Here is a 57,671-nt window from a genome sequence, read left to right on the forward strand (position 1 = left end):
CTCTTCCACCGGCGCCTCCATTGCCTCCGTTGGTCGTCCGCAGGGTGCAGGAGTCCATCTCCACCCCGGAGTTGAGGAGGAGCACGGCGATGGAGGCACCTCCGCCCTTGCCCCCGCCCGCGCCCTCACCCGGGCAGCCGCCAGCGCCCCCACCTCCTCCGCCTCCACCCTCCGCCCCCGCCGAGAAGTTGGCGCGGCCGTAGCCACCCCCGCCACCTCCGCCGCCCCCGCCACCGGGGGAACCTCTCCGGCCGTCGGCTCCACTCTTCGCGACCCAGGTGCCGGCGTCGACCAGCAGCGTACCGATGCCGTCGTCCGCCGCTCCGGGCGTTCCGGCGTCTCCTTCGAGGCCATCCTGCCCAGGGTCTCCCGGATACGCCATGACGTTGCAGGTGGGGCCCGCGGGGCAATTCCCGGGATCGTTGGACCGTCCGCCGTCGCCCCCCCGCGCGGAGGGCGTTCCTGCCATTCCTGGCAGGCCTTCGGGACCAAATTCGAAACCGCCATCACCCCCCCGTCCGCCCGAGGTGTTGACGGAGCCGCAGCTGCTCACGCCGGGCGGGCCACCCGCGGTCGGCGCGGAAGAAGCGGGCGATCTGTCGACGGCGCTCATGCCCACCCCTCCGTCCGCGCCCCCCATGGCCATGGAGGGCTCGTTGCCGGGCAGGCCATTGGAGCCGGCGCCGGCCGTGATCTCCACATGGCGCAGGCGCACGCCGCTCGAGTCCATCACCCGCAGTCCGATGGAGGGCGCGCCCGCATCCGGATCCGGGCTCGTGCTGGAGTTGATGTGCAACCACTCCAGGATGACGCCGGAATCCGCTCCCAGCCCCTTCACCGTCAGGCCGATGCTACCCCCGCCCAGCTGGGTGATGTTGCTGGCGCTGCGCGCCCAGTTCGCCGCCGCTCCGGCGTAGCCGCCGTGGAGCGAGACGGGCTTGTCCAGCTGGAGCCCCGGCTCGTCGTAGGTGCCCTGGGCGAGGTAGAGGGCGGCATGGCCGTCGGGGATGCGCTCCAGCGCATACGTCAGGGTCTTGAAGGGGGCCTCGCGGGTGCCTGCCGTGATGGTGTCCTGGCCCGCCTGGGGGTCGACGAAGATGCCGCCGTCGGCCATCCCGTCCACGCCATCGCAGTTGGCGTCGAAGAAGAGATCATCCGGCTGGTCCGCCGCGGAAGGATCGCACGTGGTGGGCTTGCAGAGCCCGGCCTGCACGCAGTCGTCGAAGGCCCCATCGAAGTCGTAGCACCCGATGGCGGCCAGCAGTGCCACCGCGAGCGCGGCGGCCCATGGCTTCTTGCTCTGGAGCATGTGAGTCCTCACGGCAGTGTTCCGGCCACGCCCACCACGCCACCGCCGTTGAGCACGGAGGCGGTGGGCCGCACCTTCTGCTCGCCCTCGCCCTTGCCAGACAGCAGGTAGATGAGCCCCGTCGTCACCACGCCCGCCGCGCCCAGCGCGAAGGCGCCCTGGCTCAGGAGCTGCGAGCGCTTGCCCGACTGCACCAACGCGGCGCCGTCCTCGGGCCCCGTGACATTCATCTCCTTCAGCTTGCGGTAGTCCGCGCCCGCCTGGAGGTAGAAGTACGTGCCCACGCCCAGCAGCACCGCGCCACCGGCGGCGGGAACCCAGGCCAGGCCCGGCGCGCCCGAGCGGGTGGCCGTCACCTCGGGCCGGGTGGGCTGCAGGGGCTGGACCGGCTGTTTCGTGGGCGGCGGTGCCTGGACGACGGGGGCCGCCACCGGGCGCAGCGCCTGGCGCACCTGAGTCACCACCTTCTCGCTGGACTCGGTGAGCGCGTCGAGCAGCTGGTCCTCATGGACTCCTGGCACGTAGTGCTCGGAGAGCAGCTCGCCGTCACGCGTGGCGTAGGCCTTGAGTCCCACCCGGTAGCCACTGAGGAACTGCACCAGCTCGGTGATCAGCACCACGTCGGCTTGGGCGGCCTCACCCATGGTGATGCGGCAGGCGGCCTCCAGGCGGTTGCACCCGAGCACCGTCTTGCGCTGCGCGGGAGGCAGCTGCTGCGAGAGATCCGAGGCGCGCACCACCTGGAACCCCTGCGTCTTGAGCTGCTCGGACACGTGCTCCTGGGCGAAGGAGACGATGTGGGAAGGCACCCCCGCGGCTTCGGGCGGGGCGATCAGCACGGTGAGAGGTGCCTCGGAGGACGCGGGTGCCTGGCCGAGCACGACGAGCGTGGCGAGGAGTGTGAGGAACACGATTTGGCCACTTTCCCCTCATGTTGCGCCTACCGCAAGGTCACGCACTCGCAGTGACGACTGGTGCGTGACACCGTATGTCCGACCAGGCGGGCTCAGCGGCGAGGCTTCTCGGGCATGGGCCGGATGTGTGTCTTCTCCGAGTTGTCGAGCTCTCGCGGTGCGTCATCCTCCTCCAGGTCCTCGGAGGGGGCGGGAGGAGGCGGACGGGAGGGCGCCGCGGGAGCGGGCCGGCGAGCGGGAGGAGAGGCCGTGACCGGGCGGGTGCCGGCGGCGGGGCTGGGGCGCGGGGGAGGCGTGCTGGGACGAGCCGCGGGACGCGGAGGCGGGATGCCCCGGCCCTGGGTCTCGAGGTCGTCGGCCAGCAGGTCCGCGGACACCTGCACCTTGGGCTCATCGGCGGGGGCGCCCAGCCCGTCCTCGGCCTCATGGGCGAAGGGGTTGCGGGTGGGAGGAGGCGTCCGGTCGTCATCCGCGTTCGGAGGCGGAGGCGGCTTGTTGGCGGGGGGGTTGGGCCGGAGGGCGGGCCGCGCGGGGGGAGTCTCGACCGGCTTGGCGCGGGCGGGGGCTTGCGGCTCGGCGGCCTTGGGGAGGCTCGCGGGTACCTGCACCTGCACCGGCGGGGTGGCGGGCGCGGCGGGCTTGCCCTCCTTGGCGTCGCGGGCCTCCTCCTTCAGCCGCTCCTCGAAGGCGAGCCACTCCTTCTTGTAGCTGGCGGGATCTGGCTCGCCGCGCTCGCGGTGCTTGAGCGAGGGGGCCCAGCGCACGGCGTACGTCTCGCCCAGGCGGAAGGAGGGCGGCGGGGGCAGGCCGTAGGTGGTTGGGTCGAAGAAGGACTCGTCCAGGTCGGCGAAGCCGTAGGCGCGCGCCTTGTCCACGAAGGTGGGGATGATGCCGGTGGGCGCGTGGTAGCCGAGGATGTGGCCCTCCTCGTCCTTCGTCACCGGGGTGAAGACGAAGATGTCCTGGGTGCGGTACTCGCCCTTCTCGCTGAGCGGGAGCACCTCGGAGAGGGCGATGGTTTTGCGGCTGCCGTCGTGGAGGCGCTCGCAGCAGATGACGAAGTTGATGGCGCTGGCCACCTGGGCGCGGATGGCCACCATGGGCAGCTCGATGCCGGACATGAGGCAGAGCGACTCGATGCGGCGCAGCGTGTCCGTGGGCGTGTTGGCGTGGGTGGTGGCGAGCGACCCACCGTGGCCGGTGTTCATCGCCTGCACCAGGTGGAAGGCCTCGCCGCCGCGCACCTCGCCCACCACGATGCGGTCCGGGCGCAGACGCAGGGCCGAGTGCAGCAGGTCTCCCATGTCCACGCCGCCCTTGCCGAACTTGTCCGGGGGCCGGCTCTCGAAGGGGACGAGGTGGGACTGGTTGAGCTGGAGCTCCGCCGAGTCCTCGATGGTGAGGATGCGCTCGTCGTCGGGGATGAGGGAGGAGACGATGTTGAGCAGCGTCGTCTTGCCCGAGCCCGTGCCACCGGACACCAGCATGTTGAGCTTGGTGTGGATGCCCGCGTCGATGAGCCGGGCCATCTGCTGCGTCATCGACTTGAATTTGATCAAGGACTCGATGGTGAGCTTGTCCTTGAAGAACTTGCGGATGGAGATGGTGGTGCCCTTGCGGGCGATGGGCGGGATGACGACGTGGATGCGGCTGCCGTCGGGCAGGCGCGCGTCGAGGCGGGGGCGCTCGTCATTGAGGAGGCGGCCGACGAACTGCGCCATGTTGCGCGCGGCGCCGATGAGGCCCTCCTCGGTGAAGGTGGCATCGGTCTTGGAGACCTTGCCCTTGCGTTCGATCCAGACATCGGTGGGCCCGTTGATCATGATCTCTGAGACGCTGGGGTCGTCGAGATAGGGGAGGACGGGCTTGAGGAAGGCGCGGAGCGACTCGGAATACATCGACATGGCCCCCCGAGGGTAGCCCGAGACCGGCCCGGGCCCAAGAGGAGGGCCTGCTCGCCGGTCGGACGGGCGGGGGGCTCAGGCCCACCGCGCCTGCGCTTCCTGGCTCCCGCCCCCGGGGAGGGTGAAGAAGAAGGTGGTCCCGGCACCTGGCCGGTTCTCGACCCAGATCCTCCCGCCGTGGGCCTCCACGATTCCCTTCACGATCGACAGCCCGAGCCCCACGCCCTGTTGCCGCGTCTCCTCGGGTTGCCAATAGCGCTCGAAGATGTGGGGGAGCACCTCCTCCGGGATGCCCCGCCCGGTGTCACGCACGGAGATGAGTGCTTCTCCCGGGCCTCTTTCCGCCCGGATGAAGATGCGGCCTCCCTCCGGAGTGAACTTGATGGCGTTACCCACCAGGTTCGAGAGCGCCTGGACCACGCGGTCATGGTCACAGGGGATATCCCACCTGCCAGCGGCCGATGCCGCCTCGAGCGTGAGGTGCCTGGCCGTGGCGAGGGGCCGGAGTGTCTCGGCGGCCTCCTGGATGAGGCGGGGGATGTCGACGGGGCGCTTGGAGACGGTGAAGGTGCCGGACTCCATCTTTCCGAAGTCCAGGAGGTCCGTGATGAGACGCGCGCCCTGGAGCGCCGCCTTCTCCATGCCCGCCGCGAGCTGCTCGAGCTTCTCGCGCGTCTGGGGCCCTTCCCCCGTGAGACCCGGCACGAGCCGGTGCAGCACCTGCGCGTTGAGCCGGATGGCATTGAGGGGGTTCTTCAGATCGTGGGACACGATGGCGATGGTGTCCTCCCGGGCCCGTACGGACTTCTGGGCCTCCTGGTAGAGGCGGGCATTGTCGACCGCCAGGGCCATGCGCCTGGTGACTTCCAGCGAGAAGGCCAGGTCTGATTCGTCGAAGTCCCGGTCGGCCGCCACGAAGGACATGGCACCAAAAATCCGGCCGCGTGCCTGCAGTGGAATGATCATGTACGAGCGCATTCCGAGCTGCAGGGCGAGGTCGGCGCACTCGGGCTCCAGGATTTCACGCACCTGGGCCTCTGTCAGCGAGGAGACCCGCACGGGACGGCCCGTCTCGATGCTGTTCATCACCACTGTTGAATCGGTCACCCACCTGTGACGGGAGTGAAACACGAGGGCCAGCCCCTGCTTCTCCGGGTCCGCATGAGCCACCGCGACGCGCTTCAGCCCACCCCGCTTCACGCGCAGGTCCACCACGCACCAGTCCGCCACGCTCGGAACGGCCAGCGCCGCCAGCTTCTTGAACACGGTCTCCGGCTCGAGCGACTCGGAAAGCGCCTCGCCCAGGTCCGCCAGGAACTGCTGCCTCCGGGCAATCCGCTGCTTCTCGGAGATGTCACGGAGGATGGCCGTGGTGACGACCCCCTCTCCCTCTCCCGCCGGGGACGAGGTCAAGGAGACCTCCACGGGGAGCTCGGACCCGTCCTTCCGCAGGATCCAGAGCTCCAGGAGCCCTCCTCCATGCAGGGACGCGGGAGCAGCCGGGCACCAGTTGCCCTCCTGGAAGTGCGTGCCATGGAACCGCTCCGGGACGATGCGCTTGACGGGATGGCCGATGAGCTCCTCTTCGCCGTAGCCCAACCAACGCAGGGCCTGGGCGTTCGCGAACTCGATGTGTCCATCTTCCCGCGTGACGATGATGGCATCGTGGGAGGCTTTCATGAGCCCGCGGAACTTCGCCTCGGCGGAGCGCACGCGAGCCTCCGTGCGCTTCTGTTCCGTGAGGTCCCGGACGTGAGCGGCCCGGTAGAGTACGCAACCCGCATCGTCTTTCACCGCGGTCGCGTCCACCAGCACCGGAAACACGCTTCCATCCTTTCGGATGTGCTGGGACTCGAAGACGTGGTGTCCCTGCTCATGGATGAGCTGGAGGTGACGCCTCAGGTCCTCCCAGGCCGAGGGCGCGAAGACCTGGGTCAGCGGCTGTCCCGTCAGCTCCTCCACCGTGTACCCATGCATCCGGGCGAAGGCGGGGTTCATCAGTTCGAGCCGCTGGGCGTCCACGTCGCCAATCACGATGCCCCAATCGGCGTGCTCGAAGAGGTGCTGCCATTGGCGGAGCATGTCGTCGGTGCGCTTGCGCCGGGTCAGGTCCCGCGTGACCTTCGCGAACCCGATGAGATGGCCGTCGCGGTCCTGAACGCGGGTGATGACGACGTTCGCCCAGAAGCTCGAACCGTCCTTCCTGACGCGCCAGCCCTCGTCCTCGGCGTGTCCCTCGGACGCGGCCTGCTCCAACGCGCGAGTGGGCTTTCCGTCTTCGACGTCCTTCTTCGTGTAGAAGAGGGAGAAGTGCTTGCCGATGATCTCCTCGGCCTTGTAGCCCTTCAGGCGCTCCGCCCCCTCGTTCCAATTCACCACGTTGCCCGCGGGGTCCAACATGAAGATCGCGTACTCGCTGATCTGGTCCGTGAGCTGGGCGCGCAGACGGTAGGACTCCGCCTGGATGCCCATCCGCACCAACTCCGTCACGTCCATCGCCTGATGGAGGATGTAGCGCAGCTGGCCGTCGGCCCCCAGCACGGGCGTGTTCAGCGGCCTCCAATATCGCTCCTCGAATCCGCCCCCCTGCTCGGCTGGACGCCGGAGGTCGTACTTCTGCACCTCCAGCGCGTCGGGAACCCGTGTCTGTCTCACGCGCTCCAGGGAAGCCCGCAGCTGGCTGACGCCCATGGCATTCGGGTCGGCCGGGTTGTCTGGGAAGACGTCGAAGATTCCCCGCCCCACGATGTCCTCCCGGCGGTTCATCGTCGCGCGCAGGTAGGCGTCGCTCGCGGCGACGATGGTGAACTCAGGAGTGGGGAGCAAGGCGAGGTAGAGCCCGGGACAGGCGGCGAACAAGAGCTGGAAGTCAGCGGGTGGGCTCGGAATGGGAGTGGGGTTCACGACCTTGCTCTGGGTGGCCTTCGGTCTCTGTGCTCGAATCCATGGGGCGGGAGCGGACCCATCCTGAGGGAAAAGCTAGGGCGGGCCGCTCGGGGGCGCCGCGTTCTCATGCGATAGAGGGAGGAGGTGGGCTGCCCGCTGAAGCGGCGGCCCTTCGAGCAGCACCCGGGCAGAGGTGGGAGCGAGCTCAAGGGTGCTTCCGCTCGAACCCCATCGCAGAAAACACTGGCGCCATCCGACCGCAGAAGTAGTGTAGGGCGATACCTCGACCGAGGTACGAGACGCGGAGGCGTGATGGGCTCGATGAAGGACCGGCTGCCGGCGGATTGGAAGAAGGTGCTGAAGGACGTGCTGGCGAGCCCGGAGTTCGAGGAACTGGAGGCCTTCGTCGCCCAGGAGCGGCGAGAGCACACGGTGTACCCGTCGGAGGAGGACCTGTTCTCGGCCTTCCGGCTGACGCCGTACGACGAGGTGAAGGTGCTGTTGCTCGGGCAGGATCCGTACCACGGGCCGGGGCAGGCGCACGGACTGGCGTTCTCGGTTCAGCCGGGAGTGAAGCCGCCCCCCTCCCTGGTGAACATCTTCAAGGAGCTGGAGAGCGACGTGGGCATGTCCAGGCCGAAGGACGGCTCGCTGGTGCCGTGGGCGGAGCAGGGGGTGCTGCTGCTCAACGCGGTGCTGACGGTGCGCGAGGGAGAGGCCAACGCGCACGAGGGGCACGGCTGGGAGCACTTCACCGATGAGGTCATCCGGAAGGTGAGCGAGAAGCCGGAGCCGGTGGTGTTCCTGCTGTGGGGCAGCTACGCGCAGAAGAAGGAAGCGCTCATCGACACGTCGAAGCACGTCATCCTGAAGGCGCCGCACCCCTCGCCGCTGTCGGCGAAGAAGGGCTTCTTCGGGAGCAAGCCGTTCAGCGGCGCCAACAAGGCCTTGAAGGAGCGGGGGCGCGAGCCCATCGACTGGGCACTGCCGTCGTGAGTAACCTGACGCCCTCTCGAAGAGGGGGATGTCGACATGAGCCGTGAGGGTGCTGAGGGTTCTCAGGTGCGGTGGTGGGTCGCGGGGGCTTTCACGCCGAGCCCCTCGGGCAGACATTTCCGGATCACCTCGGACAGTTACGCCGAAGAGCTGGCACGCTCCGCCACCGGGCTGCGCGTGAGCGTGGCCGACCGGCTGGGGGCGGGGGAGACGCGCTCCTTCGCGCTGACCTTCCCCAAGCTGCGCTCCTTCACGGTGGCGGAGGTGGTGTCGTCCCTGCCCGAGTTGCGCGCGCTCAAGGCCCTCATGGACGGGCTGGACAAGCTGCCCGCGGAGGCGGCGGTGAAGAGCCTCGAGGCGGTGGTGGGGGCTGGGCGTCTCTCCGAGGCGGTGGGCTCGGTGCTGCGCGAGAAACAGTCACCTCCCGCGGCCAAGGGGAGCAATGGGGTGGCCCCTTCGGCGCCCTCCGCGCCCGCCACCGCGAAGCCGCCGGATGTCGTGGATGCCCTCTTCGCCAGGACGGAGACGGGCCAGACCGAGCAGGCGGCGAAGGCGAGCGTGGATGCCTTCCTGAAGGCCGTGGGGACCCGCTCGACCGCTCCGGCGAATCCCTCCTCGGCGACGGCGCCGGCGAAGGCCCTGGTGGAGGAGGCGGTGCTGGCCACGGCCCGCGAAGTGCTCGCCCATCCGGTCGTCGCGCGGCTCGAGTCGGCCTGGCGCGGCCTGAAGATGCTGGTGGACCACTGCCCCACGTCGTCCGGGATGGCCGTGGAGGTGCTCGACGTGGAGGGGCTGGCGGGGGTGGAGGGCGTGGAGCAGCAGCTTCCACTCGACCGCTTCGAGCGCCCCGATGCCCTCTTCGTGGTGGACACGGTGGGGGACCTCGCCGCGCTGAAGCGGCTGGCCGAACTGGGCGAGCGAGCGCAACTCCCGGTGGTGGTGGACGCGCCTCCGGCGCTCTTCGGGGTGCAGTCGGCGGCGGAGGTGGTGACGCGGGTGGAGGAGGAGCGCGGAGGGCTGACCGAGGCCTGGGACACGCTGCGGGCCGAGGAGTCCTCGCGCTGGCTGTGCGCGGCCCTGCACCGGGTGGTGGTGATGGTGGATGGGCAGGGGGCGAGGCGGCGGACGTGCTTCACCAGCGCGGCGCTGGGCGTGGCGTCGATGCTGGCGTCGAGCTTCCGCGAGACGGGGAACTTCGCGCGGATCCTCGGGGGGACGGGCGGGGTGCAAGCGCCCGCGGTGTGGCAACTGCCGCCGGGGCGGGAGGGAGGCACGGCGGTGCCGACGGAGACATTCTTCCCCATGCGGACGCAGTCCCGGCTGGCCGAGCTGGGGGTGCTGGGTTTGGGGAGCGGGAAGAACTCGGACGTGCTGCAGCTCACGGCGGCGCCGATGGTGTACGGGGGCGAGCACAAGGTGCCGTTGCCGGCGCAGATCCTCACGGGCCGCATCGTGCGCTTCGCGCAGTGGGTGCGAGACCAGCTCCCGCCGAGCGCCGGGGACGCGGAGGTGGCGACGCTGTTCACGCAGGCGGCGGACGTCTTCCTGTTCGGTGGCGCGACGCCAGCGGGCCGGGTGCGCGGCGAGGTGGTTTCAACGGGGGAGGGAACTCGGGGCGTGCGCGTGACGGCGCTGGTGAGGCCGGAGTACGCGGGCATGCCGCTGGAGCTGGGCTTCGTCCTGCCGATGCGCGGGTGAGGGGACCGGTTTCGTGAGCGCGATTCGTCCGCCGGAGGAGTGGCGGGGGCGGTTCGTTTCGACCCTGGAGGTCCTGCTCTTCATCCGCGAGCAGATTCTCGGCGGAGTGATGCCAGAGATGTTCTTCGGCAGGCTGGACGTCTGGGCGGTTGCTGCGTTCGTTCACGGGGTGCGATTCCACCTGTACTGTGGTGGAGTCGAGGACGTTCGGTACCAGGAGTTCGGCACCTGGCTTCGAGACGTTCGGAACGAGTTCCCGGCAGGCAAGGGGTGGGCTGGGCTGTATCTCGAAGAGGCAGGGGGAGACCATCGGGCGGCGATCCTGAGGTTCCTGGATCGTTGCGCGGAGTACGACGCCCTGACTCAGAGGCAAGCCACCTGAGCGAGCCCTGGTAACTCCCTGCCTCGCCCGAGCGCCAAAAACGACGAAGCCGGACTCGCTGTGGCTGGGGGGCGCCACGCGAATCCGGCTCGGAGCACAGCGGCCAGACGCCGCCGTCGGCCTCTTCCCACTCCGTTACGAGGAGACCTGCCTCCCCAGGGCGAGGGGTTCACAGCCTCCCCGAGCATGGATGTTGACACTTACCGGAATTTCCGAAAAGCAAAGTGCGGCTGGCTGGGAGGGAGGCTGGGTGCTGGAAACGGGCTTGGGCTCGGTTCCTGAACTCTACTGCTCGCGGCAACCTTCTGTCCGGTCAGGCGACTCCGATGGAGGCTCTGCATCTCTTCGTTATGTTCAACGCTCCCTCAACGCTAAAAGCACGAATCTCCAAGCCACGGACTCCGATGCTGAAAGGGCGCAAATCGGACCTGCGCACCCGGCTTCGGCTCTACCCCCGCTCAAGGGCCGAATCCCTGCGGAGTGGAGTGGCACGAGCGTTGATGTCGGTTCCATGTAGTTGCTTTCTATCGTATCCATGATTTCAGGAGCATTTCATTCGAAGGGAGCGCCGCCGTATGGGAGGTAATCTCGGAAGATTGGTCGTTCTCACGCTATGGATTCTGCTTTTGCTCACTCCTGTTGTCGCGCGCGCCGCGAATGAAGGGACGATTCAGCAAGCGATTGCAGAGATCAGCCGTCTGTATGAGGATCTCGATTATGAGCATGCGCTCGAGCAGATTCATATGACCCAGAAGCGATCGCATCAGACGCTGGATGATATTGCCCTCTCGCTCTATGAGGGAATCGTTTTGTGCGAGATGGGTAAACAAGCCGAAGCCATAGAAGCCTTCAAGTTCGCCCTCTATATGGACTCCACGGCGAAACTGCCCGTGCAGGTTTCTCCCAAGATCGAGGCGATGTTTGAGTCCGTGCGGCAGGATGTGGTGAGCGAGATTCGCCGCTTCGACAGTCAAAGTGGTGAGCGCCCGCCGATTGATATTAAAAAGGCATATGAAAATTCCAATTACGAGCGCGTACTCGATGAAATCCGGATTGCGCGCCAGATGCCTCTTGAAAATAACGAGAATGTTCAATTGTTCCTCTACGAAGGTGTTGCTCTGTATAACCTTCGGAAAGAGGAACAAGGCAAGGCCGCCTTCAAATCCGCGCTTGAACTGCGACCGGATGCGCGGCTTCCTGGGGAGGTCGCACCCAAGATAAAGAACGCCTTCGAGGCTGTGCGTCGGATGGTGAAGCAAGAGATGTCTGATGCCAATCGTCAGGCGCAGGTCGAACAGTCGTTGACTCCTGATGAGGATCGAACAGCTCAAGAGCCACCCTCGACAATTTCCGAAGCGTCGCCACCGCCTGGAAGTCCTGAGGCAAAGCGGCCCCTTCTCTCCTCGGGCATGCCGGGATGGGCGTGGGCTCCTGGGGCTGGGGGAGTGGCATTGCTGGGATTGGGAACCTTCTTTTACATACAGGCCGGTAGAGAGTACAAGCTTCTCACGACGAAACAATTCTCCGATGCCCAGGAGCCCAAGGAACTACTCTCTTCCGGCAGGCGCGCGCAGGCCGCCAGCTTGATATGCTTTGGATTGGGCGCTGCGGGACTCGTGACGACGGAAGCTATCTACCTACTATCGAACAACTCACGGACAGTGCCCACGGTGCGGCCCACCGCCGCGCTAAGTCCCATGGGTGGCATGGTGGGCTTGGTGGGAGCGCTTCCGTGATCGTGCGGCTCATCTCGCAGCGGCTCGGGCTCTGACTCGACTTTGCCATTCTGCGGGACTCACGCGCGTCACGCCCGAGCGCGTGCACTGGAGCGTCCAGACTGCAGACTTCTACGACGCCCGCAGTCGCGTGTACCTCAAGCCGGCCGACGCGACGCCCGCCAAGGCCGAGCGCGGAATGGCGGTGCTCAAGATGAAGGGCTGAGCGAGACCCGACGCTACGTGCGATGACTCGCGCGCTTTCGTGCTCCGTCCGGAGCGCCCGAGCGCCAAAAACGACGAAGCCGGAAACGCGGTGGCTGGGGGGATGCCACGCGAATCCGGCTCGGAGCACAGCGGCCAGAAGCCGCCAGCTACTAGCGCATGTTGTTGATGACGCTCATCGCGATCTCGTTGAGCTTCTTGAGCGTGTTCGAGACGAACGCGACGGTCTCCTGCTGCTGCTGGAGCTTGAGCTGAGCCTCCATGCGGGTGCGGTCCGCGCCCTCGAGGCCGGCGAGCAGGTCCTGGTTGATGCCCTGGTTGAAGGTGGCGGTGGAGGCGCTGCGGATGGCGTTCAGGGAGTCGTTGGTGATGCCCATGGCGGTCTCTCCAAGCAGGGAAGGCGGTTGGGAAGGGTGGAGCGAAGCTGCTTACACCTGGATTATCGGCGGGGGGCTCCAGGAGTTTCCTCCCCATTTTTTCGCCCATTTTCGGTGCCCTTTCTTCCTCCTTCCCGTGGCCTTGCCCGTTTTTCGAGCTCGCGTGTCCCAAGGCGGTGAATCCCACCCCACTGAGGACACGAGAGATGAAGGCTCTGAAGACGCTCCACTCCACGCTCCTGGCCGCGAGCCTTGGCGTGCTGGCTGTCACCACCCAGGCCGCCTGCGATGGCACCGCCACCGTTGAAAATGGGACAGAAACCGCGCCCTCCACGTTTGGGGGTGCCGAGCTCGCGTACCCGGGCCGGTCCGGAGTGCGCCGGACCGGCTCGCTGCGCACGGAGCAGGGCCCGCGGCCGGTGGCCTATGAGGAGATCAACGGCAAGGCGGTCATCGAGGGGGACATCGTGGTTCCGCTGGCCCTCGTCACCTCGCCGGACGAGCGCAGCGCCAGCGGCGCGGCCCGCGCATACGCCTCGGCGCGCTGGCCCAATGGCGTGGTTCCTTATGTGATCGACTCGGCGCTGCCCAGCCAGTCGCGCGTCACCGATGCCATCGCGCACTGGACCTCGAAGACGAACCTCCGGTTCGTCGCCCGCACGACCGAGTCGGACTACGTGAGGTTCGCGTCGGGCTCCGGTTGCAGCTCGTCCGTGGGCAAGGTGGGGGGCGTGCAGACCATCGAGCTGGCCAGCGGCTGCTCCACCGGCAACGCCATCCATGAGATCGGCCATGCAGTGGGTCTGTGGCACGAGCAGATGCGTGCCGATCGCGACAGCTACGTCACCATCAACTGGGGGAACATCCAGTCCGGCTATTCGCACAACTTCCAGACCTATACGGCCAGTGGCTATGACGGCCTGGACGTCGGGGCGTACGACTACGGCTCGATCATGCACTACTCGCGCGATGCGTTCGGCATCAACGGCGCGGAGACCATCACCCCGCTCACCTCCGGGGTGACGATCGGCCAACGGGATGGGCTCAGCACGAGGGACCTCGAGTCGGTCAGGTCCATCTACGACGGCGTGACGGAATTCAGCATGGTCTCCGGCTGGTGGGGCAGCGCCAACGCGGGCGGTGGCATCGCGGTCACCCAGCTCGACAGCGACCCCCGGCCCGAGCTGATCGCCTTCCACGTGGATGATCCGAGCGGGGGCAACAACGGCTACTACCGGATCGGCTGGAACGTCAGCAACGTCGCGCTCTCCAATGGCGCGGGGACGAAGTACCAACCCACGAGCTGGAGCGGCCCCTACTCCATTGGTGGCTGGTGGGGCAATTCGACGAGCGGCGCCGGTATCGCCGTGGGTGACCTCAATGGCAACGGCCGGCCGGAGCTCATCGTCGTCCACGTGGATGCTCCGAGTGGGCAGGACACCACCTGGTACCGCATCGGCTGGGACCTCACGACGAGCGGCACCGTCACGTCCTGGAGCGCTCCCTATGCCTTCACCGGTGGATTCCACGGCAGCTCCACGTCTGGCGCCGACGTGGCCCTGGCCGACCTCAACGGCAACGGCAAGCTCGACATGGTCGTGGCCACCGTCGACAACCCGGATGGCGCCAACACCATCTACTACAGCGTCGGCTGGGATCTCAGCACGAGCGGCGCCATCAGCTCGTACAGCGCTGCGTCCACCAAGCCCGGCTGGGTCGGCAACACCACCGCCGATCTGGGCCTCGACGTCGCCGACATGGACGGCAACGGCAGGCCCGACCTCGTCGTCTCGTGGGTCGACGATCCGTCGGGCGACGACACCCACGTCTACGAGGTCGGCTACGATCTCTCGTCGTCGACAGGGGCCGTGACGTCGGGCTGGAGCGGCTCGGGTTCCGCGAAGGAGACCACCGCCCGCACGCTCAACGCGCGTGTCGGTGAGACCACGCAAGGCGCGGACGTCGCCGTCTACGACTTCGACAACAACGGCAGCAAGGACCTCGTCAGCTTCCACATCGACCACGTGGCCGACAACACCGGCTACATCTCCGTGCTGAAGGATCAGTCGGACAAGATGTACAGGCTCGCCTTCAAGCACAGCGGCAAGGTCATGGACGTCATGAACGCCAGCACCGACAGCGGAGTCGAGATCCAGCAGTGGAGTGCGGGGGGCGGCGACAACCAGAAGTTCGCCTTCCGCGCCACCCCCGACGGCTACTACTTCGTCGTGGCGAAGCACAGCGGCAAGTGCGTCGACATTCTCAACGCGTCCACGGCGGAGGGCGCCAAGGTCCAGCAGTGGGATTGGAACGGCAGCGATGCCCAGAAGTTCTCGCTGGTGAACCTCGGCGACGGCTCCCACAGCCTCCGGGCCAAACACAGCGGCAAGTGCCTGGACGTCTATGCCTTCAACCAGCAGGACGGCGGCTCCATCCTCCAGTGGACCTGCAACGGCTACGACAACCAGAAGCTCCTGCTGACCCAGGTGACGAACTAGCTCCTCGTCGAAAGTGGATGAAAGACAAATGCCTGCCCTCCTCGGGCAGGAAGGCCGTCCGGGAAGAGGGGCATCCTCCGTAAACCCACAACTTCCCACGTCATCGGGCAGGCCTGGAGGGCTGGTTGTAGCCCTCGTCGTATCTCCCCACCCTTCGCCCAATCACTGACGGGTCATGGGCTTTGCTCATGGGGGAGGGTGGGGAGATGGTGTGGCGACAACGACGGGATTCGTGTGCGAAGCGGCTGTCCGTGCTCCAGGTCGGGCCGGGCCGGGGAAGAGCCGGGCTCGCGAGGTGGTTCGGGGGGCTGCTCTTCTTCGTGGCGCTTCCCGCCCTGGCGCAGAACCCGGCCGTGAGGGTCGACATCAACGTGGGCGCTGGCAGGCATGCCATCAGTCCCCTCATCTACGGGGTGGCGTTCGCGCAGCAGTCCGAGCTGGACGAGCTCAACGCTCCGCTCCACCGCAACGGGGGCAATGCCAGCTCCCGGTACAACTGGCAGCTCAATGCCTCCAACCGTGCCAACGACTGGTACTTCGAGAGTCAGCCGTACTCCAGTCCGGAGCCGGGCGGGGAGGTGGATGCCTTCATCGCCAGCACCCGGACCGTGGGCGCCGAGCCGATGATCACCGTGCCGATGGTGGGCTGGGTGGCTCGGCTCGACTCCAACCGCTCCAGGACCTGTAGCTACTCCATCAGCAAGTACGGCCCGCAGACGGATAGGGACTGGGCGTGGTACCCCGATGCGGGTAACGGCACCCTGCCCGACGGGCGGTTCGTCACCAATGACCCGAACGATGCCAACATGTCGGCGGACCCGCTCTTCCAGAAGGGCTGGGTGCTCCACCTGCTCCAGCGCTGGGGGACGGCGTCGAGCGGCGGGGTTCGCTACTACCTGATGGATAACGAGCCCAGCCTCTGGCACTCCACCCACCGCGACGTCCATCCCACGGGGGCCACCATGGACGAGGTGCGCGACAAGCACCTGGCCTACGCGGCCATGGTGAAGGACACGGACCCGGGGGCGCTCGTGTTCGGCCCGGAGGAGTGGGGCTGGAGCGGCTACCTCTATAGCGGGTACGACCATCAGTACGCTCCCCAGACCGGGTACACCCGGTTTCCGGATCGGGAGAACCACGGGGGTTGGTATTACGTGCCGTGGCTGCTCGACCAGTTCCGCCAGAACGAGCAGGCCACCGGGCGGCGGCTGCTGGACGTGCTCTCCGTCCACTATTACCCCCAGGGCGGCGAGTTTAGCAGCGACACCTCCACGAGCATGCAGCAGAGGCGCAACCGCTCGACGCGCTCGCTGTGGGACCCCAACTACATCGACGAGTCGTGGATCCAGGACAAGGTCATGCTGGTTCCCCGCTTGAAGAACTGGGTGGGGACCTACTACCCGGGGCTGAAGGTGGGCGTCACGGAGTACAACTGGGGCGCGGAGGCCCACATCAACGGGGCGACCGCGCAGGCCGACATCCTCGGCATCTTCGGGCGCGAGGGGCTCGACTACGGCGTCCGGTGGGAGTCGCCCAATTCCAGCACGCCCACCTACAAGGCGATGAAGATGTACCGCAACTATGACGGCCTCAAGTCGACCTTCGGGGACGTGAGCGTCTCCTGCGTCGTGCCCAACCCGGATGATCTGTCGGCGTTCGCCGCGCAGCGCACCGGCGATGGAGCCCTCACCGTCATGGTCGTCAGCAAGGTGCTGTCGGGCGAGACTCCCATCACGCTGAATCTGACGGGCTTCGCTCATGCGGGCGTGGCGCGGCGCTGGCAGCTCACCGCGGCCAACACCATCAACCGGCTGGCGGATGTCACCGTTTCGGGCAGCGGCGTGAGCAGCACCGTGCCCGCGCAGAGCATCACGCTCTTCGTCATCCCAGCCGGCGGCACCACCTCCAACCAGCCTCCCGTGGCCCAGGCCACGGCGACTCCCAGCTCGGGCACGGCGCCGCTCGTGGTGGGCTTCAGTGGCACGGGCTCGACGGACCCCGAGGGCCACCTGGTGGCATACGCCTGGAATTTCGGGGATGGTCAGCAGGGCACGGGCCCGACGGTGAGCCATACCTATTCCCAGCCGGGCACCTATACCGCCACGCTCACGGTGACGGATGACGGCGGTGCCACCTCCTCGGCCACCGTCACCGTCTCGGTGCTCTCCGCTCCCCCGTCCGACTCACTGGCGGCGCCAGTCAACTTCTATGCTCAGGCCTCCGGCACGGACGTGACGCTGCGTTGGACGGACAACTCCCAGGGGGAGGAGGGCTTCATCATCGAGCGCTCGCCCGAGACCTGGCCGTTCGACTTCCAGGAAGTGGGACGGGTGGGCCCCAACGTGACGACCTTCGTGAACAGGCAGGTGCCCCAGGGCAGCTATTTCTACCGGGCCCGGGCCTACCAAGGGACGGTGTTCTCCGGGTACTCGAACATGGATGGTGCGCGGGTGCAGTAGCCACCCACCTCCCCCACCCCCTCCCCATCTGGGGGGCCGAGCGCCAAAAACGACGAAGCCGGAAACGCGGTGGCTGGGGGGTGGCCACGCGAATCCGGCTCGGAGCACAGCGGCCAGGGGCCGCCAGCCACTAGCGCATGTTGTTGATGACGCTCATCGCGATCTCGTTCAGCTTCTTCAGCGTGTTCGAGACGAACGCGACGGTCTCCTGCTGCTGCTGGAGCTTGAGCTGGGCCTCCATGCGGGTGCGGTCGGCGCCCTCGAGACCGGCGAGCAGGTCCTGGTTGATGCCCTGGTTGAAGGTGGCGGTGGAGGCGCTGCGGATGGCGTTGAGGGAATCGTTGGTGACGCCCATGGTGGTAGCTCCCAGGAGGGAAAGAGGTTTGGAAGGGTGGAGCGAAGCTGCTTACACCTGGATTATCGGCGGGGGGCTCCAGGAGTTTCCTCCCCATTTTCCGGCCTATTTTCACCGCCGCGCCCACCCGGGTTGATGCGTCCATCGTCCCGTGGCCCTCCTCGCGGTATAGACTCTCCGGCTGCTCCTCCGGGCCGGAAGAACTTCATGCAGATGTCCGACGACGCCTCGACGACCGCCTCGCTCCGACGAGACAGGAGGGAGCAGGCTCCGCGCACGGTGCCGGCCCTCACCCTCGTCTCCCACTACCAACTCCAGCGCGCCGGAGAACGGTTGCTACTCGAGTCCCTCGTGGATAGCGGCAGGCCGGTCTTCCTGTCGCGCAGTGCTCCAGATTTCTGCCTTCCCGGTAGCGTCCTGTCCCTGCCACTGGCCGACCCGTTCATCAGCCGCAAACCCGTGGAGTTCGAGCCCGGGGCCCGGGGCGGTGTGCGGCTGCTCGTGCCGGAGGACGGGACGCAGGTGCGGGTGGCCGGAGCGCCCGTCCGAGGCCACCTGGAGCTGTCTCCCGAGCAGATGGCCGTGGGTGTACCCCTCGTGCTCGCCGAGCGCGTGGCGCTGTTGCTCCACCTGGTGTCCGTCCCTCTTCCTCCTTCGTCGGAGGACCTGGGCATGGTGGGGTGGGGCCGGGGCATCCAACGAGTGCGCGAGGATGTCTCCCGCGTGGCGGACCTGGACGTGCCGGTGCTCATTCGCGGCGAGACGGGCACGGGCAAGGAGCTGGTGGCCCGGGCCCTCCACGAGCGCAGCCCGCGCCGCAACGGCCCTTTCATCAGTGTGAACCTGGGCGCCCTCCCCAAGGAGCTCGCCGCCGCCGAGCTCTTCGGCGCGAGCAAGGGGGCCTATACGGGGGCCGTGAAGGACCGCGAGGGCTTCTTCCGAGCCGCCCATGGGGGCACGCTCTTCCTCGACGAGGTGGGCGAGGCCCCGCCCGAGGTGCAGGTGGCCCTGTTGCGCGTCCTGGAGACGGGCGAGGTGTTCCCGGTGGGCGGCCACTCGGCGGTGCCCGTGAACGTGCGGCTGCTCACCGCCACGGACGCCGACCTGGAGGAGCGCATCCGCGAGGGGCTCTTCCGCGCTCCCCTGTTGCACCGGCTCGCGGGCTACACCATCCGCCTGCCGCCGCTGCGCGAGCGGCGCGAGGACATCGGTCCGCTCTTCCTCCACTTCGCCCGCGAGGAGCTGGCGGCCACCGGCGAGGCCGGGCGGCTGTCGTCCTCGGACCCTCGTGCCGAGCCGTGGCTGCCCGCGCTCCTGGCCGAGCGCCTGGTTCGCTACGCGTGGCCCGGCAATGTGCGTCAGCTTCGCAACGTCGCCCGCCAGCTCATCATCGGCAGCCGGGGTCTGCCCTTCCTCCAGGCCGATGCGCGGCTCGAGCAGGAACTGGACGCCTCCGCCGCTCCGGTTCCCCAGCAGGTCCCGGCCTCCTCCGTCCGCCGGGCTCCCGAGACTTCCGGCGAGAAGGGCACCGCCCGGCGCAAGCCCTCCGACATCGGAGAGCAGGAGCTGTTGGATGCCCTGCGCGCCAGCCAGTGGGAGCTCCAGGCCACCGGGGATCGGCTGGGCATTCCCCGCTCCTCCGTCTACGTGCTCATCGAGAAGAATCCCCTCATCCGTACCGCCATGGACCTGGGTGCGGAGGAGATTACCCGCTGCTTCCACGAGTGCGGCGGGGACCTGGACCAGATGGTGCTCCGGCTCGAGGTCTCCAAGCGCGCGCTCCAGCGTCGCGTGCGGGAGTTGGGCCTGGACGAGGCCCCGGGGGGCTCCGGCCGGTGAGGTACCGGCCGGGCCCGGGTACTGCTCGCTACTCGACGACCACGAACTCCACGCGCCGGTTGTTGGCGCGGCCCTCGGCGGTGTCGTTGGTATCGATGGGCTTCGTCATGCCGAAGCCCGCCGAGTCCAGCCGCTCCGCGGAGATGCCCTTCTGGATGAGGTACACCCGCACCCACTTCGCGCGGCGCTCCGACAGGTCCTTGTTGTAGGACGCCTTGCCGGCCGAGTCCGTGTGGGCCTCGATGCGCAGCTTCTTGATGTCGGGGTTGGTCTCCAGCACCGAGGCCACCTGGTCGAGGATGCGCTCGGACTCGGGGATGACGTTGTCCTTCGCGGTGGCGAAGTACACCTTCTCGAGCGTGCGCAGCTTGCCCTTCTCGACGACGACCACCTTCGGCGGCGCGGGAGGAGGAGGCGGCGGCGGAGGCGCCTGGACGTTCATCACGACCGTGGCCGTGGCCGAGCGCTCGGGGTTGCCCGCGACGCGGTAGGTGAACGTGTCGCGGCCGGAGAAGTCACCCTTCGCGGTGTAGCGGAGCGTGCCCTCGGGGGTGATCTCCGCGAGGCCTCCCGAGGCGGTGGCCACCTCGGCCACGCGCAGGGACTCGCCGGGCAGACCCTCGTCGTTCTTCAGGAGGTCGAGGGTGATGGACTTGCCCGCGAGCACCTGGCCCTCGTCGTCATGCGCCACGAGGGGCGGAGGAGGCGGCGGGGGAGGCGGGGCGGTGACGATGGGCGTCGGAGCCGGCTGCGCTGGGCGTGGGGTGCTGGAGGGCGCGTAGCTCAGGGCCGCGAGCAGCCGGTAGCGGGGCGTGCCGAAGCCGTTGGTGAGGCCGGGGCCACCGCCCAGGGTCATCTCCAGGTCCTTGACGAAACCCCAGCGCAGGGCGAGCAACAGCTCCAGGGGGCTGGTCGGGACGGAGACCTTGGACAGGCCCACCTCGCCGGCCAGGGTGGACAGCAGGGAGAGCTTCCAGCGGGGCACGAGGTCCACCTTGCCACCGACGCCGTAGGTCAGCGCCGTGCCGAGGTGGAGGTTGAGGAACTGCTGGGGACGCCCGAAGAACACGCCCGCGTTGGCCATGAGGGCCGAGCCGCGGGGGCCGCGCCACTCACCCACGAGGGTGGGGTTGAAGGTGACGCTCCCGCCGCCCAGGTACGAGTCCTTCGGGGCGGTGGGGAAGGAGAAGGGCAGCGACAGCGCGAGCCCGAAGTCCTCGGAGCGCACCAGCCCCGTCTTCACCGACAGGCGCAGGTCCGAGGGCGCCGCGGTGGGGATGCCCGCCTGGAGCTGGGGGTCCACGATGCCGGCGGGGCTCGTGGACTGGTACACCATCACCGGGAGGGCCGCGCCGATCTCGAACCGGTCGAACAGCGCCACGGAGCCGGCGAGCGTGAGGTACGTCTGTCCGCCCACGAGCAGCCGCTGGTAGCGCGAGTTCTCGCTGGAGACGAGCCGCAGTGGCTGGTTGGCGTAGTCGGCGAAGAGGCGGGCGCTGTAGGAGAGGTGCTCGGGGATGCGCGCGGACTGGACGCCGAGGACGTCATCCCTGCCGGGCTGCGGCTGGAAGCGCTCCACGACGAAGGAGCGGCTCAGGTCGTTCTGGGCCTGGGCGGCCACGGGCACGGAGACCACCGCGGTGGCGGCGAGCACCGCGCTCGTCTCCCGGCGGCGGCGGCGCAGGAACGCGGCGAGCGAGCCCAGCACCATCGGCCACATGGCCTCGGCTCCACCCGTGCTGGAGCAGCCGCTGCCCTGGACGAGCCACTTCGAGTGGTCGCCCTTCGGCTTGCACTGGCCGGACAGGCAGAAGGAGTTCTCCGCGCACTGGTCGTCGGTGGTGCAGGCCGCGAGGCAGGCGTTCTCACCGCAGATGTAGTCGCCGCAGCTCTGCGTCTGGAGGGCGCAGCTGCCGGCGCCGTTGCAGGTGCCGCCCGTGACGGCGACGCCCGCGGAGCAGCTCTGCGAGCCGCACTGGACGGACTCACTGGGGTAGGAGCAGGTGGCGCGGTTGGTGCCATCGCAGACGCCGCCGCACTCGGAGCCATCCGTGCCGCAGGCCGGACGGTCACCCTTGGGCGCTCCCGTCACCGCGCCGCAGGTGCCCACGCTGCCCGCCGCGTTGCAGGCCTCGCACTGGCCATCGCACGCGGTGTTGCAGCACACGCCGTCGGCGCAGAAGCCGGTGGAGCACTCGCTGTCGGTGGAGCACTCGCTGCCCCAGTCCTTGCCCGGACGCTTCGTGAAGACGGCCTCCAGGTCATGGGGCCCGGTGACGCCCGTGAGGATGTACGTGCCGCCCGAGACGGAGGAGGTGACGTTCGTGCTGTTGTCCGTGAGCGAGGTCAGCTCGTAGCCCGGCGTCGGGGTGACGGTGCAGGTAGCGTTCTGGCCGTGCTCGACGGGCGAGGGGCTGCAGGTGACGGTGCCACCCGGCACCTCGTGGGTGGTGATGGGGTACTTGCTGATCTCGAAGAGGGCCGTGACGGAGGCCGCCTGGTCGAGCGTGAGGGTGCAGGGGTTGGTGGTGCCGGTGCAGCCGCCGCTCCAGCCCTTGAAGGTGCTGCCGGGCTGGGCCGTGGCGGTGAGGCTCACCTGGGAGCCCTCGGTGAAGTCGGCGCTCGCCGAGGGGCAGCTCGGGCCACAGTTGATGGTGGCGGGGCTGCTGACGATGGTGCCGGTGCCCGTGCTGGCGGGGTCCTTCTGGACCGTCAGCGTGTGGAGGGTGCCGATGCCGTCGACGTCGACCGCGACGTTGTTGGTGTCATCCGGATCCTGGATGCCCGAGGGCACCGTGACCGAGGCGCGGTCGCTGAGCGTGGCGGAGCCGGTGCCGGTGATGACCTTGGCGTCCACGATGAACGTCACCTGGGCGCCCACGGGGAGGTCCGCGGTGGTGTGGATGTTGCCGGTGCCCGAGGCGGCCGCGCAGGTGGCGCCGCCCGAGCCCGCGCACGTCCAGGAGATGCCGGTGAGCTGGGCCGGGAAGTCGTCATCGATGGAGGCGCCGGTGACGGCGGTGGGGCCGTGGTTGGTGACGACGAGCGTGTAGCGGACGGGCTTGTCCCAGCCCACGGCCACGACGCCGTCGGAGAGGGTCACGGCGAGGTCGGCGTAGGTGGCGCCCGTGGTGAGGGCCGTCTCCACCAGGGGCCCGATGAGCGGAGACACGCCCTGGCCGCCGACGGAGTAGTTGCCGTGGGACACCTTGCCGGTGGCGTCGGGGTCGATGTGCACCTTCATCTCGAACTGGGTGCTGGCGGTGGGGTTCATCGTGCCCAGGTCACACGTCACCGTGCGGGTGGCGCTGTCGTGGGTGCAGGTGACGCCCGGCGGCGTGTTGAGGGAGACGAACTGCGTGTGGTCCGGAAGGACGATGGTGACCTTGGTGTTGCCCACCGCGCTCTCGCCCGAGTTCTTGACGAGGTACGTGTACGTCAGGTCCGAGTCCGCGTTGGCCGACTTCGGAGCGCTGGCGGCGATGGAGAGGCCCGGGAGGAACGAGCCGAAGCCGTCCACGTACACATGGCCCCAGTGGCCACCCGGCGAGCAGCCCGCGGCGATGACCTCGAGCTCCACGGTGTCGCCGACGGCGAGCTTCGCGTCACCGGGGGCGACGTCGATGGCCTGCCAGTCGGTGTACTGGATGTTGCCGGCGGTGGTCTTCCACGGCACGCCGGGCTGGTTGGCGAAGTTGAACGTGTTCCAGAGCACCACATCGCGCGTCACGTTGCGCAGGGTGATGTAGATGTAGGGCTGCTCGCTCGCGGTGTGGGACGGGTTCTGGAGCACCGGGGCGAGCGCGAAACGGACGTGCACCTTGCCATCGGCCGGGTCCACATCGCTCGAGGTGATCGCCGCCGACTGGACCAGCCGGTTGACGTTCTTGTTCTTCCCGAGCTCGTTCACCACCGCGGCCCAGTGGCCGTACTTGGGCCAGCGCAGCGACTCGGCGGCGCTCAGGCCCGCGGGAATCTCGGTCTCCGGACCGCCCTTCGCCTCCCGGGCGAAGGTGAAGTTGGTGCCGCCCGGCTGGAGCTTGAGGTCCGCGATGCTGCCAGGCGGGATGGTGATGCCTTGGTTGAGGTTCGTGGTGGTGGTCCAGCCGTTCAGCGTGCCCTCCTCGAAGTTGCCGTTGGTGAAGAGCGGCTGGGCGCTCTGGGCCGTCTCGGGCCGGGCGGACTCCCCGGAGGCTTCGCTACGGGTGCAGCCCGAGGTGACGGCGAGCAGCAGCGCGAGCGCCGTACAAAGAGAGAGGCGCGTCACTCCGCGCGGGGAGCCGCCACGCACTGGGGCGGATGTGGATGCTGGTTTCATGGGTGCTCCTGGGGTCCCCCCTCTGCTTCAGTGCAACGGGGCCCGATGGGGTACGCGTCACCCATTTGCACTCGCCGGGCCAGGGGGCCGGCGGAGGGCCTGTCAGAGGGAGAGGGGCCGTTCCCGCCGCGTTCCGGAGCCCTCCTGGCCACCCATTGACGCGTCAATTGACGTGTCAATGCCATGGACCCACCCTCCGGAGGGGGGCACCCGCGAGCAACCCGCCTCGCGACTGGTTAGAGTCCTGTCACCATGGCGAAGACCGCACCCCGTAAGGCCCCGGCGAGCCCGAAGAAGGCCGTCCGCCCGGCTCCGAAGAAGAAGAGCGCCGCTCCCGCGAAGAAGAGCGCCTCGTCCGTGAAGAAGCGTGTGGCCCCGGTGAAGAAGCCCGCCGCCGCGAAGAAGCGTGCCGCTCCGGTGGAGCCCCCCGCCTCCGAGGAGTCCGCTCCCACCGCCGAGCCCCTTCCCGACATGAAGGCCCTGCCGGCCGGGGAGCCCGCGGGCGCCACGTTCCCCTTCGAGATCGACCCCAAGCGGATTGAAGAAGGCCTGACGAAGCTGCGCGGGGAGGTCGTCCACTGGGCCAACAAGGGCCGCTACACCAAGGTGCGCTTCAAGTTCCGCGGCAAGCAGCTGCTGCCGGACCTGCCCATCGCCGCCGTGGCCGCCGCCGAGGGCCTCACCTTCTATTGGGGCGGCATCCTGCGCGCGCTCGTCTTCACCGTGGCCGGCGGCAGCCTGCTCCAGGTGGAGCTCGTCAATGACGCGGACAAGCGCGTGCAGGCCGGCAAGGAGGCCCTGCTCGCGGGCGACCTGGACGAGGCCCTCGCCCTCTTCCGGGAGGCGCTCGCCATGGACCGGGACAACATCGGTGCGCACCTCAACGTGGGCGTTGCCCTCAAGCTGAAGGGGGACCGCGAGGCCGCCCTCGCCTCCTTCGAGCGCGCGAAGGCGCTGGACCCCGAAGGCCCCCTGGGCACCGAGGCCGAGCGGCTCGCCGCCCCTTTGCGTCCCAAGGACACCATCGCGCAGGCGAGCTGAGCCCGGATACCTCCAGGCAGGGGCCTCGTGGGGGCTATACTCCCAGGCACCATGGGTGTGCCGCCCCACGAGGACGAATACCGCCTGCGCCTGGAGGGCCGGGCCGAGCTGCTCGAGCCCGCCCGGGAGCGCTACTACCACCTGGTGCTGGCGCTGGCCGAGTCCCGGTGGCAGGAGCGGCTGCGGAGGGAGGTGCCCCTGCTGCGAGAGGTGGCCGCCCACCAGGAAGCGCTGGACGCGATGCTCGGCCCCGCGCTCCGCCGCGCCCAGGCCGAGGCCTGGCCCGCCAGCAACCCGACCGTCCGCTGCCTGCACGAGGTGCACTCGCTGCGCGAGCAGCTCGCCCGGGACGTGGCCCGCAAGCTCGGGCGCAGCGCCCATGAGCCCCTGGGGAGCCTGATGAGCGCCCTGGAGGACTGGTTGCTCACCATCCCGCGCGTGGTGCCTCCCCACCTGCGCTGGAGCACCGCGCTGGAGGTGCTCCCGGACCGGTTGCCCGCTCTGCGCGAGGCCGCCGCCTTCGGGGAGCTGCTGGAGTCGCTCTTCGCCGCGCCCATGCTCCTCTCGGGCCGCATCCCCTTCACGAGCGCCCAGCGGGAGCAGCTGCGCCAGCACTGGTCCAAGGGGGAGGCGGCGCTGGCCTCGCTGTGGAACCGGCTGTCCGGGGTGGACGCGAACCGGGGCATCGTGACGGAGCTTCAGAAGGTGGCCACCCGGGCGCCGCACCAGCCACCGCGCAATGGCCCCGAGCGCCTGGTGCACGCCGAGTACTGGCACCAGGAGGCCTGGGCCCGGGTGAGGCAGCTCGTCCAGGTACGGCTGGCCCCGCTCGAGCCCGCGCCCCACGAGTACCTGACCGTGCTCTGGTGGCTCTTCGAGCGCGAGTACGCGCCGCGCGTCCGGTTGCCTGCCTCGGAGGGGTTGGAGGACACCCGGGCGGGGCTGATCGAAGTGGCCTACGAGCTGTGGGACGCCCAACGCCAGGACATTCCCGAGGACGAGCGCTGGCCGGCCGCGCGGTGGGCCCGGCTGGAGGAGCAGGCCTGGCGGGCGGACGAGGCCCGGGGCGGAGCGGACGGCGAGCGGGTTCGCGGGGTCCTCCGGGAGCTCATCCAGCGGCATGGAATCGGCTCCACCGCCCTGCGAGGCTGGAGGGATTCGTCACGCCTGGTGAAGCTGGTGCAACAAGCCCGCGAGCTCATCCGTTGAAGAGAGAAAACGAAGCTTGAAAGGGTGTCCGATGCCCCCCGGCCGGGCGGGCTCCGGGCCCCCTTTCTGGTTACCCCCCGTCACCCCCGTGTTTCCCTTGTTGACGCAAGAAAATCCGGGGGTTACGTAGGCACGCTACCCAGATGGGTTCCCCTCGGGCGGACCCGTTCCCAGACCTCAGATTTCATGGCCGACGACACCACCGACAAGCCGGCAACACCTCCCGCGTCTCCGCCCCCGGGCAGCGTGGGAGAGCTCATCCCCGTCAACATCGAAGACGAGATGCGCCGTTCGTATCTCGACTACTCGATGTCCGTCATCATCGGGCGCGCCCTGCCCGACGTGCGTGACGGCCTCAAGCCCGTGCACCGCCGCGTCCTCTTCGCGATGAATGACCTGGGCAACACCCACAACCGCGCCTACAAGAAGAGCGCGCGCGTGGTGGGTGACGTGATCGGTAAGTACCACCCCCACGGCGACACCGCCGTCTATGACGCCATGGTGCGTCTGGCCCAGGAGTGGAGCCTCCGCTACCTGCTGGTGGACGGCCAGGGCAACTTCGGCTCCGTGGACGGCGATTCCCCGGCCGCCATGCGTTACACCGAAGTGCGCATGGACCGCCTGGCCGAGGAGATGCTGGCGGACATCGACAAGGAGACCGTCGACTTCGGTCCCAACTACGACGACTCGCTCACCGAGCCGCTCGTCCTGCCCACCAAGTTCCCCAACCTCCTGGTCAACGGCAGCACGGGCATCGCGGTGGGCATGACCACCAACATCCCGCCGCACAACATGACCGAGGTCATCGACGGGACGCTGCACCTCATCGACCACCCCGAGTCCACCGTCAGGGATTTGATGCAGTTCATCCCCGGCCCGGACTTCCCCACCGCGGGTTTCATCTCCGGCCGCGAGGGCATCCTCCGCGCCTACGAGACGGGCCGCGGGCAGATCACCCTGCGCGCCCGCACGGAGATTGAGACCTCCAAGAAGGGCGACCGTGAGAGCATCATCGTCACGGAGATTCCCTACCAGGTGAACAAGGCGCGGCTCATCGAGAAGATGGCCGACCTGGTGCGCGAGAAGAAGCTGGAGGGCATCAGCGACCTGCGCGACGAGAGCGACCGGCAGGGCATGCGCATCGTCATCGAGCTCAAGCGCGATGCCATCGCCGGCGTGGTGCTCAACAACCTGTTCGCCAACACCCCGATGGAGACCACCTTCGGGGCGGTGATGCTGGCCATCGACGCGGGCCAGCCGCGCACGCTCACCCTCAAGGAGCTGCTCGAGCGCTTCATCTCGCACCGCCGCGACGTGGTGACGCGCCGCAGCCGCTACGAGCTGCGCAAGGCGCGCGCCCGCCGCCACATCGTCGAGGGCTTGCTCGTCGCGCAGGACCTCATCGACCTGGTGGTGAGCTTGATTCGGGCCTCGAAGGACCCGGACGAGGCGCGCTGGGGCTTGATGAACATCCTGTCGCCCGCCCTCTACGCGCACGAGCGCTTCAAGAACCTGCAGCGCATCGACTACGAGAAGGCCAAGGCGCAGATGGAGCTGCTCGTCTCGCGCGCCCGCAGCGAGGTGCCGAGCTACTCGGGCCTGGAGCACCGGTACGAGGGCGCGGGCTTCAGCGAGGAGCAGGCGAAGAACATCCTCGAGATGCGCCTGCAGCGCCTCACCGGCCTGCAGCGCGAGGAGCTGTTCCGCGAGCTGGTGGACCTGGTGAAGGAGATCATCCGGCTGGAGGACATCCTCGCCAACGAGTCGAGCCTGCTCAACGTCATCAAGACGGAGCTCGCGGAGATCCGCGAGCGCTACGGCGACAAGCGGCGCACGGAGATCACCGGCGCGGTGGATGAGATTACGAGCGAGGACCTCATCGCCGAGGAGACGATGGTGGTCACGCTGTCGCACACGGGCTACGTGAAGCGCTCGCCGCTGTCCGAGTACCGGGCGCAGAAGCGGGGCGGGCGCGGCAAGACGGGGGCGACGACGAAGGAGGACGATTTCGTCACCGACCTCTTCGTGGCGAGCACGCACGCCTACCTGATGCCGATCACGAACAAGGGCCGGCTGTACTCGCTGAAGGTGCACGAGATTCCGCTGGCGGGCCGCACGTCGCGCGGCAAGGCCATCGTGAACCTGGTGCAGTTCAGCGAGGGCGAGCGGCTGGCGCAGGTGCTGGTGACGCGCGAGTTCGGCGAGAACCAGTTCGTCTTCTTCGTGACCAAGCGCGGCGTGGTGAAGCGCACCGATCTGTCGGCGTTCGCCAACGTGCGCTCCAGCGGCATCATCGCGCTGGGCATCGACGACGGGGACGAGCTCGTGGCGGTGAAGATTACGGACGGCTCGAAGGACATCCTGCTGTCCACGGGCACGGGCATGAGCATCCGCTTCCCGGAGAGCGAGGTGCGCTCGATGGGACGCCAGGCCTACGGCGTGAAGGGCATTACGCTGGAGGACGGTGACGAGGTGGTGGGCGCGGACGTGGTGGAGAAGGACACCACCATCCTGACGGTGACGGAGAACGGCTACGGCAAGCGGACGGAAGAGGCCGAGTACCGTCAGCAGGGCCGAGGCGGCAAGGGCATCATCGACATCAAGACCACCGAGCGGAACGGCAAGGTGGTGGGCCTGGTCCAGGTGACGGACAAGGACGAGGTGATGCTGGTGACCAACGGCGGGATGCTCATCCGCATGAAGGCGAAGGAGATCTCCGTCATTGGCCGCAACACGCAGGGCGTGCGGCTGATCGCGCTGGAGAGCGCGGAAGAGAAGGTGACGGGCATCTCGAAGCTGCCGGAGTCGGACGAGAGCGAGGAGAACGGCGGCGAGGCGGAGCAGGCCTCGGCGTCCGGGTCCGAGTCCGAGGCGTCCGCGTCCGCCGAGTCCGCGCCGGAAGTGCCGGCCGAGGAGGCCGCGCCGGAGTCCGGGCCGTCCGAGCCGGAGCCCGAGGCGAGCTGAGCCGCTGAGCTTCCCACTCTCATTCTGAGGGCGGGACGATGAGAGGGCTGGGGCGAGGGTCATCCTCCCCTGGCCCTCTTCGCGTTTTCAGACCGTGGCGGGGCCGTGACAACCTCCACACCCAGGAGAAGGTCATGAGCCATTCCCACGGAACCCCGAGTGCGGTGCGACAGCAGTGTCTTGGTTCGTTGTCTGGCGTGCGTGCGCTGGCGGTGCTCGCGCTGCTCTTCAGCGGTTGCATGCCCTCGGGCTGGGAGTGCTTGAGCTCGAGAGATTGCGAGGCGGGGCTCACCTGCGTGCACTGGCTAGATGGGAAACCGGAGGAGGTTCGCTACTGCGCGAAGGCCTGCGGGGTCGAGCAGGACCGATGCGATACCGGCGAGTCCTGCGAATGTCCAGACTCACCGGCGAAGTGGCGGTGCACCGATGACAACGGCAATCGCATTGGCGCATGCAAGAGGACATAGGTCGGGACAGCCGATCTGCACTCCCAATCCTTGGATCCTGCATCCCGAGCTAGAGACGGTGCGGGATTCCTCCGTGCCGTAAGGCCGCGGAATCAGGAGCAAGGCGAAGGGCCCGCGGACTGCACGACGTAAGGGGCTCCCACTCACGGAGCCCAGATGGATCCTGTCTCTTCACGTAGCACGCAGACTCTCCCCACTGCTGTTGATTCCTCCCATGCGTCTTCGTCACCAGGGGTGACCAAGGAGAGCGGTGCCGGGCTGATGACTCAGTGCTCGTCCCGAACGACGGCAAATACCCTTGAGCCCTATCTGGCCCAGACGCGTACGGCCGGGGAGCTGAGCTGCCACGTGCCGCCTCAGCCGTTCAGTCGAGCCGACATGCCTCAAGGCGAGGAGCTGAAGCTCCTGGAGATGCTCCGTGCCCGCCAGAAGGAGCAGGCGGCAGCGGCACTCGGCCGTGGTGTGGAACTCTGCAAGCGCACCGCGGACCTGCCCGGTGCCCGCGAGCTTGGCCTGAAGCACCACTGGCTGCGGACTTCCACCAAGGAGGCGGGTATGGGCCCCGCTGACGGCGGGGTTCCTGGCAACCGGATGGACTCCCCTTATGTGACGCAGACACGGGTCAACGATCACTCGGGGCAGGGACAGCGTCCCGGTTCCATCTGCGAGCGCGTCGCGGATGTGGATGAGGCGTGCGTCAATCGCGAGCTGGAAATGGGAAAGCCACTTGGGGCCTGGACACCCATCAATCAATGCCAGACCTTCGCCGCGGAGGTGCAAGAGCGCTGCTCGACGAAGGTCCAGCCTCTGCCGGATCCGCGCAGGCTCGACCCGGGTAAGATCTAGAGCCGGAGCTACGGAGGAATCACCATGGATGCTCCGCGTGCCCGACGGAAGCAGCTCGGTCTCTGGCTTTCAGTGCTGCTCCTGGTTCTTGGGCTGTTCTGGGCTTGGTGGTCGATGGGCATGGCCACGCTCTATGAGCCTGTCTGCTCCACCTTCTCCCTGGATGCGCCGCTGCCTGGATGCCGGCACCCGATGCAAGGCCTCCTGGGTGGCAGTGCGATGGCGGTAGTGGGGTTGCTTGGCTGCATCTGGGCCGGATGCCAGCGGTGGAAGAACGCTCCGGCTTCCAGCGCACCCCACTCGTAGCTGCCCTTCAGGGCAGCGCGGGGTAGGGACCTCCACACAACCTGTCCCGGAGCACGAGGGTGATCGTCGGGCTCCGGACGGTCAACCCCGCCTTGCCTGCGGTCTTATGTTCTGGAGGCGGGCACGCACTGCCGTTGTCCTGGGCGGCCCGCATGAGGGGGGTCCCATGCGTTCGTTCTTTCTCCTGGCCGTGACAGGTGTCATGGCTCTTTCGGCCTGCGGTGTGACAGAGGAGTCGTCACCCGCTTCCGCCACTCCACGGGTGTCGCTCCACCCGGAACGCCGCGGCATCGGGCTGCTGCCCATGGGCGGCCCGCAGGCCCTGGCGAGTCCGGCGCAGATGTCACTCCTGGATTCCCGGCGCTCGCTGGCGGTCACGGACGAGGTCATCCTGTCGCGCTTCAGCTTCGAGGAGGTGATGAACCGGCTCGCGGAGCAGAGCGGCATTCCGGGCCTCACGGGGCTTCAGCTCTACCAGGAGTGGTGGGACTCGCAGCGTGCGGCGCCAGGACTGGGCCTGGGCGGCTCGCACTGCAATGACCAACCGCTTCCGGATGGCCAACCGGGCTTCAACGGTTTCGCCTACGCCTGCCCCCGAGAGGAGGGACGTCAGGCGATGGAGAACCCCTTCGACTCGGTCGACATCAATCACGCCGCGTATGTGCCCATCGGACTCTTCAACCGCTTCGACCTGGCGGCCGAGGACGGGAGCGACTGTGGGGAGTACCGCATCGTCTTCGCGCGCCGCTCGGGTATCGCGAACCCACGCAGCCGCAACCTGATTGCCTTCGAGGGGGTGCTGCCCAACCCGTATCCGGAGCAGGGACTGCGGGGGTGCCGCGGAGTGGTGGTCTTCTGGGCAAACCTCTCCCAGGAGCCGGACCCGGCCGTGCGCGCCGAGGCCCTGCACCGCTTCTACTTCGAGGGCCTGGACGGGTATCCGCCCGTCATCCACATCGACCACCTCGGCAATGCCTCGGACCATGCCACCGGCCAGGTGCGCACCAATCAGTTCATGCAATCCACCTGGATGCTGCGCGAGTTCCGCGTACGCAAGCGCTGCGCCGGTGACTCGTGTGTCATGCGCTTCGAGCCGGACACGGTGAAGACCAACCCGGCGGGAGTGCTCTTCAGCGCGAAGCTGGGCCATTTGCTGAAGGGGGACTTCACGAACGTCTTCGCGTCCCAGGTGGCGGCGCTGGCGAAAGCAGACCTGCTCCACTACACCATGACACTCGAGGATCGCTTCGACAGCGGACAGAGCAACTCGAGCGGCACGGAGAACCTCTACGTCTACCAGTTCGGCAACGGCACGAGCCCGCTGAAGACCCAGCTCCAGCAGGAACTCATCCGGATGGGCAGCCTGCTCACACCCGCACAGATCGTCGCGCGGGCGCAGACGCTCTCCTGCGCGGGGTGCCATCAGCTCAGCACCAATGCGAACCTCGGGGGCGGGCTCACCTGGCCCAACAAGTCCAAGGCGTACGAGTTCGTCCACGTGAGCGAGCGCACGATGGAGGAGGGACCGGACGGCCGCCGCTATGGGCTGTCGGAGGCGCTCACGGGCACCTTCCTCCCGTACCGGCGGCAGTTGATGGAGGCCTTCCTCGATCAGAGCCCTCCCTTCCACCTGCTCGGGGGCGCACAGGCGGCGGGGGACGGGAAGGACACACCCCCGCGCACCCCGGGGGCCCACTGAGGACACTCGGCGGAGGAGCGGCTTGCCCCACGAGCGGCCGGGCGCCTACGGTGGGGAGTCGCAATGGAACCCGGCCTCCATCCGTAGGAGAGGACATGAACGTCGCTGGCCTTCGAGCAATGGGGACCCGGTTCTTCCGCTACGTGCGAGACCCGCGCGTGCCGCTGTGGCGGAGGCTCGCGGGGTTGTTCGCCGTCATCTACTTCGTCTGCCCGGTGGACGCGATTCCGGACTTCCTCCCCGTCCTGGGGTGGTTGGACGACATCGGCGTGCTGTCCGCGGCGGCCTTCTTCGTGGTGCGCGAGGTGCAGCGCTACCAGCCGGAGGAGGCTCCGTCGTCGTGGCCCAGGCCGGTGGAGTCCGGCGAGGAGCACCGGGCGGGCACTCCGCCGCTGCGCGACCGCTGACCGCTGTCACTTCCTCCGTCCGGCCGGGCAGCCGGGGGCCGGGCTGGCCCTGGCCCGTTCCGAGGGGGGAACGTCAGCTCCTGTCGCTCCCCGTTGGCGAAGAGGGGGCCGGGCGTGATTTGACTACCCCATGCACTCCCTGTCGCCTCCGAGTCCCGTCGCGAAGTCAGGACCTGGACTTGCCGCGCTCGAAGCCTCGCTCCGCAAGGACCTGGAGCGTCTCGAATACCCCAAGCGCTCCTGGGTGCTGCCCCGGCGTACGCGCGAGGGGTCGCCCATCCTGGACGTGCTCATCATCGGCGGAGGGCAGAGCGGGCTGGCCGCGGCCTTCGGGTTGATGCGCGAGAAGGTGACGAACCTCCTCGTCGTGGACGACAGCCCGCCCGGGCTCGCGGGGCCGTGGAAGACGTTCGCGCGCATGCACACGCTGCGCACGCCCAAGCACCTCACCGGCCCTGACCACAACCTCCCCAACCTCGGCTTCCAGAGCTGGTACGAGGCCCAGTATGGCGAGCCCGCCTGGCAGCAGCTCGGCCTCATCCCCAAGGAGCTGTGGGCGGACTATCTCGACTGGTACCGCCGCTTCCTCGCCATCCCCGTGCGCTGCCATACCCGCGCGGGCGCCATCTCCTGGCGCGCCGAGGACCGCTGCTTCGCCGTCCCCGTGCAGCCCACGGATGGCGGCGGCCAGCCGGACACGCTCCTCGCACGCAAGGTGGTGCTCGCCACCGGCATCGACGGCTCGGGCCGCTGGGATGCGCCCTCGCTGGTGACCCGCCTGCCGCGCGAGCTGTGGGCCCATACGCGCGACGACATCGACTTCGAGGCCCTGCGCGGCAAGCGCATCGGCGTGCTGGGCGCGGGCGCCTCCGCCTTCGACAACGCCTCCGTGGCGCTGGAGCGTGGCGCCGCCGAGGTGCACCTCTTCTACCGCCGCAAGACGCTGCCCACGGTGAACGCGTACCGCTGGGCAGAGTTCGTCGGCTTCCTCAAGCACCACGCGGACCTGCCGGACGCGGACCGCTGGCGCTTCATCCGCCGCATCCTGGAGATGGGGCAGCTTCCGCCGCACGACACGTACCACCGGGCGCGCGCCTTCCCGAGCTTCCACCTCCACGGGGAGAGCCCGTGGCAGGACGTGCGGGCCGAGGCTGGCACTGCCCGTGTCACCACGCCGCACGGCACGTTCACCTTCGACAAGCTCATCATCGGCAGTGGCACGGTGACGGACCTGTCGCTGCGCCCAGAGCTGGCGAACCTCGTCGAGGACATCGCGCTGTGGAAGGACCGCTACACGCCGCCGCCCGCCGAGGCCCACAGCGACCTGGCGCGCCACCCGTACCTGGGCCCCGGCTTCGAGTTCCAGGAGAAGGTGCCCGGCCGAGCGCCGTACCTCGGCTCCGTCTTCAACTACACCTTCGGGTGCCTGCTCTCCCTGGGCTTCGGCGGGGCGAGCATCTCCGGTATGAAGTACAGCCTTCCGAAGCTGGTGTCGGGCATCACGCGGCAGCTCTACTGTGATGACAAGGACGCGTACTTCGAGTCCCTGATGAGCTACGACGTCAAGGAGTTCGAGCCATGAGTGGAGAGCAGGTGCTGCGCAGCCGGCGCGTCGTCACCGGGAGTGGCGTGCGCGAGGCCGCGGTGGTGATTCGGGACGGCAAGGTGGCGGCGGTGGTGGCACCGGCGGACGTGCCTGCGGGCCTGCGCGTGGAGGACCTGGGCGACAAGGTCCTCATGCCCGGAGTGGTGGACTGCCACGCGCACATCAACGAGCCCGGCCGCACCGAGTGGGAGGGCTTCGAGACGGCCACGCGCGCCGCTGCCGCGGGCGGCATCACCACGGTGGTGGACATGCCGCTCAACTCCATTCCCGCCACGACGAGCCGGGAAGCGCTGCGTCAGAAGGCCGCCTCCGCCGAGGGCCACTGCACCATCGATTATGGCTTCTGGGGCGGTGTCATCCCCGGCAACGCGGGCGAGCTGGACGCCATGGTCGACGCGGGCGTCACCGGCTTCAAGTGCTTCCTCATCCACTCGGGCGTGGACGAGTTCCCCCACGTCACGCGCGAGGACCTGGACCGGGCCATGCCCATCCTCGCCCGGCGCGGCGTGCCCCTCATCGTCCACGCGGAGATGACGCCGGACGAGCGTCCGCCCCAGGGCGACACGCGCACCTACCGCAGCTACCTGGAGTCGCGCCCCCGCCGCTGGGAGGACGACGCCATCCGGATGATGATTGAACTGTGCCGCAAGCACCGGGGCCGCGTGCACATCGTGCACCTGTCGTCCTCGGACGCGCTGCCGGACATCGCCGCCGCCCGGCGCGAGGGCCTGCCCTTCGGCGCGGAGACGTGCCCCCACTACCTCACCTTCGACGCCGAGCACATCCCCGACGGCGCCACGTACCTCAAGTGCGCCCCACCCATCCGCGAGGCGGAGAACCGCGAGAAGCTGTGGGCGGGCCTGGCGCGTGGGGAAATCGACATGGTGGTGTCGGACCACTCTCCCTGCACCCCGGGCCTCAAGCACCTGGACAAGGGGGACTTCGCGGCGGCGTGGGGCGGCATCGCCTCGCTCCAGTTCAGCCTGCCCGCCGTGTGGACGGGGATGCGCGCCCGTGGCCACGGCCTGGAGTCCCTGGTGCGGTGGATGTGCCAGAACCCGGCCCGGCTCATCGGCCTCGAGGGCGTGAAGGGCTCGCTCACGCCCGGCGCGGACGCGGACCTGATCGTCTTCGACCCCGAGGCATCCTTCACACCGGAGCCCTCGCGCGTGCTGCATCGCCACTCGCTCACGCCGTACACGGGCCGCCCGCTGGTGGGCGTGGTGGAGCGCACGTACGTCCGAGGCCAGCAGGTTCAAACGCGCGGCGAGCCCGCCTCGCGTCCAGTGGGCCAGTGGGTTCGCCGTCCCGGCACCGCACGGCCCGTGGCATAGAGTCTTCCCCAGGAGAACACCCCGCATGCACACACCCGAGGAAGGCAAGGTGCGAGTCGCCTTCGCCGAGCTCATTGATCTGGCCGCCGAGAAGGTGGGTGGCCGCGCCCTCTACGCCAACGACGAGTTCTTCGCCCCCAAGGAGAACCTGCTCAAGCCGGGCCGAGGCGTCTTCATCCCGGACAAGTTCACCGAGTTCGGCAAGTGGATGGACGGCTGGGAGACGCGGCGCAAGCGCGTGCCGGGCTACGACTGGTGCCTCCTCCAGCTCGGCCTGCCCGGAGTCGTCCGCGGCGTGAACGTGGACACCAACCACTTCCTCGGCAACTTCCCCGAGTACGCCTCGGTGGACGCGCTCGAGGTCCAGGGCCAGCCGTCGACCGAGGAGCTCATCAAGGCCACGTGGACGGAGATCGTCCCGAGGACGAAGCTGGCGGGCGGCACGCAGAACTACCTGCCCGTGGCCAGCGAGCGGCGCTGGACGCACCTGCGCCTGAACATCTACCCGGACGGCGGCGTGGCGCGCTTCCGAGTCCACGGCGTGGTGAAGCCGGACCTGGAGAAGCTGCGCGGCGCGGAGCTGGTGGACCTGGCCGCGGCGGAGAACGGCGGCATTGTCGTGACGTGCAATGACGCGTTCTTCGGGCCCAAGGACAACCTCATCCTCCCCGGCCGAGCGGCCACCATGGGCGAGGGCTGGGAGACCCGGCGCAAGCGCGTGCCGGGCTTCGACTGGATTGTCGTGAAGCTCGCTGCCCCTGGCACCCTGCAGCGCGTGGAGGTGGACACCAACCACTTCAAGGGCAACTACCCGGACACGTGCTCGCTGGAGGGGTGCTCCCTGAAGGAGGACATCCTCGACTTCGCCAACGCGAAGGACATCACCTGGCAGGAGATCCTCCCGCGCACCAAGCTCCAGGCGCACCACCAGCACTTCTTCGAGTCCGAGCTGCGCGCCAAGGGACCCTTCACCCACGTGCGCCTCAACATCTTCCCGGACGGCGGCATCAGCCGGCTGCGCGTGCACGGGCGGGCGGTGTGAGCAGGCTCGCGTGGCTCAATGGCCTCCCGTTCGAGGAGGCCCGGGCGGAGCTGATGCGCTGCTGCGGCTCGTTGCGCTGGGCCGAGGGCATGGCCAGGGCGCGCCCCTTCGCCAGCGAGGCCGCCGTGTACGCGGAGGCCGACCGGCTCTGGGCCCAGACGGGACCCGAGGACTGGCGCGAGGCGATGACGCACCACCCGCGGATTGGAGACGTCTCCAAGCTGCGGGAGAAGTACAAGACCACCGCGACCTGGTCCTCCCAGGAGCAACGCGGAGTGCAGGGCGCGAGCGAAGAGGTGTTGCAGGGGCTCGCCGACGGCAACCGCGAATACGAGACGCGCTTCGGCTTCATCTTCCTGGTGTGCGCCACGGGCAAGAGCGCTGGGGAGATGCTGGCCCTCCTGCGCGAGCGCATGAACAACGCGCCGGACGTGGAGCTGCGAGTCGCGGCCGGCGAGCAGGCGAAGATCACCCGCATCCGTCTGGAGAAGCTCTTCACCTCCCCATGAGCACCCTGTCCACCCACGTTCTCGATACACAGTGGGGCCGCCCGGCGGCGGGCGTCCCCATCACCCTGGAAGTGCAGGCCGGCGATGGCTGGCGTGAGCTGGCTCGCGGTACGACCAACTCGGATGGCCGCGTGCGCGACTTCCTGCCCGCTGGTACGCGATTGGAGTCGGGCACCTACCGGATGACGTTCCACACGGCGGAGTACTTCAAGGCCCACTCCGTCCGAGGCTTCTATCCGTACGTCTCGGTGGTCTTCGAGCTCTCCGCTGCGGACGAGCACTACCACGTCCCACTGCTGCTGAGCCCCTTCGGCTACTCCACCTACCGCGGGAGCTGACATCCTCCTCGTATGAAGACGACCCTGAAGCCGGAGCGCATCTCCGCCGCGCGTGAGGCGCTGAGGAAGGCCAACCAGGCGTACTCCCGGACGTACCCGGGCGAGTCCTCGCGCCGTCAGCCCGTGCACGTCGTGTACGGGGGCGCCCACCTCTTCAAGGCGGACACGGCGAGGAAGATGGGACAGGTGGCCCTGGCCTCGCTGAAGGAGTACGCCTCGGACGCCGGGACGCTCGCCAGGTGCCTGGACCTGTCGGCGGGGGTTGCTGGGAGCGTCTACGAGCGCGTGGAGGCGAAGCTCCAGCGAGAGGCGGTAGAGGACTTCCGCATCGACTTCGAGGACGGCTACGGCCACCGGCCAGCGGCGGAGGAGGACGGCCACGCGGTGTCCACCGCCGAGGAGGTGGCGAAGGGCATGGCGCAGGGCACGCTGCCGCCCTTCATCGGCATCCGCATCAAGTCCTTCTCCGAGGAACTGGTCGACCGGGCCGCGCGCACGCTGGACCTGTTCGTCACCACGCTGCTGGAGCGTACGGGCAACAAGCTGCCGGAGAACTTCGTCGTCACCCTGCCGAAGGTCACCTCCCCCGAGCAGGTGACGGCACTGGTGCGCATGCTCGAGGTGCTGGAGCAGGAGCGCGGCCTGTCGGCCGGTGCGCTGCGGCTGGAGTTGATGGTGGAGACGCCCCAGTCCATCTTCGACCGGGAGGGGCGGCTCGCGTTGCCGGGCCTGGTGGCCGCGGCGGAGGGACGCTGCGTCGGGGCGCACCTTGGCGTGTATGACTACACGGCCGCGCTTGGCATCACCGCCGCGTACCAGAGCATGACGCACCCGGCGAGCAACCTCGTGCGCGGGCTGATGCAACTATCCCTGGCGGGCATGGACGTGGCGCTCTCGGACGGAGCCACCAACGTCATGCCGGTGGGCCCGCACAAGAAGGGCACGAGCCCGCTGACGGAGGCGCAGCAGCAGGAGAACCGTGAGGTGGTTCATCGCGCGTGGCGGCTCGCGTACGACCACACGCGCAACTCGTTGGAGCGAGGCTTCTATCAAGGGTGGGATCTGCACCCGGCCCAACTCCCGGTGCGCTACGCGGCGGTGTATGCCTTCTTCCTGGAGGGATTGGAGGCGACCTCGCGCCGGCTGAAGTCGTTCATCGAGAAGGCTGCCCAGGCGACGCTGCTCGGGGACGTGTTCGACGACGCGGCCACGGGTCAGGGCCTGTTGAACTACTTCCTGCGCGGCATCTCCTGCGGCGCCATCACCGAGGAGGAGGCGCGGGCCTCCGGTCTGACGCTGGGGGAACTGCTCACCCGCTCGTTCCTGAAGATTGTCGAAGGCCGCCGGAATGCAGTGTAGCGACGCGCGGGACTGTTCGGCAGCCACCGGATAATGGCGGGTCAAGACTTGGTAAGGCGCGCGAAGGTGGCGATGCGTTCCTGAAGCTCGGGCAGAAGTGGGCGTTGGAGGGCTTCGTGAAGCTCCAGAAGCTGTCGGAGCATGATGGCGGTGTTCCGCGTGAAGGAGGATGGGAGTCGCTCGAAGAAGGGCCAGAGATTTTCAACAGCTTCGCCTGTGGCCTCCAGGGCCTCCTCGCGGCGGCCCAGCTCGCTCAACCTGAGGCCCAGGTTGTTGAGGCTCATGGCGAGGTCGGGACGGAAGGCGTCGGGGTTGCGCCTGGCTAGCTTGTGGTAGACGGCAACGGCCTCGCGCGTGGCTTCGAGGGCCTCCTTGCGGCGGCTCAGCTGGCTCAACATGGCACCCAGGTTGTTGAGGCTCATGGCGAGGTCGGGACGGAAGGCGTCGGGGTTGCGCTTGGCTAGCTCACGGTAGATGTCAACGGCCTCGCGTGTGGCCTCCAGGGCCTCCTCGCGGCGGCCCAGCTTGCTCAACCTGGCGCCCAGGTTGTTGAGGCTGGCAGCGAGGTTGGGACGGAAGGCGTCGGGGTTGCGCCTGGCCAGCTTGCGGCGAAGTTCAACGGCCTCGCGCGTGGCCTCCAGGGCCTCCTCGCGGCGGCCCAGCTCGCTCAACATGGCGCCCAGGTTGTTGAGGCTGCCAGCGAGGTAGGGACGGAAGGCGTCGGGGTTGCGCTGGGCCAGCTCACGGTAGACGTCAACGGCCTCGCGCGTGGCCTCCAGAGCCTCCTCGCGACGGCCCAGCTCGCTCAACCTGGCGCCCAGGTTGTTGAGGCTCATGGCGAGGTCGGGACGGAAGGCGTCGGGGTTGCGCTGGGCCAGCTCACGGTAGACGTCAACGGCCTCGCGCGTGGCCTCCAGAGCCTCCTCGCGACGGCCCAGCTCGCTCAACATGTTGCCCAGGTTGTTGAGGCTCATGGCGAGGCCGGGACGGAATGCGTCGGGGTTGCGCTGGGCCAGCTCACGGCGGAGTTCAACGGCCTCGCGTGTGGCCTCCAGGGCCTCCTCGCGGCGGCCCAGCTTGCTCAACCTGTTGCCCAGGTTGTTGAGGCTCATGGCGAGGTCGGGACGGAATGCGTCGGGGTTGCGCTGGGCCAGCTCACGGTAGACGTCAACGGCCTCGCGCGTGGCCTCCAGGGCCTCCTCGCGGCGGCCCAGCTCGCTCAACATGGCGCCCAGGTTGTTGAGGCTGCCAGCGAGGTAGGGACGGAAGGCGTCGGGGTTGCGCTGGGCCAGCTCACGGTAGACGTCAACGGCCTCGCGCGTGGCCTCCAGAGCCTCCTCGCGGCGGCCCAGCGCGCTCAAACTGGCGCCCAAGTTGTTGAGAAGCCGCGCCCTTTCGGCGAGCTCTCGCCCATCCTCCAAGGCGGGTAGGGCTTTCAAAAGCGTGCGGGTCGTCCACTCGGCGACCCTACGAAGCGAAACCGTGGACTCAGGGATACCCACCGCCTCCAATTCACGGGCCAACACTGCGTCACCCTTCGCTTCGAGGTGTTCGGCAAGTATGTCGCCGAGCACCGAGTACGCGGTGCGAAGTCCGACTGCCCTTGCGGCCTCTAGTGCGAGGCGCGCGCGCTGCTGGAACGCGTGCGCGAGGAGTCGTTCGAGCCACGGTCTCACCATGGCAGGTTGTGTGGCGGATATACGGCCGAGCACCTCCAGACTCGTCCCCACGACACGCTGCTCCTCTTCGGCAGGGAGCACCCGGTCGATCCAGTCGTCCGGAGGATGATCTCCCTTGAGCTTCGGTGAGGCAACACGGCACACCATGCCCTCACCGAGGAGGTCCGGTTCCAGGGCGGGAAGGAATACGGCGGATTCCACGCTGGTGCGCTGGTAGAGCCGCTGGAGCAGTAAAAGCAGTGCCTGCTCATCGGAGGAAGGAGTGCGGCCGAGGAGCCGTCCGACAACAGTGGACGCAGAGGAAAGATCCGCGAGCCCCCCTCGGAGCGTGGCGGCTGCAACCAGCTGCCGCGCCAGTGAACGTTGCAGCGAGCGCGCCACGTCTTCCTGCTGGGCGCGTACTTCCCAGAAGCGTTCCTCATGGTCGAGGATCACATCCATCAGTGTGTTCGCCTCGAAGGCGAGGCCCTCCACCGAGGCAAGCGCGGCCATGTGCAGATAGAGCACTCGCTCGAAATGCGCATCCGTGAGCGGGGGGGATGCGCGCTTCACGTACACCTTTCCTCGCTTTTTCGCGAACCTCTCCGCGGCCTCGTGAAACACCTGCTCGCGTTTGGCCTTTTCCCTGACCAGCGGTGGCAAGAGCTTTGGAGGCGTCGCATCGAGCCATGAACCCAGCGCCGTGTCGGACTGCCGTAGCGACTGCCACCAGTCGCCATCGTTGCGAGCGAGAAGCAGGATGCGCATCCGGCGGAGAACACCCGTGCCCTCTTGCTTGGCGTAACGCAAGGCCCGCATGAGCACCTCGCGCAGGCCCGAACGGCTCTCTGCGTAGTCGAGCACCACCAGCACCGGCTGCCCGAGCCCCCACAAGCGCTCGAACCAGTCTTCGGGTGCTCCCTTCGCCAGGAAGCCAGCGGCCCAACCGATGGCCTTACGGCGGCGCGTCCACTCGATGGCGAGCCGTGTCTTGCCCGCACCGCCCTCCGCATGAAGCAAACGCACGGCGACCGATGGCCCCTCGTCGCACCAGCGGTCGAGCTCCGAGAGTAGCTCCTCTCGCCCCTGCTCGTGGAAGGGCACGACCTCGTAGCGTGCATTGAGGAGCGCTGATGGGGGCGGATTGTCCGGCAACGTCTCGGCACCTGGAACCAGGAGGTCATCGACATCGGGTGCCACCTCTATGTCGAGCCGCTCGCGAAGAAACGCAAGCAAGCACTCGGCCGAGGCCCGGGCGGCGAACTCCTTGAAGTGGTCGTCGCGGCCATGGTTGGCGAAGTCCATTACCCCCTTCATCACCAGCGCGTCGAGCTTCCAGTCCCGCTGGGCATGAGCCAGTGCACCGAGGGCCGCAGCCTCCATTTCCACGCCCAGCGTCTTGCGCATGTGCTCGGAGATGAAGCTCCAAACCTTCTCATCCTCGACGACCTGGTTACCGCTGCCCATCGGTGCGACGTGGACCTTGAAGGGAAGCAGAGCGCCCGAGGGAGTGGTGTCGGGGAGGCGGTTGCGGTGCTTGATGAGGATGGGACCGATTCGTTTCCGCCCCTTGTCGGTCAGGCTGAGCGTGCCCTCCAGCACGTGGCTGGATTTCCAGAGCGACTCGATGACCGTCTCCCACTGCGGGCAGCACTCATTGCACTCGGGGAGCGCAGATGGGTCAGCGATGCCCTCATTGAGCTTCGCGAGGACCCAGTTTTCCTGCCACTCGTAGGGCACGGGACGCGACTTCCACCACGCTTCGTCTCGGAATCGCCCGGCGAAGTTGAAGTGCTCGAGCGCGACCTTCCAGTCGTCGCGGAGGTTGTACGTCTTGAGATCCTGCTGCACCTCATCTGGAAGCTTCTTGCCGGTGTCGTGGAAGAACAGCCTCTCCGCTGCGATCACATCGCCAAGATTCGTTTTCTGGGGGCGGCCCGCGCACACGCCGCACATCGCCACGCACTGCGGGCCATACCGCTGCACCAGGGGCAGCAGCGCATTTGTCGCCGACACTGCCCCCATGTCCCCCGCCTGCGCCACCGCCACGCGCAGAGGCCTCCCTCCCTTGCCGCGAAACGTGCGGAACGCCACCGGAAGACCGTTGGGGCCAGGTTCCTCTTCCCAGTGGTTCCCTTCCCAGGCGCCAGCCTCCACCTGAAGCGCCGCCCGGTACTCCAGTGTGATCGCGGTCAGGATCACCACGTGGGGTTTGCGCGTACTGCTCTCGCTCGTGGGCATGACCGGAGCGTACCGGGACCGTACGTCCCGACAAGCCACTACCCCCAAAGTGAAGAAAACAATGCTGCGCCTGTGGCTTCAGCCCGCCGAGCGCACGAACTGGGTTGAGAGCCTCCCATCCCAGTCAGCTCCCAGGGGAAGTGGGGATATGCACGGAGTCTCGGGACCAGGTCCAAGAGTTTCGCCTGCACTCCATCAGATCTCCCGTCCGCTGAGTCAGTGGGCGGGTTGTGCTCGTCCCGGGGATACGTTACCGGCAGGGCTTTCCACCGGAGACGTGCTCCGGTGAAGGGAGAGTCATGCACCGACGAACGTCTTACACCCTTCTTGGAGCCGTGCTGCTGTGGGGCTGTGGTGGCAAGCCGCCGCCCGATACGAACACCCCGCCGTCCGTGGCGGACCTGACGCCGCCCACCGTACTCATCACCTCGCCGCGCGAGGCGCAGCGCCTGGGCACCTACCAGGTCATTCGGCTGGAGGGCACGGCGGGAGATGACTCCGGTGTGCGGCGGCTCACCTGGCGGCTCAACGGTGAGGAGACGCGGGCACTCGAGTCCTCGGAGGCGGAGAGCGGGCGGGCCTTCGTGCTGGACCTGATGCCTCGTCCCGGCACCAACACCGTGGTGGTGCGCGCCGAGGACGCCGTGGGCAACATCGCCGAGTCCTCCGTGTCCTTCTACTTCGGCAACCTCGTATCCGCCGGCGGCCTGCATGGCGGCGCGGTGCGCGGTGGGCATCTCTACACCTGGGGACAGAACACCCAGGGCCAGCTCGGTCAGGGTGACACCACGGCGCGTGCCACTCCCACGGTGGTGGCGGACCTGTCCCGCGTGGCCTCCATCGCCATCAACAGCAACACCTCGCTCGTGGTGCGTGAGGACGGCACGGTGTGGACGTGGGGCGCCAATGCCAGCGGGCAGCTCGGCCTCGGGACTCCTCCGGTGGAGGGGCAGACGCGCACTCCGGACACCCAGGCCCGCAACCGGCCCACGCAGGTTTCCGGGCTGACGGACGCGGTGTCCGGCGCGCTCGGATTTAGCCATGCCCTCGTGTTGAAGGCCGACGGCACCGTCGTGGCCTTCGGGAAGAACAACAACGGGCAACTCGGGGATGGCACCACCACGGACCGCGACTACCCGGTGCCCGTGCACGGGTTGAAGGACGTGGTGAAGCTGGTGGGCGGCTCGCAGCAGTCGGTGGCCCTCACGCGGGACGGCTCCGTGTGGGTCTGGGGCAATAACAACTTCGGCAACCTGGGCCAGGGTATCGCGGACTCGGATGCGCACCCCGAGCCCGCGCAGGTGCCGGGCCTCTCTGGCGTGGTGGACATCGCGAGCGGGCGTGACCATGTGCTGGCTCTGCACTCGGACGGCACGGTGTCCGCTTGGGGCCTCAACGCCAGTGGTCAGGTGGGCAACGGCGAGGGCGGCTCGGGCCTCGAGGTGCTCGCACCGGTGAAGGTCGTGGGCCTGACGGACGTGGTGGCCGTCTATGCCAACTCCAACTTCGGCCTTGCGTTGAAGGCGGACGGCACGCTGTGGGGCTTCGGCCAGAACTTCAACGGGCAGCTCGGCAACGGGCAGAGCGGCAAGGACCACCAGGTCCAGCCTCTCGCGGACAAGGCGGTCGTGGGTCTCTCCGCGCTGCGGGACGTCGCCGCGGGCTCCACGTTCGGGTTGGGTCTGCGCGAGGACGGACTGCTCTTCGGGTGGGGCTGGAACAGCAACGGCTCGCTCGGCAATGACGAGCTGCAGAACAACTGGAGCTTCCCCGAGCCCGTGAAGGTGAAGCTGCCATGAGGGTGTTCCACGGAGGGGTGCTGGCGGCGGCGCTCGCCCTGTCGCTGGCGGCGTGCCGCGAGGACCCACCGCCTCCTCCGAACGAAGAGCCCCCCGTCCGCTGGGACGTGGTCGAGCCCGACGAGGCGCTGTCGGGCGGCGAGGGGGGCACCGTCTCCAATACGAGCGCGCAGGCCTTCTCGCAGGCGCTGCCCGCGCTGACGCTGGAGCGGCGCTCGAGCTTCGTCTCGGGGCGAGGCGTCTTCGAGATTGATTGGGTTCCGGCACCGGCCTCGAGCAGCCGTGCGGACCGTGACGGGCTGGGCCCCGTCTTCCACGCGGTGGCCTGCATCTCGTGCCACCCGGCCAACGGACGGGCCGCGCCGCCGGACGAGCCCGGCTCCACGGGGGAGGCGCTGCTGGTGCGTCTGAGCATCCCGGGCACGACGTCCCACGGCGGTCCGCTCCCCGAGCCCACGTACGGAGACCAGCTCCAGCCGAAGAGCATTCCTGGTGTGCCAGCCGAGGCGTGGGTGGTGGTGAACCACTCGCCGCGTCCGGGCACCTTCGCGGACGGAGAGGCCTTCACCCTCCAGGCCCCGGAGTACGTGCTGGAGGAGCCGGCCCACGGACCCTTGCACCCGGACACGATGCTGTCGCCACGGCTCGCGCAACCGTTGTACGGGCTCGGCCTGTTGGCGGCGGTGTCCGAGGAGACGGTGCTCGAATGGGCGGACCCGGACGATGCGAACGGGGATGGCATCTCCGGCCGGCCCAACCGTGTGTGGAGCGTGCGCCAGGGCCGGACGGTGTTGGGGCGCTTCGGGTGGAAGGCCAACCAGCCGGACCTCGAGCAGCAGAGCGCGGGGGCCTTCCTCGGAGACATGGGGCTCACCACGTCCCTGTTCCCCGAGCAGCCCTGCACCTCCGCCGAGCAGGCCTGCCGGGACGCACCCCCGGGAGGAGCCCCGGAGGTGGAGGACCATCGACTGGCAGCGCTCACCTTCTACGCGCACGTGCTCGCCGTGCCGGCGCGCCGGGACGTGGACTCGCCCCGGGTGCTCCAGGGCAAGGCCCTCTTCCACCGCGTGGGGTGCGCGGGCTGCCACCGGCCCACGCTCACCACGGGCACGCTGGAGGGCCACCCGGAGCTGTCCGGGCAGAACATCCGTCCCTACTCGGACCTGCTGTTGCACGACCTGGGCGAGGCGCTCGCGGACGGGAGGCCGGACTTCGAGGCCTCGGGGAGCGAGTGGCGCACGGCGCCGCTGTGGGGCATCGGGCTGACGGCCACCGTCAACGGGCACACGCGTTTCCTGCACGATGGCCGGGCGCGCTCGCTGATGGGGGCCATCCTCTGGCACGGCGGCGAGGCCGAGGCCTCTCGCGAGGCGGTGCGTCAGCTCTCGAAGGACGAGCGCGATGCACTCCTCACCTTCCTCGAGTCGCTGTAGCGGGTGGGGTACGAACCCACGGTCCTGTTTCCGCGGACTTATCGTTTCATAAATATCACAAAGTGATGAGCCTCATCCGAGGGCGCACCGAATCCGCGCGCCCGGAATCTCATGGCGGCACCCGGCGGGTAGGCTGCCGCCGGCTCTCACCGAACAGGAGCAACATGAACGCCACCAATCATCAGTTCCGCCTGGCCGCTCGTCCGGTCGGCATGCCCAAGCGCGAAGACTGGAAGTACACCTCGGAGCCCGTTCCGGAGCCGCGAGACGGCGAGCTGCTGGTCAAGGTGCTCTACCTCTCGCTCGACCCGGCGATGCGCGGGTGGATGAACGAGGGCAAGTCCTATATCGCGCCCGTGAACCTCGGCGAGGTCATGCGCGCCGGAGCCGCGGGCCGGGTCGTCTCCAGCAAGCACCCCGGGTTCGCGGTGGGCGACTACGTCATCGGCCACTTCGGCGTGCAGGAGTATGCCCTCTCCGATGGCAAGGGCGTCGCCAAGGTCGATCCGAAGGTGGCTCCGCTGCCGGTCTACCTCGGCACGCTCGGCATGCCGGGGATGACGGCGTATTTCGGCCTGCTCGACATCGGCAAGCCGAACCCGGGGGACACCGTGGTGGTCTCGGGCGCGGCCGGTGCGGTGGGCACGGTGGTCGGGCAGATCGCCAAGCTCAAGGGCTGTCGCGTCGTGGGCATCGCGGGGGGCGCCGACAAGTGCCGGTACCTCGTGGAGGAGCTCGGGTTCGACGCCGCCATCGACTACAAGTCCGAGGACGTGAAGAAGGCGCTCAAGGCGCACTGCCCCAAGGGCGTGAACGTCTACTTCGACAACGTGGGCGGCGACATCCTCGATGCCGTGCTCACCCAGCTCGCGATGCATGCGCGCATCATCATCTGTGGCGCCATCTCGCAGTACAACGCCACGGGTCCGATGAAGGGCCCATCCAACTACATGTCCCTGCTCGTCAATCGCGCGAGCATGACGGGCATGGTGGTGTTCGACTACGCGGCGCGCTACGGCGAGGCGGCGCGGGAGATGGCCGGCTGGATGGCCGCGGGCAAGCTCAAGTCGCGCGAGGACATCGTCCAGGGCCTGGAGACGTTCCCCGACACCCTGCTGAAGCTCTTCAAAGGGGAGAACACGGGCAAGCTCGTGCTCCAGGTCGCCGCGGAGTGACGGCCGCCGCCGAGGCACACGGCAGGTGCCTCGGCGACGGAACCCGGGTGGCCCGGCTCAGCGCGCGGCGAGCGCGTCCACGTGCTGGCGCAGGGCCACTTCATTCTCCAGCCGCGAGCTGAGGCCCGCGATGGGCTGGGCGGCCTGGGCGATGCGCCCCCGGGTGCGCGGGCCCGCGGCCACGAGCCACGCCACGCCCAGGACGAGCTCGGCCACGTCGGGAGCACCGCTCAACTGCGGAACGAGCGCGAGCAGTGCCTCCACGGCCTTCTTCACCTGCGCGCCGTGCAGGGCGTGGCTGCTGGTGATGCCCTGACGCAGCAGCTCCAGCAGGGCGAGCGCGGTGGCGCGGGCCTGGCGCACGGGCTCGGGGCCCGTCCCGGTGCCCGCCCACAGGCCGCTGGCGAGCTGCTGCTCGAGCAGACCCACTCCACCGTCCGAGGCGGACTTCTCCTCCGCTCGCTCCAGCTCCATGAAATCCATGGAGGCCATTTGCTCGCTCTCGACGATGGGCTCGGGCGCCGGGGCCATCTCCTTGCGCGCCTTTCCGAGGCGGAGGCTGCCCTTGCTCTTGTCGGCGGAGCCGCCCGGACCCGCCGCGACGGCCACGGATGCTGCCGTGGGAGCCAGAGGAGGCGGCGCGTACGCGGGGGCCGGCGCCTGGGCCATGGGAGGGATGGCGCCGGGGGCCATCGGAGGCGCGCTCCCGACGTGGACCGAGAGCTTCTTCGAGGGCATGCGCGACCGCGCCGCTCCACCCGCGGAGGCCGGGGCCGCGGCGCCCTCTTCCTGCTTCGCCGTGCCGAACATGTCCCAGCCAGCGGGGGCGTGGACGGGGACGACGCGCGTCTCCGGCTGGCCCGAGGCGCGGCGCTCGCCGGTGCGCTCCTCCACCACCACGAAGGAGGTGTAGGGCGTGACGATGCCATGCGCGAGCGCGAGCTGGACGATGCGCTCCTTGAGGGACTGGGCGCGCCGGCCCACGAGCGCGGCGTCCTGCCAGGCGCGGATGCGCTCGGCGGCCCACAGCTTCTCCACCGCGGGCCGGTCGCTCTCGGCGGGGAAGCTCACGGGGATGGAGAGCGAGAACGTCTCCGCGCCCGACTTCCCCTTGAGCACCACCTTGCCACTGCCGGGCGAGGTATAGCGGCCGAAGAGGCTCCACGGCGTGCCGTCCACGAGCTGTGGGGGCTCGGCGGGGGCCAGCTCCGAGGCCTCCACGCCCTCGAAGCGCACCTCCACTCCGGTGACGCGGGGCGCGAGCGCGCGGGAGAACTGGGCCACCACCTTGTCGTCGATGCGCTCGCCGGGGTGGATGAACTCCACCGCGCCGCCCGTCTGCCGGGCCATGTCCTTGAGCAGCACGTCACTCACGTTGGTGCCGATGCCGAAGGAGTAGATGCGCGCCGTCTTGCGCGCCCCCATCACCGCGTTGAGGATTTCCGACTCGTTGCCCACCTGGCCATCGGTGAGGAGCACCACCACGCCCTCGGGCACGGCCTGCACCGCGGCCACCATGGGCTGGAGCAGCTCGGTGCCACCGCTGGCGTGCAGGGCGGCCACCCACCGGTCGGCCTGTTCCAGCGTCTTCTGGGTGAAGGTCACCGGCTCTTTGGAGAAGAGCTGGAAGGAGTCGTTGAAGGCGATGATGTTGAAGCGGTCGCCCTCGCGCAGGTGGCGCAGGCACAGGCGGAGCGCGCCCTGGGCCTGGGGGAGGCTCTCGCCGCCCATGGAGCCGGAGGTGTCCACGACGAACACCACCTCCTGTCGCTTGGGGCCCGCGGCCATGCCGAGCAGGTCCGGCACCACCGTGAGGGCGAAGGTGCCGGGCTGCTCGCCCTTGCGGTGGGTGACGAGCGTGGTGAGCGGGGTGCTCATGTCCTGGCCGCGGATGCTCAGCACGAGGTCGCGGTCCAGCGCCACGTTGGGCTGGGAGAGCTTCACGCGGGTGCCGTTCTCGGCGCGGGAGATGTCCAGCTTGTGCGAGGGGCTCTCCACCACCACCTCGCGGCCGAGCGAGATGAGCAGGTCCAACGTGAGGCCGTAGCGCGCGTCACCCACGGGAGGGGTGATGCGGTCCGCGTCGGGGACGCGGTTTGTCGGATCGGCCCAACCGTGGGCGCTGCGGTCTCCCGAGGGCGTGCCGGGGATGTAGCGGGGCGCGACGAGGGTGGGCAGGGCCCAGCGCACGCAGCCCTCTTCAATCTGGATGGCCTGGAGGAACTCCACCTCCACGAGCGTCTCCTCGCCGGGCAGCAGGTTGCCCACCTGGGCGGTGAAGACGTTGGGGCGCTCCTGGTCGAGCAGCGCGGCGCCGTGGCCGGCCGTCACCGCGTCGTCATAGGCGCGGAAGGCCTCGTCGCGCTCCTTGAGGATGCCCTGCACGCGGCGGCCGGCGCACTCCATGGAGAAGGCGGTGAGGGTGGCGTCGGAGGGGAGGGGGAAGACGTAGACGGCTTCGACGGGCTTGGGCTCGGTGTTGCGGTAGCGCTGGCGCACGCGCACCCGGGCATGGCCGCCGAGCAGCTCACCGGAGACATCCACGCCCTGGAGGGGAACCTGGGCACCGCTTTGCGTGTACAGACCTGCCTTCTCGTTCTCCATGGTTCTACCTTTCCTGGGACTCCTGGATGAGGGCGCGAATGCGTTCCGCGAGCGCCCGGGTCTTCGTGTCCGCCGTGTCGGCGAGTTGCAGCTCCAGCCCCGGCGCCAACTCCCAGCGGCGCCAGCTTGTCACCCCGGTGTCGGGGGACACAGGTGTGGCCTCGCTCTTCACCGGCGGGGCCTCGGGGGCCGGCTCGGAGGACTCCTCAGCGGGGGCCGGGGAGGCGAGCGTGAGGCTGGCCGGCCCTGCATCGGCGAGGGCCTTCAGCTCCTCGGGGCTCAGCCTCGCCAGCTCCACCTGGATGGCGTCGAGCGGGAGGAACTTCGCCTGCAGGGCGCGGATGGCCTTGAGGCGCTGCAGGTGCTCTTCCCCGTAGACGGTGTCGGGCCCCTTGAAGGGGGGAGCGGGCAGGAGCCCGCGCTGGACGTAGTAGCGCACGGTGCGGGGGGACACGCCCGCCGCCTCGGCCAGCTCCGTCAGCTTCCACTCCTTGCGTGTGTTCGTCGTGCTCACGGCCCTGACAGTAAGACTCGACAGTGGTGGTGTCAAGTCGTCACTGATAAAATGCCACTGTCATGAAGCCAGTGTCGGGATGTAGGAGGGCAGGCGACCGGGCTTGCGCGGGAAGGGGGTGGATGGGACAGAGGGGCGCATGGACGCGACGGGAGTCACGGACATCTCCTCCATCCGGCTCATTGGAGCGGCGGTGACGCCGGCGGTGATGGTGTCCGCGTGCGGCATCCTGGCCACGGGGCTGGACAACCAGATTGGGCGGATGACGGCGCGCACGCGGGACATGGTGCGCGAGTGGCGCGCGCTGCCGGAGGGCAGCCCGAGGCGCGAGGTGCTGCGGTTGGAGGTGGCCATCCTGGACCGGAGGCACGTGCTGCTGGCGAGGGCGCTGAGCCTGGCCTACGGGGCGCTCATCTCGTTCGTGCTGACGTCGCTGCTGTACCTGTCCCAGAGGCGCTTCGGCGTGCCGGACGTGTTGCCGGTGGTGACGTTCTCGGTGGGCGTGGTGTCGCTGGGCGTCGTCGCGGTGTACGCGCTGGCGTCGTTGCGGCTCGGCCGGGACGCGCTCGCGCTGGAGAAGCGCGAGATGTTCCTGGACGCGGAGCTTCCCGTGCCCACCGGTGAGCGGAGGACGTGATGCGGAGGACCCGCCTGCTCGGGTTGCTGCTGGTGGCGGGCGCGTGCGCTCGAAGTCCGAGGGAAGTGCGCCCCGCTCCAGCCTGGGCGGGGGATGAACCGCTGAGCTGGTTTGATTGTGGCAAGGGCAGCACCCTCGTGATGCGGCGCATTCCTGGGGATGGCCGTGAGCTCGCTGTCTTTCGTCAAAGGCTGATCTCCGAGCCTGACGATGCGGTTGTACGAATCGCGCTAGGCCATGGGGCCTTTCACGGCATGCACCGCTACGCCCGGCGCTCGAAGCCCACCGAGAAGCTGTTGCGCCAGGACCGTCTCGAGCTCCAGGGTGAATCGATCCCCGTGGAGGTGTTCGAGCGCACCACGAGCCTCATGGAGCTCTGTGGCGACGAGGTCTATCCCTTCTTGGGCCGTCAGTACGAGGCGGGCGGCCTGGTGGAGGAGGTCTGGAAGCGGGTAGGTGCACCTCGGGCGGAGGGTCCACTGTGGATCCGCTATGACCAGGGCCACTCACTCGTACCTCCCAAATGCATCCCTCAACTCGCGTCCTCGACCCGGGCTCCCGACGCGGAGGGCTTCATCGACGTGCGGCGTGTGCTCGAGCCCCACGTGGAGGCGGTCATCGACGGCTGGGTGTACCCCTGTATGCAGGTGCGGACCTGGAACCGCGATGACGTTCCGATCGACTCCCTGGAGTGCCCCGGCGTGCTCGGTGGCCGGGCGCGATGGGAGGCAGTGCAGCGGTTCAGCGATGGCCGGATGTGGAAGGACCGCATCGAAGTCGTGTCGTTCGACTGCCGACGTTAGTCAGGGCCGGGGATGGGCCATCAGATTGGAAATCCGCCAATAGATTAGAATCATTGCTGATTCGTGAGCAGAACGTGTGTAATCGTCCGCCACCTCTTCTGTATCCGTGAAAGGAAGCGACCGATGCCGTTCTCTCTGCCGGAGCTGCCGTACAAGAAGGATGCCCTCGCGCCCCACATCAGCGCTGAGACGCTCGAGTACCACCACGGCAAGCATCACGCCGCGTACGTGAACAACCTGAACAAGCTGCTGGACGGCAAGCCCGAGGCGAACCAGTCGCTCGAGCAGGTCATCCTGAGCAGCGACGGGGGCGTGTTCAACAACGCCGCCCAGGTCTGGAACCACACCTTCTACTGGAACAGCCTGAAGCCGAACGGTGGTGGTCAGCCGACGGGCGACCTCGCGGACGCGATCAAGCGCGACTTCGGCTCGTTCGAGCGCTTCAAGGAGGAGTTCTCGAACGCGGCCGCCACGCAGTTTGGCTCCGGGTGGGCCTGGCTCGTGCTCAACAAGGACGGCAAGCTCGCGGTCACCAAGACGCCCAACGCCGACCTTCCGCTCAAGCACGGCCAGAAGGCCCTGCTGACGCTCGACGTCTGGGAGCACGCCTACTACATCGACTACCGGAACGCGCGGCCCAAGTACATCGAGACGTTCTTCCAGAGCCTCGTGAACTGGGACTTCGCGCTCGCGAACCTCAAGGGCGGCTGAGCCACCGCGTCCTGGAGGGCGGGCCCGTCCCCCCTCCAGGGCTGGGGCTCAGTCCTTGCGACCCCCGTCCTTCTTGCGCCGAGGAGAAGGCTCGGAAGGAGTCGCCTTGAAGTTGGCCAGATGGTGCGCCAGCGCGTCCGCGAAGTGCCGGTCGAGCGGCGCATGACCGAAGAGCAGCCGGTACCAGAGCGCCCCGAAGACCTGGTCGATGAGGAGCTCCCGGTCGACCCACGCGGGCAGCTCTCCTCGTGAGTGGGCGCGCTCCAGTACCGCGCGCAGTGCCTGGCGCCGCCGTTCGATGAACTGGTGGCGGAACTGCTCCAGGAACTCCGGACGCACCTGGGTCTCCACCACCAGGGCCTTGAGGATGGGCTCGGTGGGCCTGTCTCCGTGTAGCACCTCGAAGCTGCGCCGCAGGAACGTCGAGAGATCGCCCTCCAGCGTCCCCGTGTCGGGCTCGGTGATGCGCTCCGAGGTTTCATCCGCGAGCGCGTCCAGCACCAGCGCCCCCTTCGAGGACCACCAGCGATAGATGGTCTGCTTCCCCACCTTCGCGAGCGCGGCGACCTTGTCGAACGTGAGCGCGGCGTAACCCTCGCTCCGGAGGAGCTCGAGCACCGCGTGTTGCACGGCCAGACGCGAGGCCTCGCTCCGCTTTCTTCCCGTGTGGGGCCGGGGTGTCGAATCCATGTCCGCACCCTACCGGGCCGCCTTCGGATTGACGAGACGAACCGTCTCGATTAATTACGAGACGAATCGTCTCGACAAGGGAGAGGTCATGGCTGAACGAATCGCAGTGGTGGGTGGCAGCTCGGGAATCGGTGAGGCGGTCGCGGCGCGGCTGAGCAGGCGGGGGGCGGAGGTGGTGATTGGCGGCCGGCGGGAGGATGCGCTGCGAGAGGCGCGAGCGCGGCTCGGGAACCAGGTGCGGGCGGAGGTGGTGGATGGAGCCGACGTGGCGAGCGTCGAGCGCTTCTTCGAGCGGACGGGTCCCATCGACCACCTGGTCATCTGCCTGAGCGGCCGGAAGGGCTCGGGCGCCTTCGCGAGCCTGCCGCTGGAGACCCTGGCGGAGGGGTTCCAGGAGAAGGTGGTGGCGCAACTGAGGGTGGCTCAGGTGGGCTTGAAGCGGCTGGCGGCGTCCGGGTCGATCACCTTCATCACGGCGATCTCCGCCCGGGCGGTGGTGCCGGGAGGGGCGGGACTGGGAGCCATCAACGGCGCGCTGGAGGTGATGGTGCCCACGCTCTCCGTGGAGCTCGCGCCGGTGCGCGTGAACGCGGTCTCGCCGGGCGTCATCGACACGCCGTGGTGGAACGGCGTGCCGGGGGAGCTCAAGAGCCAGTACTTCGAGCAATCGAAAGCCCGGGTGCCGGCGCGGCGCATCGGCCAGCCCGACGACGTGGCCGCGGCGGTGGAGCTGCTGGTGAGCAACAGCTTCATGACGGGAACGGTCCTGGAGGTGGACGGAGGCGCGCGGCTGGTGTGAGCGGCTTTCGTGACACGCTCTCCACCTGAGGCTCCCGATTCGCGAATGGCAGTGAACATGTCTGGGAGTCCTCCTTCATCGGCGCGCGCCTCACTGGCACTGTCTCACGTGAGCACCGGGCGACATGTCGCCGAGCCAGACGAGGACCCTCATGAAGAGAGCGACCGAGGTGGTGAAGGAGATCAGCCAGGCACTCCGGGCTGTGGATGAACAGCTCCGCCACCACCCCTACCCGGAGGCGCTGGAGCGGGGTGAGGTCCCGGTGAATGCGCTGCGGGCCTTTCCCGGGACCCAGTACCACGTCGCCACGAGTGATCTCCGCTCGATGGGGATGATGGTGCAGCGGTTCGGCCACACGCCGGCGCGAGGCTTTCTCAACGGCATCCTGCAGGGGGAGATCGCCGCCCTGGAGGGCCTGCGGGTGATGGCCCGCAGGCTGGGGATGACGCAGGAAGACCTGGAGCGATACGAAGTCACCCCCGAGGGCTTCGCCTACGCCACCAACATGGCGTGGATGGCGGCCAACGTGTCCGTGGCGGAGCTCATGGTGGGCATCCTGGTCAACTTCCCGGCGTGGGGGCACACCTGCGGACGGATGAGCCGGGCACTGCGGGCGCGCTACGGCTTCACGGAACAGGAGACGGTGTTCCTGGATGCCTTCGCGAACATGCCCCCAATCGAAGACACCGCGCTTCCCATCATCCAGGAAGGGCTGGACCAGGGGGTGGAGCCACGCCTGCTCCACCGCGCGGCGCGGTTCTTCCAGGCCTACGAGAAGATGTTCTGGGACGCGATGATGGCGGCAGCGCGGTCCCCGTGAAACGCTACTCGCAATCCGCCTCGCTCACGCCTTTGCGCTCGATGCAGACGAGGTATTCCTGGCGGCAGGCGAATTCGTTGATTCTGCCCCGGCGTTCCTCGCAGGCGTAGCGCTTCCCCTTGCACTGCTCGCACGTCTTCTTCGCCTCCCGTTGCGACGACTCGTACATCCTGCGGGCCTCTTCTTCGGCGTCCCGCTCGATCTTCGCTCGTTCCGCTCGCTCCTTCGCGTTGAGCTCCTTGGCGTAGAACTGCACGGCGAAGCCGCCCTGCCCCAGGTCGTGGATCCGCTTGGAGCTGAACGCGGAACCAAAGTTGGCCTGCAGGTCGAGCGACCCCCGCCCCGCCTTGGTCGGGCACCCCGCGCTGCCGCTGCCGCCCGGGCCGACGATGCCCGGACCTCCGACGGTCGGCGTGCCTCCCATGTCGAAGGTGAAGGTGACCCCCTTTCGGGCATGGTCGGAGAACCCGGCGTCCGGGTCGAGCCGCAGGACGGCCATGTAGCAGTGGCCCGCCTTGACCGGGAACTCGAGCGGCTCGAACGCCTCGAGGCGTCCACGGACCGGCGCACCCTCCGGATGGAAGCCCTTCGTTTCGGTGGTGATGCTGGCCTCCAGCTCCGCGGACGAGCGCTCGAAGCGCGGGTCCCATCCCTTCGCGGCGCGCCGGGCCTTTTCCGCCTTGGCCTTCCACTCCTCGCCCGCGAGGAGCGTCACGAGGCGGTAGCACTCCTGCGCATACGCACTCGTGGCGTCACTCGCGAACAGCTCTGTCGCGGCCTCCTGCGCCAGACCGAGGCTCTTGCTGCCCAGACGATCGAAGCAGTTGGAGACCTTGTTCTCCTCGTCGGAGAGGAAGTTCTTCTTCTCGACCACGTTGACGTAGAAGTCGAAACAGGGCGCGGAGACCTGTCCCTGGTGGGTACAGCGTCCCCGGTAGTACTTCGAGAGCCCTGGCTTGAGTCCCGCCTTGGCGTCCTCATCGTCGCCCTGGGCGTTGGCGAGGGGGGCGTTCATCATCAGGAACAGGAGCGTGGCTGCGACGCTCCTCCAAGGCATGGCCATCATCTTCACCTCTGGAATGGATGTGTTTATTGCATTCCGAGGCTACGAGAATTCCGGCTCACGTCCAGGGTTTCATGGAAGCAGACTTCCCGGGCGGGGACGCGCTCCTCGTCAACGCACCGCGCCAGACCCGCGCGAGCCCGTCAGCGGCTTCGCCGGCTCGGTCTCCTCCTGCTGTTCCTCCTGTCGCTGGCTCTTCGGCTTGCGCACCTCGGCGGGGTCGGGCGGCTGGGTGTGCGCGCACTGGGTGAGCACCGGAGGATCGAAGCAGTCGATCCGGAAGTCGTTCTTCTCGCACCGGCCGCGCGGAGTCGCCGCGCACTTCACGTCCGTGCGGTTGTTCTTGCAGTCATAGCCGCAGCCGATGGCCGTCGACGCCGTGAGACAGCTGGGCCGCGGAATCTCCGAGCCGAGCTCATGGATGCTGGACTCCGGCGGGTCCCAGCACTTCAGCTCGCCGAAGTGCTCCCGGCATACGCCATAGGGGGTCTGCGCACAGGCGACCTTCCCCTGCGCCACCAGACAGTTGAAGCCACAGGCCGCCTCGTCACCGATGGCCTTGCACTCGGGGCGCAGGCCCTCGTCGGGAGGATGGTGGATGGCCGCGGGCGTTGGATCGAAGCAGTACACCTCCCCATGGAACATGGCGCACGTCCCGTAGGGGGTACTGGCGCAACGGACCTCGGTGGCACTGGAGCGGCAGGCGTAGCCGCAGGCCGTCTTCCCATTGGCGAACAGGCACGAGGTGGGCGGAATCGTCGGAGCGGAGGCGAGGAGGGCGACGCCGAGGATCGTGAGGATCATGGGGGCCTGTGGGTGGAGAAGTGACGAGCCCCCCGACGGAAATGGCTACCCGTTTATTCATTTCGGCTGCCCGCTGAAGGCGCGCAGCAGGTCCAGGGGGATGGGGACGATGGTCTGGTTGCCTCCCCCCGTTATCTCCACCAGCGTCTGCAGGTAGCGTAGCTGGAGGGTGATGGGATTGCGGTTGAGGACCTCGGCGGCCATGGAGAGCTTCTCGGCGGCCTGGTGCTCGCCCTCGGCGGCGATGATTTTCGCGCGGCGCTCGCGCTCGGCCTCGGCCTGACGGGCGATGGCACGCTGCATCTCCACCGGCAGGTCGATGTGCTTCACCTCCACGTTGGAGACCTTGATGCCCCAAGGGTCCGTGTGGGCATCGAGCACTTTTTGAAGCTCGCGGTTGACGCGATCCCTCTCGGCGAGGAGCTGGTCCAGCTCCACCTGGCCGAGGATGGCGCGCAGCGTGGTCTGCGCGAGCTGGCTGGTGGCGTAGAGGTAGTCCTCCACCTGGAGCACGGCCTTGTCGGCGTGGATGACGCGGAAGTAGACGACGGCGCTCACCTTCACGCTGACGTTGTCCCGGGTGATGACGTCCTGCGGGGGCACGTCTCGCGCGACGGTGCGCAGGTCGATGATGACGATGCGCTCGATGAAGGGGATGATCCACCGGAAGCCCGCGCGCTTGAGGCCCACGAAGCGGCCGAGCCGGAAGACGACTCCGTTCTCGTACTCGTTGACGATGCGTACCCCGGAGAGGAAGGCGAGGACCAGGATGCCCAGGGGAACGAGCCATCCGAGGATGCCGGTGATGTTGCTCATGTCTTCACCTCGTCGACGAAGAGGGTGAGCCCCTCCACGCGGCGCACCACCACGCGGGCGCCGCGGGAAATGGGGGTGGGGGAGACGGCGGCCCAGCGCTCG

General features: G+C 68.3%; 43 protein-coding genes (1 of these 43 running past the window's edge). 28 read left to right on the forward strand and 15 right to left on the reverse strand.

Translation table 11 applies throughout. From position 1 onward, the window contains the following. The 4 genes from DAT35_RS58245 to DAT35_RS21200 all read right to left on the reverse strand — a co-directional run. On the reverse strand, positions 1–1,309 hold a 1,309-nt coding region (locus DAT35_RS58245; RefSeq protein ID WP_146209814.1), incomplete at its 3' end, for a DUF1565 domain-containing protein. Positions 1,310–1,317: 8 nt separating this feature from the next. Then, positions 1,318–2,220: a hypothetical protein gene (locus DAT35_RS21190; protein ID WP_108068928.1), complete on the reverse strand. Its 903-nt coding sequence runs from the start codon at positions 2,218–2,220 to the stop codon at positions 1,318–1,320. 95 nt (positions 2,221–2,315) lie between these two features. Then, complete coding sequence (locus DAT35_RS21195) at positions 2,316–4,127, reverse strand: CpaF family protein (protein WP_108068929.1); 1,812 nt, start codon at positions 4,125–4,127, stop codon at positions 2,316–2,318. Between the two features lie 75 nt (positions 4,128–4,202). Beyond that, positions 4,203–7,031, reverse strand: a complete 2,829-nt coding sequence (locus tag DAT35_RS21200) for a PAS domain S-box protein (protein ID WP_108068930.1) — start codon at positions 7,029–7,031, stop codon at positions 4,203–4,205. A 294-nt stretch (positions 7,032–7,325) separates the two neighbouring features. On the opposite strand from DAT35_RS21200, the gene ung reads away from it, so the two are divergent. From ung to DAT35_RS61830, 5 genes are all read left to right on the forward strand, one after another. After that, positions 7,326–8,009, forward strand: coding sequence for a uracil-DNA glycosylase (ung, locus tag DAT35_RS21205; RefSeq protein ID WP_304466063.1), 684 nt, complete (start codon positions 7,326–7,328; stop codon positions 8,007–8,009). 36 nt (positions 8,010–8,045) lie between these two features. Then, a complete protein-coding gene (locus tag DAT35_RS21210) occupies positions 8,046–9,707 on the forward strand; it encodes a type VI secretion system contractile sheath domain-containing protein (protein WP_108068931.1) in 1,662 nt (553 codons plus the stop codon). A gap of 13 nt (positions 9,708–9,720) precedes the next feature. After that, positions 9,721–10,089, forward strand: a complete 369-nt coding sequence (locus DAT35_RS21215; RefSeq protein WP_108068932.1) for a hypothetical protein — start codon at positions 9,721–9,723, stop codon at positions 10,087–10,089. A gap of 575 nt (positions 10,090–10,664) precedes the next feature. Beyond that, positions 10,665–11,825 carry a hypothetical protein gene (locus tag DAT35_RS58250; protein ID WP_146209815.1) on the forward strand — a complete coding sequence of 387 codons (1,161 nt, stop codon included), beginning with the start codon at positions 10,665–10,667 and terminating at the stop codon, positions 11,823–11,825. A gap of 82 nt (positions 11,826–11,907) precedes the next feature. Then, positions 11,908–12,030 (forward strand): hypothetical protein, encoded by a 123-nt coding sequence (locus DAT35_RS61830; RefSeq protein ID WP_255415195.1) that lies wholly within the window; start codon positions 11,908–11,910, stop codon positions 12,028–12,030. Between the two features lie 151 nt (positions 12,031–12,181). Here the strand turns inward: DAT35_RS61830 and DAT35_RS21225 are convergent, their stop codons facing one another. Then, positions 12,182–12,406 (reverse strand): hypothetical protein, encoded by a 225-nt coding sequence (locus DAT35_RS21225; RefSeq protein WP_108068934.1) that lies wholly within the window; start codon positions 12,404–12,406, stop codon positions 12,182–12,184. Between the two features lie 206 nt (positions 12,407–12,612). On the opposite strand from DAT35_RS21225, the gene DAT35_RS21230 reads away from it, so the two are divergent. Further along, positions 12,613–14,904, forward strand: coding sequence for a M12 family metallopeptidase (locus DAT35_RS21230; protein WP_108068935.1), 2,292 nt, complete (start codon positions 12,613–12,615; stop codon positions 14,902–14,904). A 206-nt stretch (positions 14,905–15,110) separates the two neighbouring features. Next, positions 15,111–17,363, forward strand: coding sequence for a glycoside hydrolase family 44 protein (locus tag DAT35_RS21235; RefSeq protein WP_108068936.1), 2,253 nt, complete (start codon positions 15,111–15,113; stop codon positions 17,361–17,363). 130 nt (positions 17,364–17,493) lie between these two features. Here DAT35_RS21235 and DAT35_RS21240 read toward each other — a convergent pair whose 3' ends face one another. Next, complete coding sequence (locus DAT35_RS21240; RefSeq protein ID WP_108068937.1) at positions 17,494–17,718, reverse strand: hypothetical protein; 225 nt, start codon at positions 17,716–17,718, stop codon at positions 17,494–17,496. A 207-nt stretch (positions 17,719–17,925) separates the two neighbouring features. On the opposite strand from DAT35_RS21240, the gene DAT35_RS21245 reads away from it, so the two are divergent. Further along, complete coding sequence (locus DAT35_RS21245) at positions 17,926–19,557, forward strand: sigma 54-interacting transcriptional regulator (RefSeq protein ID WP_108068938.1); 1,632 nt, start codon at positions 17,926–17,928, stop codon at positions 19,555–19,557. Between the two features lie 28 nt (positions 19,558–19,585). On the opposite strand, the gene DAT35_RS21250 is transcribed toward DAT35_RS21245, so the two are convergent. Further along, positions 19,586–23,875, reverse strand: a complete 4,290-nt coding sequence (locus DAT35_RS21250; protein WP_108068939.1) for an OmpA family protein — start codon at positions 23,873–23,875, stop codon at positions 19,586–19,588. A gap of 252 nt (positions 23,876–24,127) precedes the next feature. On the opposite strand from DAT35_RS21250, the gene DAT35_RS21255 reads away from it, so the two are divergent. From DAT35_RS21255 to DAT35_RS21310, 12 genes are all read left to right on the forward strand, one after another. After that, a complete protein-coding gene (locus tag DAT35_RS21255; RefSeq protein ID WP_108068940.1) occupies positions 24,128–24,916 on the forward strand; it encodes a tetratricopeptide repeat protein in 789 nt (262 codons plus the stop codon). A 51-nt stretch (positions 24,917–24,967) separates the two neighbouring features. Further along, the gene (locus DAT35_RS21260) at positions 24,968–26,125 is read left to right on the forward strand and encodes a hypothetical protein (protein ID WP_108068941.1); all 1,158 of its coding nucleotides are present in this window, start codon (positions 24,968–24,970) and stop codon (positions 26,123–26,125) included. Positions 26,126–26,311: 186 nt separating this feature from the next. Further along, a complete protein-coding gene (gyrA, locus tag DAT35_RS21265) occupies positions 26,312–29,089 on the forward strand; it encodes a DNA gyrase subunit A (protein WP_108068942.1) in 2,778 nt (925 codons plus the stop codon). Between the two features lie 845 nt (positions 29,090–29,934). Beyond that, positions 29,935–30,402 carry a hypothetical protein gene (locus tag DAT35_RS21270; protein WP_108068943.1) on the forward strand — a complete coding sequence of 156 codons (468 nt, stop codon included), beginning with the start codon at positions 29,935–29,937 and terminating at the stop codon, positions 30,400–30,402. Between the two features lie 472 nt (positions 30,403–30,874). Further along, a complete protein-coding gene (locus tag DAT35_RS21275) occupies positions 30,875–32,407 on the forward strand; it encodes a hypothetical protein (RefSeq protein ID WP_146209816.1) in 1,533 nt (510 codons plus the stop codon). A gap of 95 nt (positions 32,408–32,502) precedes the next feature. Next, on the forward strand, positions 32,503–32,814 hold the full coding sequence (locus DAT35_RS21280; protein WP_233261616.1) for a YkvA family protein: 312 nt from the start codon (positions 32,503–32,505) through the stop codon (positions 32,812–32,814). 130 nt (positions 32,815–32,944) lie between these two features. Next, on the forward strand, positions 32,945–34,396 hold the full coding sequence (locus tag DAT35_RS21285) for an FAD/NAD(P)-binding protein (protein WP_108068946.1): 1,452 nt from the start codon (positions 32,945–32,947) through the stop codon (positions 34,394–34,396). Further along, positions 34,393–35,754: an allantoinase AllB gene (gene allB, locus DAT35_RS21290; RefSeq protein WP_108068947.1), complete on the forward strand. Its 1,362-nt coding sequence runs from the start codon at positions 34,393–34,395 to the stop codon at positions 35,752–35,754. Before DAT35_RS21285 ends, allB begins: the two co-directional genes overlap by 4 nt. 25 nt (positions 35,755–35,779) lie before the next feature. Next, a complete protein-coding gene (gene alc / locus DAT35_RS21295; RefSeq protein ID WP_108068948.1) occupies positions 35,780–36,796 on the forward strand; it encodes an allantoicase in 1,017 nt (338 codons plus the stop codon). Beyond that, on the forward strand, positions 36,793–37,305 hold the full coding sequence (gene uraD / locus DAT35_RS21300) for a 2-oxo-4-hydroxy-4-carboxy-5-ureidoimidazoline decarboxylase (protein WP_108068949.1): 513 nt from the start codon (positions 36,793–36,795) through the stop codon (positions 37,303–37,305). The genes alc and uraD overlap by 4 nt, the downstream gene beginning before the upstream one ends. Next, positions 37,302–37,643 carry a hydroxyisourate hydrolase gene (gene uraH / locus DAT35_RS21305; protein ID WP_108068950.1) on the forward strand — a complete coding sequence of 114 codons (342 nt, stop codon included), beginning with the start codon at positions 37,302–37,304 and terminating at the stop codon, positions 37,641–37,643. Before uraD ends, uraH begins: the two co-directional genes overlap by 4 nt. 12 nt (positions 37,644–37,655) lie before the next feature. Beyond that, on the forward strand, positions 37,656–39,002 hold the full coding sequence (locus DAT35_RS21310) for an aldolase/citrate lyase family protein (RefSeq protein WP_108068951.1): 1,347 nt from the start codon (positions 37,656–37,658) through the stop codon (positions 39,000–39,002). A gap of 41 nt (positions 39,003–39,043) precedes the next feature. On the opposite strand, the gene DAT35_RS21315 is transcribed toward DAT35_RS21310, so the two are convergent. Continuing rightward, a complete protein-coding gene (locus DAT35_RS21315; RefSeq protein ID WP_233261617.1) occupies positions 39,044–42,865 on the reverse strand; it encodes a tetratricopeptide repeat protein in 3,822 nt (1,273 codons plus the stop codon). A 335-nt stretch (positions 42,866–43,200) separates the two neighbouring features. On the opposite strand from DAT35_RS21315, the gene DAT35_RS21320 reads away from it, so the two are divergent. From DAT35_RS21320 to DAT35_RS21330, 3 genes are all read left to right on the forward strand, one after another. Further along, positions 43,201–44,700 carry a chromosome condensation regulator RCC1 gene (locus DAT35_RS21320; protein WP_108068953.1) on the forward strand — a complete coding sequence of 500 codons (1,500 nt, stop codon included), beginning with the start codon at positions 43,201–43,203 and terminating at the stop codon, positions 44,698–44,700. Next, on the forward strand, positions 44,697–46,133 hold the full coding sequence (locus DAT35_RS21325; RefSeq protein WP_108068954.1) for a di-heme oxidoredictase family protein: 1,437 nt from the start codon (positions 44,697–44,699) through the stop codon (positions 46,131–46,133). The genes DAT35_RS21320 and DAT35_RS21325 overlap by 4 nt, the downstream gene beginning before the upstream one ends. A gap of 164 nt (positions 46,134–46,297) precedes the next feature. Continuing rightward, positions 46,298–47,308 carry an NADP-dependent oxidoreductase gene (locus tag DAT35_RS21330; RefSeq protein WP_108068955.1) on the forward strand — a complete coding sequence of 337 codons (1,011 nt, stop codon included), beginning with the start codon at positions 46,298–46,300 and terminating at the stop codon, positions 47,306–47,308. A 57-nt stretch (positions 47,309–47,365) separates the two neighbouring features. On the opposite strand, the gene DAT35_RS21335 is transcribed toward DAT35_RS21330, so the two are convergent. Together DAT35_RS21335 and DAT35_RS21340 are read right to left on the reverse strand one after the other, a co-directional pair. Beyond that, positions 47,366–49,912, reverse strand: a complete 2,547-nt coding sequence (locus DAT35_RS21335; RefSeq protein ID WP_108068956.1) for a VIT domain-containing protein — start codon at positions 49,910–49,912, stop codon at positions 47,366–47,368. A gap of 4 nt (positions 49,913–49,916) precedes the next feature. Then, entirely contained in the window at positions 49,917–50,426 is a 510-nt protein-coding gene (locus DAT35_RS21340) for a helix-turn-helix domain-containing protein (protein ID WP_108068957.1), read from the reverse strand. Positions 50,427–50,565: 139 nt separating this feature from the next. On the opposite strand from DAT35_RS21340, the gene DAT35_RS21345 reads away from it, so the two are divergent. From DAT35_RS21345 to DAT35_RS21355, 3 genes are all read left to right on the forward strand, one after another. Next, positions 50,566–51,063: a DUF2721 domain-containing protein gene (locus tag DAT35_RS21345; RefSeq protein WP_108069295.1), complete on the forward strand. Its 498-nt coding sequence runs from the start codon at positions 50,566–50,568 to the stop codon at positions 51,061–51,063. Next, positions 51,063–51,866, forward strand: a complete 804-nt coding sequence (locus DAT35_RS21350) for a hypothetical protein (RefSeq protein WP_146209817.1) — start codon at positions 51,063–51,065, stop codon at positions 51,864–51,866. The genes DAT35_RS21345 and DAT35_RS21350 overlap by 1 nt, the downstream gene beginning before the upstream one ends. A gap of 123 nt (positions 51,867–51,989) precedes the next feature. After that, positions 51,990–52,577, forward strand: a complete 588-nt coding sequence (locus DAT35_RS21355) for a superoxide dismutase (protein WP_108068959.1) — start codon at positions 51,990–51,992, stop codon at positions 52,575–52,577. Positions 52,578–52,625: 48 nt separating this feature from the next. On the opposite strand, the gene DAT35_RS21360 is transcribed toward DAT35_RS21355, so the two are convergent. Then, positions 52,626–53,267, reverse strand: coding sequence for a TetR/AcrR family transcriptional regulator (locus DAT35_RS21360; protein ID WP_108068960.1), 642 nt, complete (start codon positions 53,265–53,267; stop codon positions 52,626–52,628). Positions 53,268–53,355: 88 nt separating this feature from the next. Here DAT35_RS21360 and DAT35_RS21365 point away from each other — a divergent pair, with 88 nt between their 5' ends. Both DAT35_RS21365 and DAT35_RS21370 read left to right on the forward strand, forming a co-directional pair. Then, the gene (locus DAT35_RS21365; protein ID WP_108068961.1) at positions 53,356–54,066 is read left to right on the forward strand and encodes an SDR family oxidoreductase; all 711 of its coding nucleotides are present in this window, start codon (positions 53,356–53,358) and stop codon (positions 54,064–54,066) included. 151 nt (positions 54,067–54,217) lie between these two features. Continuing rightward, entirely contained in the window at positions 54,218–54,886 is a 669-nt protein-coding gene (locus DAT35_RS21370; protein ID WP_158501813.1) for a hypothetical protein, read from the forward strand. Between the two features lie 4 nt (positions 54,887–54,890). On the opposite strand, the gene DAT35_RS21375 is transcribed toward DAT35_RS21370, so the two are convergent. The 4 genes from DAT35_RS21375 to DAT35_RS21390 form a co-directional block, all read right to left on the reverse strand. Then, positions 54,891–55,943 carry a hypothetical protein gene (locus DAT35_RS21375; RefSeq protein WP_146209818.1) on the reverse strand — a complete coding sequence of 351 codons (1,053 nt, stop codon included), beginning with the start codon at positions 55,941–55,943 and terminating at the stop codon, positions 54,891–54,893. 117 nt (positions 55,944–56,060) lie between these two features. After that, on the reverse strand, positions 56,061–56,753 hold the full coding sequence (locus DAT35_RS21380) for a hypothetical protein (protein WP_108068964.1): 693 nt from the start codon (positions 56,751–56,753) through the stop codon (positions 56,061–56,063). Between the two features lie 57 nt (positions 56,754–56,810). Further along, positions 56,811–57,569 carry a slipin family protein gene (locus tag DAT35_RS21385; protein ID WP_108068965.1) on the reverse strand — a complete coding sequence of 253 codons (759 nt, stop codon included), beginning with the start codon at positions 57,567–57,569 and terminating at the stop codon, positions 56,811–56,813. Beyond that, a protein-coding gene (locus DAT35_RS21390) for a nodulation protein NfeD (protein ID WP_108068966.1) crosses the window boundary here: on the reverse strand, positions 57,566–57,671 show its final stretch. It continues 1,235 nt past the right edge of the window; 106 of the gene's 1,341 nt are visible here — the last part of the coding sequence; the start codon falls outside the window, past its right edge; the stop codon is at positions 57,566–57,568. Before DAT35_RS21390 ends, DAT35_RS21385 begins: the two co-directional genes overlap by 4 nt.

It is taken from the genome of Vitiosangium sp. GDMCC 1.1324, assembly GCF_003044305.1.
GTDB lineage: Bacteria > Myxococcota > Myxococcia > Myxococcales > Myxococcaceae > Archangium.

Coding starts and splice junctions, on each gene's coding strand:
- DAT35_RS21195 (WP_108068929.1), bottom strand. CDS start 4,127: ATGTCGATGTATTCCGAGTCGCTCCGCGCCTTCCTCAAGCCCGTCCTC.
- ung (WP_304466063.1), top strand. CDS start 7,326: ATGGGCTCGATGAAGGACCGGCTGCCGGCGGATTGGAAGAAGGTGCTG.
- DAT35_RS21210 (WP_108068931.1), top strand. CDS start 8,046: ATGAGCCGTGAGGGTGCTGAGGGTTCTCAGGTGCGGTGGTGGGTCGCG.
- DAT35_RS58250 (WP_146209815.1), top strand. CDS start 10,665: ATGGGAGGTAATCTCGGAAGATTGGTCGTTCTCACGCTATGGATTCTG.
- DAT35_RS21225 (WP_108068934.1), bottom strand. CDS start 12,406: ATGGGCATCACCAACGACTCCCTGAACGCCATCCGCAGCGCCTCCACC.
- DAT35_RS21230 (WP_108068935.1), top strand. CDS start 12,613: ATGAAGGCTCTGAAGACGCTCCACTCCACGCTCCTGGCCGCGAGCCTT.
- DAT35_RS21235 (WP_108068936.1), top strand. CDS start 15,111: ATGGTGTGGCGACAACGACGGGATTCGTGTGCGAAGCGGCTGTCCGTG.
- DAT35_RS21240 (WP_108068937.1), bottom strand. CDS start 17,718: ATGGGCGTCACCAACGATTCCCTCAACGCCATCCGCAGCGCCTCCACC.
- DAT35_RS21245 (WP_108068938.1), top strand. CDS start 17,926: ATGCAGATGTCCGACGACGCCTCGACGACCGCCTCGCTCCGACGAGAC.
- DAT35_RS21250 (WP_108068939.1), bottom strand. CDS start 23,875: ATGAAACCAGCATCCACATCCGCCCCAGTGCGTGGCGGCTCCCCGCGC.
- DAT35_RS21255 (WP_108068940.1), top strand. CDS start 24,128: ATGGCGAAGACCGCACCCCGTAAGGCCCCGGCGAGCCCGAAGAAGGCC.
- DAT35_RS21260 (WP_108068941.1), top strand. CDS start 24,968: ATGGGTGTGCCGCCCCACGAGGACGAATACCGCCTGCGCCTGGAGGGC.
- gyrA (WP_108068942.1), top strand. CDS start 26,312: ATGGCCGACGACACCACCGACAAGCCGGCAACACCTCCCGCGTCTCCG.
- DAT35_RS21270 (WP_108068943.1), top strand. CDS start 29,935: ATGCCTCAAGGCGAGGAGCTGAAGCTCCTGGAGATGCTCCGTGCCCGC.
- DAT35_RS21275 (WP_146209816.1), top strand. CDS start 30,875: ATGCGTTCGTTCTTTCTCCTGGCCGTGACAGGTGTCATGGCTCTTTCG.
- DAT35_RS21280 (WP_233261616.1), top strand. CDS start 32,503: ATGAACGTCGCTGGCCTTCGAGCAATGGGGACCCGGTTCTTCCGCTAC.
- DAT35_RS21285 (WP_108068946.1), top strand. CDS start 32,945: ATGCACTCCCTGTCGCCTCCGAGTCCCGTCGCGAAGTCAGGACCTGGA.
- allB (WP_108068947.1), top strand. CDS start 34,393: ATGAGTGGAGAGCAGGTGCTGCGCAGCCGGCGCGTCGTCACCGGGAGT.
- alc (WP_108068948.1), top strand. CDS start 35,780: ATGCACACACCCGAGGAAGGCAAGGTGCGAGTCGCCTTCGCCGAGCTC.
- uraH (WP_108068950.1), top strand. CDS start 37,302: ATGAGCACCCTGTCCACCCACGTTCTCGATACACAGTGGGGCCGCCCG.
- DAT35_RS21310 (WP_108068951.1), top strand. CDS start 37,656: ATGAAGACGACCCTGAAGCCGGAGCGCATCTCCGCCGCGCGTGAGGCG.
- DAT35_RS21320 (WP_108068953.1), top strand. CDS start 43,201: ATGCACCGACGAACGTCTTACACCCTTCTTGGAGCCGTGCTGCTGTGG.
- DAT35_RS21325 (WP_108068954.1), top strand. CDS start 44,697: ATGAGGGTGTTCCACGGAGGGGTGCTGGCGGCGGCGCTCGCCCTGTCG.
- DAT35_RS21330 (WP_108068955.1), top strand. CDS start 46,298: ATGAACGCCACCAATCATCAGTTCCGCCTGGCCGCTCGTCCGGTCGGC.
- DAT35_RS21335 (WP_108068956.1), bottom strand. CDS start 49,912: ATGGAGAACGAGAAGGCAGGTCTGTACACGCAAAGCGGTGCCCAGGTT.
- DAT35_RS21345 (WP_108069295.1), top strand. CDS start 50,566: ATGGACGCGACGGGAGTCACGGACATCTCCTCCATCCGGCTCATTGGA.
- DAT35_RS21350 (WP_146209817.1), top strand. CDS start 51,063: ATGCGGAGGACCCGCCTGCTCGGGTTGCTGCTGGTGGCGGGCGCGTGC.
- DAT35_RS21355 (WP_108068959.1), top strand. CDS start 51,990: ATGCCGTTCTCTCTGCCGGAGCTGCCGTACAAGAAGGATGCCCTCGCG.
- DAT35_RS21360 (WP_108068960.1), bottom strand. CDS start 53,267: ATGGATTCGACACCCCGGCCCCACACGGGAAGAAAGCGGAGCGAGGCC.
- DAT35_RS21365 (WP_108068961.1), top strand. CDS start 53,356: ATGGCTGAACGAATCGCAGTGGTGGGTGGCAGCTCGGGAATCGGTGAG.
- DAT35_RS21370 (WP_158501813.1), top strand. CDS start 54,218: ATGAAGAGAGCGACCGAGGTGGTGAAGGAGATCAGCCAGGCACTCCGG.
- DAT35_RS21375 (WP_146209818.1), bottom strand. CDS start 55,943: ATGCCTTGGAGGAGCGTCGCAGCCACGCTCCTGTTCCTGATGATGAAC.
- DAT35_RS21380 (WP_108068964.1), bottom strand. CDS start 56,753: ATGATCCTCACGATCCTCGGCGTCGCCCTCCTCGCCTCCGCTCCGACG.
- DAT35_RS21385 (WP_108068965.1), bottom strand. CDS start 57,569: ATGAGCAACATCACCGGCATCCTCGGATGGCTCGTTCCCCTGGGCATC.